Here is a 47,962-nt window from a genome sequence, read left to right as displayed (position 1 = left end):
CTTCACCACCCCACCCCACAACGCCAGCTCCCGCTGAATCCGATCCCCAAGCTGTTTGGGCGTACCGACATTGACGTCATAGCCCCCAGCCGCCATCCGCTGCCGATACGCCGGATCATCCCCAATGGCCTTCTGCGCCTTCACCAGCTTGTCCACCACATCCGCCGGCAGCTTCTGCGGCCCGATCAGCGCATACCAGCCAGTCAGGTCATAGTTCTTCTGCCCCGACTCGATCATCGTCGGCACATTCGGCAACGCCGGGTTGCGCGTCCTGGACGTGACCGCCAGCGCCCGCACCTTGCCCCCATTGATATGCCCGATCGCCGTGCCGGTGATATCGAACATAAAACTCACCTTGCCGCTCATCACATCCGCCACCGCCGGCGAATTGCCCTTGTACGGCACGTGCAGCATCTTGACGCTGTTCATCTGCGCCAGCAGTTCCGCCGACAGGTGGTTGGACGCGCCCACGCCGGCCGAGCCGAACGAAACATCCTCCGGATGCTTGCGCGCATAGTCGACCAGCTCGCCCACGTTCTTCGCCGGGAAGTCCTTGTTCACCAGCAGCACGTTGGTGTAATCGGTGATCAGCCCGATATACGTGAAATCCTTGGTCGGGTTGAAGTTGACCGAACGCTGGATCAGCGGCGTCATGGTCATGGTCGGGCTGGCAACGAAGTACAGCGTGTAGCCGTCCGGCGCCGCCTTGGCGGTCAGGTCGGCGGCGATTGCGCCGCTGGCGCCGGCGCGGTTGTCCACCACCACCGGCTGCTTGAGCACACGGCCAAGCTGCTCGGCGTAGATGCGCGCGGCGGTGTCGACCGGGCCGCCTGGTGCGTAGCCCACCAGCAGCTTGACCGGCCGCGACGGGTAGGCGTCGTTGGCCCACGCCGCGCCCTGCATCAGCAGCGTCGTGGTAATTGCCGCAAGTGTTGTCCATGCTTTCATTGTTGTCTCCTCCAGGTAAGTCTTTAGTCCAGCAGCGCGCGCAGCGGCTGCTTGAGCAGCTTGCCGCTGGCGGTAGTGGGAATGACGTCGATGGTGCGGATTTCCGCCGGGCGCTTGTATGGCGCCAGGCTGTCGCGCAGGTAGGCGTCGAGCGCCTTGCGGTCAGGCTCGCTGCCATCCTGCATTTCGATAAAGGCCACCACTTCCTCGTTGCCGTCGCCGGTGGTCCGGCCCACCACGGCGGACTGGCGCACGCCGGGGAAGGCATTGATCACCGACTCGACCTCGATCGGATAGACGTTGAAGCCCGAGCGGATGATCAGGTCCTTGGAGCGGCCCGAGATAAACAGCGCACCGTCGGCATCCAGGTAGCCGAGGTCGCCGGTATTGAGCCAGCCGCCCGGCAGCAGCGCCTCGGCGGTCTGTTCGGGATTGCGGTAGTAGCCCAGCATCACGCCCGGGCCGCGCACGCGGATCTGGCCGCGCTCGCCGGCGGGCAGCGCATTGCCCTCGCCGTCGGTGATGTCGATCTCGACGCCTTCGACGATATAGCCCGCCGAGCAGTCGGCGCGCGGCGCGTCCATGCGCGTGATAAACAGCGAGCCGGCGTATTCGGTGATGCCGTAGCCATGGTGCAGCGGCTGGCCGAACAGCGTCTCGACCTCGCGCTTGAGGGTGGGATCGAGCGGCGCGCCGCCGGTGTACAGGTAGCGCAGGCGCGGAAAGTCGGCGGCCTTGGCGCCAGGAGGCGTCGGGGCCACTGCCATGATGCGCGTGAACATGGTCGGCACGCCCTGCAGGATGGTGACGCCGGGCGACGCCAGCGCCTCGAACACTTCACTGGCGTCGAAGCGCGGGCGCAGGAACAGGCTGGCGCCGGCATACAGCGTGGCCATCAGCACGGTGGCGATGCCGAAGATATGGGACATCGGCAGCGCGCCATAGGCAACGTCGGCCGGCCCCATATCGCGCGAGGTGGCGGAGATGCGCGCGAAATGCGTCAGGCCCGCGTGCGGCACCATCACGCCCTTGGGCGCGCCGGTGGTGCCGGAGGTGTAGATCAGCGTGGCGACGGCGCGCGCCTGGCCGGCGCTCACCCGCTCTGGCGCCGTGGCGGCACGCACCGCGTGCATGCCGCCGGCAAACACCGCGCAGCCACTGGTCTGCGCGCCCAGCCGCGCGCCATGCGCCGCGGCGACGTCCGACACATGCCCGGTGAACAGCACCAGCGCCGGCTGCGCATGGTCGCGGATATTGTCGATCTCGCGCGCGGACAGGCGCGCGTTGACCTGGATCGGCCACGCATGCAGCTGGCTGCTGGCAAACAGCGTGGCCACCATCTCGTTGCAGTTCTCGCCGACGACCATCACGCGGTCGCCCTCGCCCACGCCCTGCGCCGCCAGCCAGTCGCGCGCGGCTTCGATGCGCCGCCACAGCTCACCGTAGGTAATCACGGCGCCGTTCTCGTACAGGCACGGGGCGTCGGGCGTCTGCGCCGCCCAGTGGCGGGGGATATCGTGGATGTATTGGGGACGGAAGGAAGACATGGTGCTGGCGGGTATCTCGATGCAGGTTCGATGCAGACTAGAGCGGGACATGCGGCGCAATGCTTGCGGCCGCACATAAACAGGCAGCATCAGTTTGCGGCAAGCGCGGCGCCGGAGCCATTTGCCATTCGCTAAGGCCGTGTTCGTCCCCGCCAACCCCCCGGCGCAGGTGGTTCCGCCGGCGCGAAGGACGCCTTTACCATTGATGAAGCAACGCATCGCGCCCGGCCCCTACAATCAGCCGGCATAGTGAGGGCCGCTGCATTCGCGCAAACGCTGTCAGCCAGCGCGCGGCCCGCGTACCACAGGGGACATCAGATGGATTTGCGTTTCACCGCCGAGGAACAGGCCTTCCGCGAGGAAGTCCGCGCTTTCGCGCAGGCCAGCCTGCCCGAAGACATCCGCAACAAGGTGCTCGACCACCAGCGCGTGGAGAAGGACGACTACGTCCGCTGGCACCGCATCCTGCAGGCGCACGGCTGGGGCGCGCCGACCTGGCCGAAGCAATGGGGCGGCACCGGCTGGACCCCGCTGCAGCGCCTGATCTTCGAGATCGAGACCTTCCGCGCCGGCGCGCCGCGCCTGCTGCCGTTCGGCCTGACCATGATCGGGCCGGTGCTGATGAAGTACGCCAGCCCCGCAATGCAGCAGCGCTTCCTGCCGCGCATCCCCACCGTCGAGGACTTCTGGTGCCAAGGCTATTCCGAGCCGGGCTCGGGTTCCGACCTCGCCTCGCTGAAGACCCGCGCGGTGCGCAAGGGCGACAAGTACATCGTCAACGGCCAGAAGACCTGGACCACGATGGCGCACTTCGCCGACTGGATCTTCTGCCTGGTGCGCACCGATCCTGAAGCCAAGGCGCAGGAAGGCATCTCGATGCTGCTGATCGACATGAAGTCGCCCGGCGTGACCGTGCGGCCGATCAAGACGCTCGACGGTGGCCACGACGTCAACGAGACCTGGTTCGAGGACGTGGAAGTGCCGGTCGAGAACCTGGTCGGCGAAGAGAACCGCGCCTGGACCTATGCCAAGTACCTGCTCGGCCATGAGCGCACCGGCATCGCCGGCATCGGCCATTGCCACCGCGAGCTGCGCCAGCTCAAGCACTACGCCAGCGAGGCCACCGACGGCGCCGGCCGCCCGCTGATCGAGGACGTGCGCATGCGCGACAAGATCGCGCGCGTGGAAATGGACATCATGGCGCTGGAAATGCTGCTGCTGCGCGTGGCCACCCAGGCCGCCGGCACGCCCGGCCCCGAAGCGTCGATCGTCAAGATCCGCGGTTCCGAGGTGCAGCAGGACCTGGCGATGCTGATGCTGGAAGTGGCCGGCCCCAACGCCTGGCCATACTCGCCGGACTGGCTGGAAGCTGGCGCAACGCAGCCGGTGTCGGGCCCCGAGTGGGCCGCGCCGGCCGCCTCCACCTACTACGACATGCGCAAGACGTCGATCTACGGCGGCGCGACCGAAGTGCAGAAGAACATCATCTCCAAGATGATCCTGGGTTTCTGAAGGGATAGCTGACATGGACTTCACCTACAGCGAAGAGCAACAGATGCTGGCGGACAGCCTGCGTCGCTTTATCGACACCGAATACACCTTCGAAGCCCGCCGCGAGAGCGCGCGCGCCGGCGAGAGCCTGGATCGCGGCGTGTGGGCCAAGCTGGCCGAGATGGGCGTGCTGGGCCTGACCGTGCCGGCCGACTTCGGCGGCTTCGGCGAAGGCCCCGCCAGCCAGCTGGTGGTGCAGCGCGAACTGGGCCGCGGCCTGGTGCTGGAACCGGTGACGCCCAGCGGCGTGATGTCCGCGGCCGTCCTCGCCGCCTACGGCAGCGCGGCGCAGAAGGACGAATGGCTGAACGCGATCGCCGCGGGCGAGCGCATCGTCACGCTGGCGTACCTGGAGCCGGGCACGCGCTACCGTCCGGAATCGGCCCGCGCCAGCGCCGAGCGCAGCGGCGACGGCTACGTGCTCAACGGCACCAAGAGCGTGGTCTGGCACGGCGCCGCCGCCGACGCCTACCTGCTGACCGCGCGCGTGGCCGGCAGCAACGAGATCGCGCTGTTCCTGGTGCCGCGCGCCAGCAAGGGGCTGGGCGTGACCGGCTATCCGACCATCGACGGCCTGCGCGCCGCCGACCTGACGATGCAGGACGTGACCGTGCCCGCCAGCGCGCTGGTGGGCGAGCCCGCCGACGGCCTGGCCGCGCTGGGCGTGGGCCTGGAGCACGGCATCGCCGCGCTGTGCGCCGAGGGCGCCGGCGCGATGGAAAAGCTGATCGAAATCACCGGCGAATACCTGGGCACGCGCCAGCAGTTCGGCAAGCCGCTGGCCGCCTTCCAGGCGCTGCAGCACCGCATGGCCGACATGCTGGTGCAGAAGGAGCTGGCGCTGTCGATGGCCTACGTGGCAGCGCAGGCGCTGGATGAAACCGATCCCGCCGCACGCCGCCGCATGCTGTCCGCCGCCAAGGTCACGGTGGCGCGCGCCGGCCGCTTCGTCGGCCAGCAGGCGGTGCAACTGCACGGTGGCATGGGCATGACCGACGAGCTGTCGGTGGGCGACTATTTCAAGCGCCTGACCATGCTGGACCAGTTGCTGGGCGACAGCGACTATCACCTGCAGCGGTTTGGCGAGGTGATGGAGGCCTGATGCGGCAACCGGTCGTGCGCGCCGCTGCGCGTGGCGGACGCCCCGGTTGGAAGCCCGCAGATCCCGGCCGCCGGTTCAGTCAGTCTTCGAACACATGCCGCAGCGCCGGCGGCTCGATGCCGCCGGGATTCAGTTCGAAGGTGCGCCGCGCCACGCTGGACGGCCGCACCTGTTCCACGTCCGTGTAGAACTGCTGGTACCAGTCACGCATCTGGTAGAGGGGCCCGTCGCCTTCGCACAGCAGCGGGTTGTCGATGCGGATCTTGCTGTCCCAGATCGCCACGTCCTCGTAGAAGGCCTGACGGGCCTGCTCGACATACGCTTGCGCCACGCCGCGGTTCTGCTCTTCAGACAGCCCCGGGATGTTCTTCACCAGCACGCCGTAGCGCAGCGCAAAGCTGTTCAGGTTGATCGGCACATGGCAGTTGAGCAGAATCGAGTGGATCTGCTGGTCGCCCATCCGGCCGGACATCTCGGTGATGTGGTACGCCGGCCCGAAATACGTGGACAGCGCCGTCAGCTGCGCATCGCCGGAGAGCCGTTCGCTGCGCCCGATCATCAGCTGCGTGGCCTTGTGGTTTTCGAACAGGTTGGCAAAGTAGTCCACTGGCGCGCCATGGACCGTGCCGAAGTGCGCCATGTCAGAGATGTTGTCGACCAGCTCGCGGCAGTTGGTGCGGATCACCATCTCGTCGATGGCCCAGTCCGACCACGCCGGCGAGAAGCAGGCTTCGATGCGCGGAATCGCTACCTCGGCCGGTGCCGGGCGGCCCTCGGGATCGTGCCAGATAAACAGCAGCCGGTTCTGCTCGCAGGTCTGCCAGGCACCGACGCGGGCCTTGGGCGGCACGCGCTTGCAGTAGGGGATGGACTTGCAGCCGCCGTCGCCACCCCACTGCCAGCCGTGGAAGGGGCAGACCAGGTTGTCGCCCTGCACGGTGCCGGTACTGAGGTCCGCGCCCATGTGCGGGCAGTAACCGTCAATCACGCGAATCGCGCCGGTCGAATCGGCAAAGGCCGCCAGCCGCTGTCCGAAGATGTTCAGGGTGTGCGGCACGCCATCGCGATAGGCATCGGCCAGGCCAAGGCAATGCCAGCCGCGCGCGTAGCGGGCCTCGGGCGGGCGTGATTCGATCTTGTAGCCGGCCTTGTAGCCAGTCTGGTTGCCGTCAGCGGTCATGGCGTCTGTCTCCTAGAGTTCCCGTGGGAGCTTCAAGATACGAGCGTCTGCCCGGCGCCTCATCGTCCCATCGGACTACTGCAGCGCGGCAATTTGCGTCAGCGCCGGATCATTGCCCGGGCCATGCACGCAACTGACGCCGGCCGGGTCGTAGATCCGGGCCACGCAGCCATTGCAGCTGTCGCAGGCAGAGCGCACCACCGCGCCGCTGCGCCAGTTGGCCACCAGTGCGGGATCGTGGATCAGCGCGCGCGCCAGTGCCACGCAGTCGAAGCCCTCTTCCATCAGCCGGGCGACGTTGCCGATCGATTTCACGCCGCCGATATAGGCCAGCGGCATGCGCACCGCCCGGCGCACCACGCGCGACGCCTCAAGGAAATACAGCTCGCGAAAGGCCAGGTCGCGCGGCGTGCGCCTTTCCAGCATGGTGATGCCCAGGCGCGCCACCGCGGTCGGTGCGGCAGCCTTCATCTGCGCCGTAGGCATGGGGCTGCCGAACAGCGCCCACGGGCTCTCGACGTTGCGCCCGCCGCTGAGCGTCAGCAGGTCGGCCCCTTCCGCCTCCAGGATGCGTGCGGTCACGGCGGAATCCGCCGGTTCGTTGCCGCCCGGCACGCCATCGCTGACGCTCAGCTTGCAGCAGACCGCGAGGTCGGCGCCGACGGCGTCCTTCACCTGCCGCAGCACGGCAGCGGGAAAGCGGGAGCGGTTTTCCACGCTGCCGCCGAAGGCATCGCGGCGCCGGTTGCTCAGCGGCGACAGGAACTGGTTGAGCAGGTAGCCGTGGCCCATGTGGATTTCCACCGCATCGAAGCCCGCTTCGCGCGCCAGCCGCGCCGCCGCGGCAAACTGGCCGGCAACCCGCGCCATGTCTGGCTCACGCATGGCACGCTGGAAATACACGCCATGCAGCATGCCGAAGGCATTGAGGCCAGAGCAGGCACTGCCGGGCGCGCGGCTGCCGCCATGGCGCATGGTGGTGAACGAGCCTGCATGGGTGATCTGCAGGCAGGCCGCCGCGCCTTCGCGATGCACGGCATCGGTCAGCACGCGCAGGTGCGCCACCTGCTCCGGGCGCATGCTGAGCTGGTGCGAGAAGGTCAGGCCGTTGTCCGCTACGGCCGCATAAGCGACCGTGGTCATGCCCACGCCGCCCGCGGCCAGGTCGCGGTGGTGCCTGACCAGCGCCTGTGTCGGCAGGCCCTGCGGCGTCATGCCCTCGTTGGCGCCCGCCTTGATCAGGCGGTTGCGCAGCGTCAGCGGGCCGATGCGCACCGGCGTGAATGCTGCCGCCGCGGCGGCCTGGCTATCGTGCATGCTGTTCCCTCCAGGCCCGTCGGCCTCAGACCACGTCGGATTTCAACGCGTGCGCAGGCGGGACCGTCGCGCCGCCTGCGGCGGAACCGGCAGCCACGCGCGCACGCTCCTCTTCTTCCACCCCCAGCCACGCGGCCAGCGCCGGCAGCAGCGACACCGCGCCGAACAGGTTCACCAGGAACATGAAGGCCAGCAGGATCCCCATGTCGGCCTGGAACTTGAGCGCGGCAAAGGCCCAGGTGCCCACGCCGATGCACATCGTAAGCGCCGTGAACAGCGCCGCCGAGCCGCGCTGGCGCATGGCCTCCGCAAAGGCTTGCGGCAACGCCTGCCCTTCCTCGCGGATCTGGTGCTGGATGCGCTCGTACAGGTAGATGCCGTAGTCCACGCCAACGCCCACGCCAAGCGTGATGACCGGCAGCGTCGACACCTTCAGCCCGATCCCCAGCCGCGCCATCAGCGCATTGCACAGCACCGATACCAGCGTCAGCGGCACGATGATGCACAGCACCGCGCGCCACGAGCGGAACGTCAGCAGGCACAGCAGCGTGATCGCGCCGAAGATCGACAGCAGCATCGTCACTTCGGCTTCCTCCACGGCCTCATTGGTGGCGGCCATCACGCCGATATTGCCTCCCGCCAGCCGGAACGCCACGTCGGGGGTCTTGTCGGCATCGGTGAAGCGGCGGATCTCGCGGATGATGTGGGCAATGGTGGCGCCCTCGTGGTTGGCCGTGTAGATCAGTACCTGGATGGCCTGGCAGTTCGACGTATTCATGCCGTTGTCCGGGTCGAAGGCCTTGGCGCCCTGGCTCAGCCCCTCGCTGCTGCGCGGCAGCGCCTCCCAGCGCGGGTTGCCTTCGTTATAGGCGCCGATCACCACCTTGGCCAGCGACGACACGCTCACCACCGACTGCACGCCGGCGACGCCGCGCATATGCATCTCGAACCGTTCCACCGCGCTCATCACCGGGTAGTGCAGGCAGCCGTCGTCGAAGCCGGTCGGCTCCACCACCACCGTCAGTGCATCCGAGCCGATGTTGTACTGGCTCACGATGCTGGCGCTGTCGCGGTTGTAGCGCGAATCCGCGCGCAACTCGGGCGCACCGCTGCCGACATCGCCGATCTTCAGGCCGCGCGACTCGATCGCGCCGCCCGCCAACAGCGCCAGCGCGGCCACGAACACGCCCAGCGCCGGGCCCGGACGCGCCAGCGCGCCGAACTTCTGCCACAGGCCGCCGCCACCCTGGGCACGCCGGGCCTGTGCCGAGGCAAGCGCCGAGGGCTCCAGCCGCGTGTAGGACAGCAGGATCGGCAGGAACACCTTGTTGGTCACGATCATCAGCAGCACGCCCAGGCAGGCCGTGATGCCGAGCTCGCGCACGATGTCGATCTCGATGCGCATGATGACCATGAAGCCCAGCGCGTTGGTCAGCAGCGCCACCGTGCCGGGGATGAACAGCTTGCGGAAGGCTGCGCTGGCGCTGTCAAGCGGGCTGTGGCCCTGCACCACCTCCTGCTTCCAGGCATTGGTCATCTGCACCGCGTGCGAGACGCCGATCGAGAAGATCAGGAACGGCACCAGGATCGACATCGGGTCGATGCCGTAGCCCAGCAGCGGCAGCAGGCCCAGCAGCCAGCCCACGGGCAGCAGCGCCACCACCAGCGACAGCAGCGTGATGCGCAGCGAGCGCGTGTACAGCCACAACAGCAGCGCGGTCACGGCGAAGGCCAGCGCGAAGAATCCCATCACGCCGGCAATGCCTTCTTCCACATCTCCCACCAGCTTGGCAAAACCGACGATATTGACTTCGACATCGGTGCCGCTGAATTCGCCCCGGATCTTCTCCAGCTGGCGCGCCACCGCGCCGTAGTCGATGGTCTTGCCGGTGCCCGGATCGGTCTCCTGCAGCTCGGCGCGGATCAGCGCGGACCTGAGGTCATTGCTGACCAGCCGGCCGATCTGGCCCGAGCGCGCCACGTTGCGCCGCACCGTGTCGAGTTCGGCCGGCGTGCCGGAGAAACGCCCCGGCACCACCACGTCGCCGCGAAAGCCCGCTTCGGTCACCTCGGTGTAGCGCACGTTTGGCGTGAACAGCGAAAACACGCGCGAACGGTCCACGCCGGGAATGAAGAACACTTCATCGGTGGCGCGGCGCAGCTTGTCCATGAACGCCGCGTTGTAGATATCGCCGTCGCCCTTCCAGCGCAGGCTTACCAGCACGGTATTGGCACCGGAGAAGGTGCTCGCGTACTTGGTGAACACCTGCATGTACGGGTGCTGCAGCGGAATCATCTTGTTGAAGCCGGGATCGAGCCGCAGCCGCATGGCCGAGACGCCCAGCGCCACGGTCACGGCCAGGCACAGCACCAGCAGCAGCCGGCGCCGGCGCATCAGCACGCTGGCGCAGGCGTCGACGAAGCGGCCCAGGCGGCCGGAGGATTGGGGGCGGTTCATGATCGTTCTCGCGTTCGGTCAGGCGGGGTCAGCGGGTGTTGGCAGCGAGCGCGGCGGCGGCAAGGCCGCCATTGCCGCCCAGCGCCAGCGAGTCTTTGCCCGCTTGGGCCAGCGCGGCCAGGGTCTGCGGGCTGCCGGCGGGCAACGCGGCGAAGTGGCGCCCGCCATCGGTGGAAAGCACCATCGTGCCGCCCTGCCCGGCCAGCACGATGCGGCCATCGGGCAACTCGACGCCGCCGAAGAACGACGCCCTGCGCCCGGTGTCCGCGGCCTGCCAGGTGGCGCCAAAGTCGTCGCTGCGCAAGGCGTTGCCGCGCATGCCGAAGGCCAGCCAGGCGCCGTCGCGCAGCGGCAGCACGCCATACAGCGAGCCTTCATAAGGGGTCTTGACCGCCTCCCAGCGGCTGCCGCCGTCGGGCGAGCGCAGCACCAGCCCGGCTTCGCCGACCAGCATCAGGCGTCCGTGCCCGTCGCCGGCAATGCCGTTGAGGTGGCGGTCCTGCATGGACTTGTCAGCAGCCTCTTCCCAGTGCTCACCCTGGTCGCGCGAGACCAGGAAGCGGCCAAAGCTGCCGACGGCGAACCACGGCCCACCGGCCTGCGCCCAGGCACCCAGCAGCGGATCGGACGAGCCCGCGTCGAATGCCACCTGCTGCCAGTGCGCGCCGCCGTCTTCGGTGCGCAGGATCCAGCCGCCGTGGCCGACCGCCATGCCATGGCGGCTGTCGGCAAAGGCCACCTGGGTCAGCGAGACACCTTGCGGCTTGTCCACGCCGGCCACGCGCCAGCCGCGGCCCCCGTCATCGCTGAACAGGATCCTGCCGCGCTCGCCCACGGCCACCAGGCGTTCGCCGGCGCGCGCGATGCCATGGATCTGCAGGCCGTCGGGGCGCAGCGCGGTGGCCGGGAACGGCGGCAGCGGGCGGGGGGCGAACGCCCATACCGCGGTGGCCAGCACGGCCAGCGACATGGCGATGCCGATCAGTCGTTTCAAGATGTCTCCTCCGTATGGAGTAATGGCAGGCGGCCTCGTGGCGGGCCGTCCGTGCCTGGCTGCTTATAGAAGCGAAGTGTTTGCTACCCTCTCCCGCTTGCGGGAGAGGGGCCGGGGGAGAGGGCGGGCGCGTGGCAAGCATCGTGACGCATCACTTCGTGGATACGCCGGCCCTCTCCCCCGCCCCTCTCCCATAAATGGGGAGAGGGGAGCAAACCGGCGGCAATCTCCAACCTCATCGTCAAACGGGTTCTTACGGCAGAACGTCGAACAGCGCGGCGGCACCCATACCGCCACCAATGCACATCGTCACCACCGCCTGCTGCACGCCGCGGCGACTGCCTTCGATCAGCGCATGCGCAGTCATGCGCGCGCCGGACATCCCAAACGGATGGCCGATCGAGATCGCACCGCCGTTGACGTTCAGCCGTGCATCCGGAATGCCCAGCTTCTGCTGGCAGTACAGCACCTGGCAGGCAAAGGCCTCGTTCAGCTCCCACAGGCCCACGTCGGCCACCGTCATGCCATGGCGCGCCAGCAGCTTCGGCACCGCGAACACCGGGCCGATGCCCATCTCGTCCGGCGCGCAGCCCGCCACCGCCATGCCGCGGTAGCGGCCCAGCGGGCGCAGGCCACGGCGGCGGGCTTCGTCGGCGCTCATCAGCAGCACCGCGGCGGCGCCGTCTGACAGTTGCGAAGCATTGCCGGCGGTGATGTGCTCGCCCGCGGCCACCGCCGGTCCGCCGCTCCAGACCGGCTGCAGCGCCTCCAGGCTGCTGGCCGTGGTATCGGGCCGGTTGCACTCGTCGTGCGCAAGCAGAACGGTCTCGTGGCCGGTCAGCGTGCCGGCCTTGTCGAACAGCGCGCGGCGCGTTTCCAGCGGCACGATCTCGTCGTCGAAGGCGCCGCGCCGCTGTGCCTCGGCGGTGCGCTGCTGGCTGCGCCAGGCGTAGGCGTCCTGCTCGGCGCGGCTGATGCCGTAGCGGCGCGCCACCACCTCGGCGGTCTCGATCATCGCCATGTAGGCTGCCGGCTGCCGCGCCAGCACCGCTTCGGACTGGGCGCGGTAGCTGTTCTTGTGCTTGGTCTGCGTCAGCGAGATGGATTCCGCGCCGCCGGCCACGATGATGTCGGCCTCGCCGCACTGGATCGCGCGGGCGCCTGCCGCGATCGTCATCAGCCCCGAGCCGCACATGCGGTCCATGGTCATGCCGGGCACGCTGTCCGGCAGGCCGGCCGCCACCGCGCACAGGCGGCCCAGGTTGTAGCCCTGGGTGCCCTGCTGCGCGGCCGCGCCGATCAGCACGTCGTCCACTTCGGCCGGGTCCACGCCCGCGCGCTCGACCACCGCGCGCACCACGTGGCCGCCCAGTGCCGGGGCTTCGGTATCGTTGAAGGCGCCGCGGAAGGCCTTGCCGATGGGCGTGCGCGCGACGGCGACAATGACTGCTTCATTCATCTCGGTTCCTGTTTCAGAAGTAGTAGCGGCTGATCGTCTCGGCCACGCAGGCGGGCTTGCCCTCGCCTTCGATCTCCACCGTCATGCGCACCACTGACTGCACGCCACCCGGCAGCGTCTCGGCCCGCACCAGTTCGCCCACGCCGCGCACGCGCGCGCCCACGCGCACCGGCGCCGGGAAGCGCACCTTGTCGCAGCCGTAGTTGACGCCCCATTTCATGCCTTCGACGGTGACCAGCGCCGGCAGGAACTGGTTGACCAGGGCCAGCGTCAGGTAGCCATGGGCGATGCAGGCGCCGTAGGGGCCTTGCGCGGCGCGCTCCGGGTCCACGTGCAGCCACTGGTGGTCGCCGGTGGCATGGGCGAACTGGTTGACCTGGTCCTGGGTGATGCGGGTCCAGGCGCTTTCGCCGAGGTGTTGGCCTACGGCGGCGTGGATGTCTTCGGCAGAACGGAAGATTCTTGGCATTGCTGTTTCCTGTGTTTCCTCACCATGTCGCCACACTTGCCGACAAGCCCGCCAACCCCGCTTGTTTGCTCCCCTCTCCCGCTTGCGGGAGAGGGGAGCGTATGCGTGGGGTGGTGGCAAACGCGAACTCTCTCGAACACCGCGGGCTTCAAGCCCTCTGGCTGCTCACCGGCAGCACCTCTCCCGTCATATACGACGCATAATCACTGGCCAAAAACACCATCACATTCGCCACCTCCCACACCTCCGCCGCGCGCCCGAACGCTTCGCGCTCGCTGAGCTGGCGCAGCAGGTCGGCCGGCGCCGACTTCTTCAGGAAGTCGTGCAGCGCGATGCTGGGCGCCACCGCATTGATGCGCACGCCGAAGTCGGCGGCCTCCATCGCGCTGCAGCGCGTCAGCGCCATCACGCCGGCCTTGGCCGCGGCGTAGTGCGCCTGCTCCTTCTGCGCACGCCAGCCCAGCACCGAGGCGTTGTTGACGATGGCGCCGCGCCGGCGCGCCTGCATGTGCGGCAACATCGCGCGCGTCATGCGGAAGGTGCCGGTGAGGGAAATATCGATCACGCGCGACCACTCGGCATCGTCCATATCAACTAGGCGGCGCGAGCCGCCCAGGCCGGCGTTGTTGATCAGCACGTCGGTGCCGCCCAGCGCTTCTTCGGCAGCGGCCACCAGGGCGCGCACCTGCGCTTCATCCGACACATCGCAAAGCTGGCCATGGACCACCTGCAGCCCGGTTTCCGCGCGCAAACGCGCGACCGCCTCGTCCAGGCGCTTTTGATGGATGTCCGAGATCATCAGCGCGCGGCAGCCCTCCTCCGCGCAGCGGCGCGCGGCGGCAAAGCCGATGCCGGCGCCGGCCGCCGCGGTGATGAGCACGCTCCTGCCGGCGAGCAACTGATGGCCGGGCACATAGGCCGGAGCGCCGGGGAATTCGGTGTGCAGGGTCATGACAGTCCTCGTGCCTCGCGCGGCATGCCAAGGCCGCGTTCGGCGATGATGTTGAGCTGGATTTCGTTGGTGCCGGCGTAGATGGTGTCGGCGCGCGAGAACAGCGCCATCTGCTGCAGCCGCGTGCGGCGCGTGTCGCCGGCGTCCAGCACGTTGGCCAGCGGGCCCAGCACGTCCAGCGCCAGCTGGCCCAGGTCGCGGTGCCAGTTGGACCAGTAGTACTTGTAGATCAGCGCCTCGCGCTGCAGCGCCACGTCGACATCCTCGCCGTCCTGGCCCGCCTGCGCCGCGCCCGCCAGCATGCGCAGCGCGTTGGCGCGCATCACCCGCAAGCCGGCCCAGGCGCGCGCAATGCGCTGGCGCACCAGCGCGTCGCGGCTGCTGCCGTTGTCGCGCGCGGCCTGCGCTACCCACTCCAGTTCATGCGTGAACTGCATCTGCTGGCCGAGCGTGGAGATGCCGCGCTCGAAGCCGAGCAGCGCCATGGCAATGCGCCAGCCATCGCCGGGCTCGCCCAGCACGTCGGCGGCCGCGGCACGCGCGCCGTCGAAGAACACTTCATTGAATTCCGCGCCGCCGCCCATCTGCCGGATCGGGCGGATCTCGATGCCGGGCTGGTCCAACGGCAGCATCAGGAAGATCAGGCCCTTGCTGCCGCGCGAGCCGGGCTCGCAACGCGCCAGCACGAAGATCCAGTCGGAATCGTGCGCGAGCGAGGTCCATACCTTCTGGCCGCTGACCAGCCAGTTGCCGCTGGCGGCATCGCGCACCGCGCGCGTGCGCACATTGGCCAGGTCCGAGCCCGCGCCAGGCTCCGAATACCCCTGGCACCAGAACGTGGTGCCGTTCAGGATGCCGGGCAGCAGGCGCGCCTTCTGGTCCCCGGTGCCGAAGGCGACCAGGGTCGGGCCGATCAGCCCCTCGCCGATATGGCCCATGCGGCCCGGTCCCCCTGCCCGCGCATATTCCTCATGGAAGATCACCTGCTGCATCACCGGCAGCTCGCGCCCGCCATGCGCGCGCGGCCAGCCCAGGCCGATCCAGCCGCCTTCGGCCAGCCGCCGCTCCCACGCCTTGCGCAGCTCGGGAAAGGCATCTTCGTCGCCGGGGCCGCCGCGGTGCTTCAGGCAGGCGAATTCGCCGGCCAGGTTGGCGGCCATCCATTGGGCCACCTCGGCGCGGAATGCCGACTCTTCATGCGCTGTCATGCTGTCCTCCAGCTGTGCGGGCCATTTGCGGCGATGTAGGCAAGCGCCGCGCCGGCGCCACCCAGCCAGTGGCTGGCGGCCTGCGCGCGCTTGAAATAGAGCTGGGGGTCGTATTCCCAGGTGAAGCCGACCCCGCCGTGCAACTGGATGGCCTCCTGCGCGCAGAAGCGCAGCGCGTCGTCGGCCGCGACGGCGGCGGCGGCGATTTCGAGACGGGCGTCGGCCATATCGGTCGATTCCCACGCCTGCGCCGCGCCATACACCGCCGAGCGCGCCGCCTCGACCAGCACCATCATCTGCGCGCAGCGGTGCTTGACCGCCTGGAACGAGGCGATGGCGCGCCCGAACTGGATGCGCTCCGCCGCATAGGCAACGGAGAGGTCCAGGCATTGCTGGGCCGCGCCAAGCTGCTCCGCGGCCAGCATCAGCTTGCCGTGCCACCAGGCGTGGGCCAGGCCCAGCGCCGCGGCGTCCCCGCGTGCCAGGCAGGCACTTGCGCAAACGTGCAGCCCGTCCAGCCGCAGCGAGGCCAGCGGCCGGGTGCGGTCCAGCGTGTCGAGCGGTGCCAGCCTGAATCGCTCATCGTCAGCCAGCGCGACCGGCTCCAGCAGGAACAGCGCGGGCGCGCCGTCATCGAGCCTCGCCGGCACCAGCAGCCAGTCGGCGCCGAAGGCATCGGGCACCTGGACGGCGCCGCCGCGCAGCACGAAGCCGTCCGCGCTTGCCTGCGCAGCGATCGCTACCCCGTCGTAGTGCCAGCCGCCATCGTCAGGCAGCACCGCGGCGCCACGGCATTCGCCCACGGCCAGCCGCTCCAGCCACTGCGCGCTGCCGCGCTCGCCGAGGCTGGCCTGCAGCCACGGCGCCACCAGGCAGGCGCTGGACCAGAACGGCACGCAGGCCAGGCGCTGGCCCAGCTGCTCCTGCAGCAGCACGAGGCCGGTAGCGCCCAGGCCCACACCGCCCACGGCTTCCGGCAAGGCGATGCCGCACCAGCCGAGCTCACCCGAGATCGCGCGCCACAGCGCGTCATCGTGGGCCGGACCCGCCTCGGTCACGCGCCGCACCGCCGCCGAATCACTGTGCGCGGCGAGGTAGTCGCGCGCGCTGTCGCGGACCATCTGTTGTTCGACGGAAAGAGAGAAATCCATGGCCGTCGCGCTCAGCTGCCGTAGACCGGCTGGGGCGGCTGCGCCTGCGCCAGCAGTCCGGCCACCGCTGCGCCGACTTCGGCCGGCCGCCACCGCGCACCCTTGTCGGCTTTCGGGCCGGTGCGCCAGCCGTCGGCCACGGACACCATGCCGCCGGCCGCCTCGAACATGCGCCCGTTGACCTGCGCGGAGCCGGCGCTGCCCAGCCACACCACCAGCGGCGCAACGTTGGCCGGGTCGAAATAGTCGAAGCCGTCTTCGGGTGCCTTCATCATGTCGGCGAACACCTGCTCGGTCATGCCGGTGCGCGCGGCTGGCGCCAGCGCGTTGGCGGTGATGCCATAGCGGCCCAGTTCCGCCGCCTGCACCAGCGTCAGCGCGGCAATGCCGGCCTTGGCGGCGGCGTAGTTCGATTGCCCGACCGAGCCCTGCAGCCCCGCGCCGGAGCTGGTGTTGATGATGCGCGCGTCAACGGCGCGGCCGGCCTTGGCGGCATCGCGCCAGCGTTTGGCCAGCAGGTTGGCCAGGCAGAAGTGGCCGCGCAGGTGCACGCGCATGACGTCGTCCCAGTCCGCTTCGGTCAGGCTGACAAACATGCGGTCGCGGCAGATGCCGGCGTTGTTGACCAGCACGTGGACCTCGCCGAAGGCCTCGACCGCGGCATCGACGATGCGCTGCGCGGTGGCCAGCTGCGTGATGTCGTCATCGCTGGCCAGCGCCGCGCCTGCATTCGCGCCGGCGGCGCGGATCTCCGCGCAAACCGCCTCGGCCGCCTCGCGCCGGATGTCGTTGACGACCACGTTGGCGCCCTCGGCGGCGAAGGCCAGCGCATAGGCGCGTCCCAGCCCGCCGCCGGCGCCGGTGATGATGACGGTGCGTCCGTCGCAGATTCCCATGGCGCTCTCCTTACAACCGTTCGATGATGGTGACGTTGGCCAGGCCGCCGCCTTCGCACATGGTCTGCAGGCCGTAGCGGCCACCGGTGCGCTCCAGTTCATGCAGCAGCGTGGTCATCAGGCGCGCGCCGGTGGCGCCCAGCGGATGGCCCAGTGCAATGGCGCCGCCGTTGGGGTTGGTGCGCTCGGGTGCGTAGCCGGTTTCGGCCAGCCATGCCATCGCCACCGAGGCGAAGGCTTCATTGATCTCGACCACGTCGATATCGTCCAGACGCAGGCCGCTGCGCTCCAGTGCGCGTTTGGTCGCCGGGATCGGCGCGGTCAGCATCCACAGCGGGTCGTCGCCCAGCACGCTCATATGCGCGATGCGCGCACGCGGCTGGAGCTGGTAGCGCCTGAGCGCGTCTTCCGAGACGATCAGCAGCGCGGCGGCGGCATCGGCGGTCTGGCTGGACACGGCCGCGGTCAGCGAACTGCCGGGCATCAGCGGTTCCAGCGCAGCCATCTTCGCCAGCGTGGTATCGGGGCGCGGGGTCTCGTCATGCTTCACGCCTGCGCACGGCAAGATCTCGCGCGCAAAGCGGCCGCCTTCGATGGCGGCAGCGGCGCGCTGGTGGCTTGCCAGCGCGTAGGCTTCCATGGCCTCGCGCGACAGTTTCCAGTGATCGGCAATGCGCTGCGCCGCGTGGAACTGCGACACCGGCGCATCGCCAAAGCGTGCCTGCCAGCCCTTGCTGCCCGAGAACGGGTCGGCAAACCCCAGCGCCTGCCCGGCCAGCATGGCCGACGAGATCGGGATCTGGGTCATGGTCTGCACGCCGCCGGCGATCACCACGTCCTGCGTGCCGCTCATCACTGCCTGCGCGGCAAAGTGCACCGCTTGCTGCGACGAGCCGCACTGGCGGTCCACGGTCACGCCCGGCACCGTCAGCGGCAGGCCGGCGGCCAGCCACGCGCTGCGGGCGATATTGCCGGCCAGCGGGCCGATGGTGTCGACGCAGCCGAATACCACGTCGTCATAGTCCTCGGCCGGGATGCCATTGCGGCGCACCAGCTCGGCCAGCACGAAGCCGCCCAGGTCGGCGCCGTGCATGTGCGACAGTCCGCCCTTGCGGCGCCCGGTGGGCGTGCGCAGGGCATCAACGATATAGGCGTCTTTCATGGTCTTGGTTCTCTTTGGATTCAGGCGAAGGTCGCTCCGGCGCCGATGTCGTGCGCGCCGTCCAGGATGTGCGCGCCCATGCGCGCCTTGTGGAAGGCCCGGTCGCCCCAGCTTCCCGCCAGGGCCCACGCGCGCTTGGTGAAGATCTGCAGGTCCAGCTCCCAGGTGTAGCCCATCGCGCCATGCACCTGGATGGCCTGGCGTGCCGCGCTCCAGGCGCAGCGCGCGGCGGCCACGCGGGCGTGCGAAACATGCAGGCCCGCATCGGGCCGGCCATGCGCCAGCGCCGCGGCGGCGCGCAGCAGCACCGGCCTGGCGAACTCGAGCTGGATCGCCACGTCGGCCAGCAGGTGCTTGACCGCCTGGTAGGCGCCGATGGCCTTGCCGAACTGCTTGCGCTGCGCGCTGTAGTCGATCGCCAGGTCCAGCATGCGTTGCGTCAGGCCTAGTTGCTGCGCGGCCACGCCGAGCGCGCCGCGGTTCAGCGCCATGTCCCACAGGCCATTGCTGCCGGGGATCAGCTCGGACTCCGCGGCCGGTGTCCACGCCAGCTCGAACAGGCGGCGCGAAGGATCGAGCCCGGTGCGCGCCGTCAGCACGGCCTGGTCCGGCCGCAGCAGGTGCACCGCGCCTTCGTGCGCGCACAGGATGGCGTCGGCCACGTGGGCGTCGGCGACCAGCCGCTCTTGCGGATGCGCCACCGCCACGCGGGCATCGCCGGCGGCGATGCGCTCCAGCAGCGTGGCGCAGCGTTCGCGCGCCGAGGCGTTCGGCGCCGCCGCGAGCGCATCGCGCAGCAGCCCGGCCGCGACCAGCGCGGTGTCGAGCAAAGGCTCGGGCAGCGCAAAGTAGCCGCAGGCCTGCGCCAGCGGCGCCCACTCGACCTCGCCCAGCCCCAGTCCGCCCTGCTCCTGCGGCACCATCACCGCGGTCAGGCCCTGGTTGGCAAGCTGGCGCCACAGCGCGTCGGAGCGGCCGGACTCGGTGGCCCACAGCTCGCGCGTCAGTTCGGGCGTCATCTCGGTCATCAGGAAGCGCCGGATCGCCTCGGCAAACTGCTCCTGCTCTTCGGTCAATGCGAAATCCATGGTGTTTTCCCCGGGTGCCGTCATGCGCGCGGCATGCCGAGCAGGCGCTCGGCGACGATATTGCGCTGGATCTCGTTGGTGCCGGCATAGATCGGCCCGGCCTGCGAGAACAGGAAGCCATCCAGCCAGTGGCCGAGCGAACCCGGCGGCTGGCCGTCGGGCGCGACCTCTGCCGACTGCCCCAGGATGGCCAGCGCGGTATCGTGCATATGGATGTCCAGCTCGGACCAGAACACCTTGTTCGTGCTCGACTCCGCGCCGATATGAGCGTTGGGGCCGCCCCGCACCAGCCGGCTCGCGGTGGCGTAGGTGGACAGCGTGTAGGCCTCGGCGTCCATCCACGCGCGCAGCACCGCCTCGCGCAGCGAGGGATCGCGGTCCGCCGCCTCGCGATTGGCCTGGTACAGCCTGACCAGCGCGCGCGCGGTTTCCTGGAAGCGCGCCGGCGAGCGCAGCATCAGGCCGCGCTCGAAGCCGGCGGTGGCCATGGCCACCTGCCAGCCGGCGCCCTCGGCGGCCAGGCGGTTCTCCACCGGCACGCGCACGTCGTCGAAGAAGATCTCGGCAAATCCGGTCTGGCCGTTGAGCTGGCGGATCGGGCGCACGGTGATGCCGGGCGTGTCCAGCGGCACCAGGATGAAGGTCAGGCCATGGTGTCGGGTCGAGGCCGGGTCGGTGCGGAAGAGGCCGAACAGCCAGTCCGCCCACACCGCCCGCGTCGACCAGATCTTCTGGCCGTTGATCACATAGTCATCGCCCTGCCGGATCGCGCTGCAGCGGATCGCGGCCATGTCGGAGCCGGCGTTGGGCTCGGACCAGCCCTGCGCCCAGACATGCTCGCCCGAGGCCATGCGCGGCAGGAAGCGCGCCTTCTGCGCCTCGGTGCCGAATTCCATCAGCGTGGGCCCCAGCAGGAAGATGCCGTTCTGGTTGACGCGCATCGGCGCGCCGGCACGCCAGTACTCTTCCTCGAAGATCAGCCACTCGATCAGGTCGCAGCCGCGCCCGCCCAGTTCGGCCGGCCACGTGACCATGCTCCAGCGGCCCAGGTTGAGCGTGGCTTCCCAGGCGCGGTGCTGGGCAAAGCCTTCTTCGGTGTCGAAGCTCGCCAGCGGCGAGCGCGGCACGTGCGCGGCCATCCAGTCGCGCACTTCGGCGCGCAAGGCGCGCTGGGCGTCGGTGTATTCAAGCTGCATCGCGCTCTCCCTGCGCAAAGCGGGCTTCGCGGCCTTCGACGAAGGCGGCGCGCGCCTCGCCGGAATCCGCGCTCATATAGGCCTGCAGCGTGAAGCCCTGCTCCCAGCGGTATTTGTCCTCCAGGTTGCCGTCTTCCACGCCGTTGAGCGCTTCCTTGGCCAGCTGCAGCATGGCCGGGCTCTTGGCGGCGATCTGGCGGGCCAGCGTCATGGCGGCCTCGCGCAACTCTGCGCGCGGCACCACGCGCTCGACCGCGCCCAGCCGGTACGCCTCGGCGGCATCGATCATCTCGCCGGTGAAGTACATCGCCCTGACCTTCTGCACGCCGAACATGCGCTGCAGGTGCGCGCCGCCGCCCATGGCACCGCGGTCGATCTCGGGCACGCCAAAGCGCGCGCAATCCGACGCAACGATGATGTCGGCCGCGCCGCAGATGCCGATGCCGCCGCCCAGCACGAAGCCGTGCACGGCCACGATGACCGGCTTGGGATTGCGGTGCACGGCGCGGAAGGTGGCGTAGTTGCCGGCGTTGACGTCGACGATCCGCTGCGGGCGCGCGGCCAGCTCCTTGATGTCGACGCCGGCGCAGAAGCCGCGGCCTTCGCCGCGCAGCACGATCACGCGCACGGCGGGATCGGTGCCCAGCTGGTCGATCGCGGCGGCCAGCGCATGCCAGCCGGCGCAGTCGAGCGCATTGACTGGCGCATGGTCGATCACCAGTTCGGCTATGCCGTCGGCGGTGTCGATGCGGAACGGCCCGGTCTTTTTGTTCGTTTGCATGGTTTCCTCTGTCTGTGGGTCAGGCCGCTGCAGCCAGTCCGGCGCCAGCCAGCGCCGCCAGGCGCGCCTGTGCCTGCGCGGCCATGCCGGCCACAATCTGCTCGCAAGATTCGATGGCGCCGATGGCGGCGGCAGCCTGGCCGCTGGGCAGCACGCCTTCATCGGGGCATCCCTCGACCATCGCGCGCTGGATCAGCACCGGCGCGTTGGCGGCCATCAGGGTCTGGGCGGCGCTGTAGTCCTGCTCGCGCATCGCGCGCCAGGCGGTGGCCAGCATCTGCGCGCTGCGCATGCCCGTGCGCGCCTGCCATTTGCGCGCGGCCGCCAGCGCCAGCCAGGTGCGCCGCAATGGACCGGCTTTCTCCAGCCCGGCCAGCAGGTCGTTGTCGATCATCCGCTGCGGCAGCCCGTCGATGGCCAGTGATACACGGATGTGGGCCGGGTCGCGCACCTTGACGTAGCGCTCCAGCGTTCTTGCCGGCACCGGCGATTCGGCCGACATCAGGAAACGCGTGCCCATGGCCACGCCGGCAGCGCCGTACGCCAGCGCCGCGGCCAGTCCGCGGCCGTCGAAGAAGCCGCCCGCCGCCACTACCGGCACGCTGACGCTGTCCAGCACCTGCGGCAGCAGCAGCGTGGTCGGCGTGCCGCCGGTATGGCCGCCGCCCTCGCCGCCCTGTACGGTGACCACGTCGGCGCCGAGTTCGACGGCCTTGGCCGCGTGCTTGGCAGCGCCCACCGTCGGCATGCAGACGATGCCGGCCGCCTTGAGCCGGCCGACCATCTTCGCGTCCGGGCCGCGCCCGTAGCTGACCGCGCGCAGCCGGTGGCGGATCGCCATCTCGATCACCTCATCCGCGTTGGGCTGGAACATGTGGAAGTTGATGCCGAAGGGCCGCTCGCTGAGCGCCTTCACACGCAGGATCTCGCGCTCGACCTCGCCGGGCGCTATGGTGGCGCCCGCCAGGAAGCCGAAGGCCCCGGCATTGCCGCTGGCCGCGACCAGCTTCGCGTCCGCCACCCAGCCCATCGCCGTCTGCACGATGGGATAGCGGCAGCCCAGCAGGTCGCATAGCACGGTGTGCAGGCTCGCGGTGCTCATGCCTGGTCCTCGCCGGTGCGTTGCGAAGCGGCCATGGCGCGCGCGTCATAGCCGCCGAGCTTGTCGCCGCTGACCAGTTCGTTGTGCGCATGGGCGAAGTGGTGCCAGGCAAAGACGGCATCCATCGCCGTGCGCTTGCCCTGCAGGTCTTCCACATGGTTGACGGCCTGCTTGGTCAGCGTCAGGCCCAGCCGCGGCATCTGCGCAATCTTTGCGGCCATGCCGTAGACGGTTTCCTCCAGCGCTTCGCGCGGCACCACGCGGTTGACCATGCCCATGCGCCCGGCGCGGTCGGCGCCCATGCGCTCGCCCAGCAACAGGAATTCCTTGGCGATGCGCGGATGCAGCTCGTAGGCATGCGCAAAATACTCGACGCCGGGGATGCCCATGCGTACCACCGGATCGGCGAAGAACGCATCGTCCGACGCCACGATCAGGTCGCACACCCACGCCAGCATCAGGCCGCCGGCAATGCAGGCGCCATGCACCATGGCGATGGTCGGCTTGGGCAGCTCGCGCCAGCGCCGGCACATGCCCAGGTAGACCTCCTGCTCGCGCGCATAGAGGAATTCGCCGCCGGGCTTGTTGACGTGGTCATACCAGAGCGAGGCACGCTCGAACGATTCGTTGATATCGCGCCCCGGCGTGCCGATATCATGCCCGGCGGAGAAATGCTTGCCCGCGCCGCGCAGCACGATCACCTTGACCGCGTCGTCCGCGGCGGCGCGCCGGTAGGCCTCGTCCAGCGCATACGTCATCTTCGAGTTCTGCGCGTTGTGGTACTGCGGCCGGTTCATGGTCACGGTGGCAATGCCGTCGGCGACCTGGTAGAGCACCTCGGCATTGGGGCCAAGGCCCACGGCTTGGATAGCTTCGATGGCTGGCGATGTCATGTCGGTCTCACGCGCGTCCGGAAGGATTGCCGCGCACGATCGCGGCGCGCAGGTTGTGCGGATCGAGCTGGGCGACCAGCCGCAGTTCTTCCGGCGTCGGTGGCGCCGTCTCCGGCAAGCCTTCGCCGGGGGAGTTCGCCAGTGCAAAGCCGGTGGCCGCCTGCACCTGTTCGAAGCCCACACCCGGGTGCAGCGAGCGCACGCGGATGGCACGCTCCGGCCCGCCGAAATCCATCACGCACAGGTCGGTGACGATCACGCGCAGGTCGACGAAGCTGCGCATGCCTTCGATCTGGCGGGCCGGGTTGTAGCCGGCACTGCAGACCATGTCGACCTCGCCGCCGACGAACGCGCGCGTGCTGTGCGCCGGCACGAAGAAGGAATTGGCGTGGTGGATGCTGTTGCCGGGGAAGCCGCGCGCGCCCAGCAGCTGGGTCTTCGGCTGCGCATGCGTGCCGCCCAGGCAGGAGATATTGGCCTGGCCGAAGCGGTCGATCTGCGTCGGCATCACCAGCGCGTGGCGCCGCCCGCCCCACAGGCAGTCGAACACGCGCGAATAGCCCATCCAGCCGCTGGCACGCACCTTGTAGCCGGGCTCGCGCGGGCCCAGCGGCACCGGCGTTTCCACCAGGTAGGCCTCGCCGTCGGTCAGCAGCAGGCCGGGGTTGTGCGCAAGCCGCGCCAGGCCGGCGGCAAGGCGCGGGCCGGTGCCGATGCCGGTGGCCAGCACCTCGCCGTCATCGCACCAGGCGCGGGCGGCGGCGGCGATCATCAGCTCGGCGCGGGTGAATTCATAAGTGGCGCTCACGGTCGCTCCTTGGGTTGGCGGGTTCAAAGTACCGGCAGCGGCAGGTCGTGCACGTGGCCAAGGCCACCGAGGCGTTCCAGGTAGGCCGCCTCGCTCGCGCCCACCACGTCTTCGCGCCAGGCACGGAAGCCGTCCTCCGCCTCGGCGCTGGCGCAGTACGCCTTCAGCGCGGGCAGGTCCCAGCCATAGGCGGGGGCGCAGGACGTCGGGTGCGCCCCTGCAGGGGCATGCACCACGCCCGACACCAGCGAGCGCTCGAACGGGTTGTTGCGCGCGCATGCCAGGTCTTCTTCTTCGAGGCGGGCGTGCAGCGTCTCGCAGCTCACGTAGCAGCGGCGCGCCGCGCGTGCGAACCATTCGTCAAAGAACGGATCGGGACCGTCGATGCGGGTGTTGCCGAGCGCATCGCTCTCGTTCACGTGCAGCAGCGCGGCGTCGAGTTCGATCGCCGGCATCGCCACCAGCACTTCGCCGTCGGCATAGGGCGAGCGCACCGTCTTCAGCTGCGGGTTCTTGTCCAGCACGTCGGTGCCCAGCGCGGCGCGCGTCGGCAGGAACGGCAGCCGCGCCGCCGCCGCGCGCAGGCCCAGCTGCAGCATGCCTTCGTCCAGTTCGGTTACCTCCAGCAAGCCGCGCTCGCGCGCCTGGCGGAAATACGGCTCGAGCGGGATCACGTCGAGCGAGACAAAGCCGAACACCAGCCGGCGCACCTTGCCGGCCGCGCACAGCATGCCCACCTCGGGGCCGCCGTAGGCAACCACCGTCAGGTCCTTCAGCGGCGAGCGCAGGATCTCGCGCACCAGCGCCATCGGCTTGCGACGCGGGCCCCAGCCGCCGATGCCGATGGTCATGCCATCGGCGAGCTGGCCGATCACGTCGGCCGCGCGCATGGTCTTGTCGATTGTCTTGGTCATGGTGGTGATTAGCGGTATCCGATGCTGAAGTCGTGTCCCCACAGGCTGACGCGCGTGGCCTCGTAGGCGGCGTGGCGGCTCCAGTCCACCACCAGGCCGCCGTGGCCGAACTCCAGGTCGAAGCCGCCGGGGGTTTTCATGTAGAAGGAAGTCATGCGGTCGTTGCAGTGCTGGCCCAGCGTGGCCGACAGCTTCACGCCGTGCTGCTGCACGCGGTCCAGCGCGCGGCCCACCTCGGCCATGTCCGGCACCTCGGCCATCACGTGGATGCAGCCGGCTTCCGACGGCATCTCGAAGATCGCCAGGCTGTGGTGGCGGGCGTTGCCGCAATGCAGGAAGTGGATGCGCTTTGCCGGCTCGTCGGGATCGCTGGTAAAACGCACGCGGAAGATGTCGGACAGGCCGAACCCCATCACCTCGCACAGGAAGGCATAGGTCTCGTCGAAGGCCGGCGCGGGCAGCACGGCATGGCCCGCCCCCATCGGGTCCGTGATGAAGCGCGGCACGCCGGCCGGAGAGACAAAGCGCAGGAAATCCGAGCGCATGCCCCACGAAACCTCATGGCGGTTGCCCGACGGATCGGTGAACCATGCCATCGCCTGTACGCGGCGCTGCGCCAGTTCCGCGGCGCTGGCATGCACGACTTCCACGTTGGCCTGGCGCAGCGTGTCGAGCGCATGGCGGTAGGCCGGCTCGTCGGCCAGTTCCCAGCCGGATGCCAGGTAGCGGTCGCGCGCCCCCGGCACCACCAGGTAGCGGTAGTCGCGCTCATCCATCTTCACGTACAGCGCACCGCCGGGGGCGCCGGAACAGGCCATGCCCAGTACCTGTTCGGCATAGTGCCGCCATTGCCCCAGGTCGGTGGACTCGACCACGATGTAGCCAAGCGCACGAATATCCAACATGCCGGTCTCCTCAGTTCGTCGCCACTGCGGGCTGATGGGACCATTCTTCCGTGCGCCGCGGCCCGGCACATCGTCCAGTGGGACTAGCCGATCCGGCGCCCGCGTCAGGCCGCTGCCGGATGCACGATGTACTGGCTGGTGGGGATCACGTCGATCTTGTCGAAGTCGATGAAGCGCTGGCAGCTCTCCATCATGGCCTGCAGGTTGCGGCGGAACTTGTCCTCGTCGCCGACGGCGTCGAAGAATGCCAGCGGGTCGGTCATCGCCGCATCGGGGAAGCACTCTTCGACCATGGCGTCGTAGTGCGGCGCGGCGTAGGTGAGCGGCCGCACCACCACGTTCTGCACGTAGAGGAAGTTGTCCTGGGTCTGGACCGCCACCTGCGTGTGGTGGTTGTGCCAGGTGTCGAGCCAGGCCTGCGGCGTGAGCCGCGGCGGCCGGGTGAGGAAGGCCAGCTGCGCGAAGCCGGGTGTGCGTGCGCCCGGCGCGGCCGGGAAACGCGTATTGCGGATGGGCTGGGACTCCGTGACGAGATAGCCGGCCATGCGGCCAACGGCGGCCTCGATCGCCTGGTCGAACGGCTGGCGCAGGCGGTCGATGGCACTGTCGATCCAGACCGAGACCAGCCCTTCCATTTGCGGGCGGGTATTCGTCTGCCGCAGGCCGGCGGCACGCAACACGGCGTCGTCCGCCACGTTGACCTGCAGCCCGCGCGCGCCCAGCGCCAACAGCTTGTCCGCCAGCGTGGTGCGCAGCCGGCGCGCGAATTCCCCCGGCTCGGTCCGCGAATCGCGCCAGACGATATAGATGACTTTCTCCATGCTCCACGCTCCCTGGTACAGGTGCCGGCCGGGGCCGGACAGGTTGATGCGTGCGCGGAACAGGAACGCGGACGGCACGCATCGCTGCGTCCGTCTGACGTGCCATCCGTGTGCCGCGCCCGCTGGTCGGAGGGATGCTAGGGGCGCGGACGGCGGGTCTCATCCTCCATTCGGACTAGCAGGATCGAAACCAGGCAGGCGCGTCGTCCCGGATGACGCGCTGGGGCTCACCCGAGCGTCACGACACTGCTCAGCAGCATGCGCACCAGCGTGGCCTGGCGCGTGGCCCCCGTCTTGGAGAAGATCGAGCGCAGGTGCGCGCGCGCCGTGTTCTTGCTGGTGCCCAGCGCCTCGGCAGCTTCGTCGAGCGTCATGCCGTCGGCCAGCACCAGCGCCAGCGCCGTTTCGGCGGGGGTGAGGTCGAACAGCTTGCGCACCACCTCGTGCGAGGCGCGCGACTTGCGCTCGGGATCGCGGATAAAGACCGCGCAGGCCGGGCGATGCCGGTGGTCTTCCGACCACTCGCTGAGCGGGATCGTGCGGATCAGCACGCCGAGCTTGCCGCGCCCCGAGGGACGGGTGATCGACATGGCTTCGGCCAGCGCCGGCGCGCTGCCGTGGTGGCCCATCTGGGCGCGGCGCAGCAGGTACTGGAACTTGCGGCTTTCCTGCGGGTAGGCGATCTCGAAGTTGCCGCCGTTGAGGCGGATGCCGTCATGCTCGGCAAGGATCTCGTCGGCTTGCGGATTCTTCTTCAGGATCGCGCCAGCCGCGTCCAGGATCACCATGCCCACCAGCATGCGGTCGATCGCGCTCGCATAAAGGCTGCGCTCCGATTCGACCACGTCCAGCCTGGAATGCAGCCGGACCGCGCGCCTCAGGTGCGGCAGGATGGTGGCGCACGCGGCCTTGTCCACCGCGGAGAAGTCCCGCGCGTCGTGCTGGCGGCATACGCGCAGCCGGCACTCGACCCCGTCGTCGGTGCGGATGTCAGCGCCCAGCAGGTAGCGGATGCCGAGCGGCTGCAGGAACTGCCGGTAGATCTCGCTGCGGCACCAGTTGCCGGCGCCCATCGCTTCGTCGACCGTCACGGCCCGGTCGGTGGGCAGGTTAATGAAGGGATCGATGGCGTAGTAGTAGGTGTTGTACGACGCCTCGGCCTCCAGCGACGTGCCGTGCTGCGACGCATGCACCGCGATGCCACTGCGGTCGCTCGCGGGCGAACGCAGGATAAAGCTCACGTAGCTGGCGTCCAGTTGCCTGCGCAGCATTTCCAGCGCGCGGCCCCACGGCACCGGCTCCATCGGCCCTTCGTAGACCGCCGCCAGCAGCGCGCTGAACGCCGGCATGCTCAGTCCGGACTGCGCAAACCACGGCGACGCCATTTCTTGCGCCTCAACGGTCGCCATCAACATTGTCTGTCTCCTGTTTCCCCGCTTCATGCGTGGGCTGACCGGTGCTCTGCGGCACCTGGGCAGCGCCGATTATAGGGAGGCTGCCTGCCGATTGCCCGGCTTTGCGCGGTCTCGGTGTTTTCCCTGACCTGCAATCGGACGATGTCCGTCCCGCCCGCCGCCGATCCAATGCCTGCATCCCCGCAGTGCAACCGAAGGAGAGCAATTCAATGGAATTCACCGACAAGACCGTGCTGGTCACCGGCGGCGGCGCCGGCATCGGGCTGGCCACCGCGCAAGCGTTCCTGGAGCAGGGCGCGCGCGTGGCGATGATCGAGATCGACGCCCAGCGCGCCGGGCATGCCCGCGCGCTGCTGGGCAACAGCGGCGCGGACCTGCTGGTGGTGCAGGGCGACGCCGCCGATGCCGCCACCGTGCGCGAACTGGCTGTGCAGATCGAACAGCGTTTCGGCGTGCTCGACGTGCTGGTCAACAACGTCGGTGACTTCCTGCGGATCGCCAAGCCGTTCGAGCACTATGCCGACGACGAGATCGCCAGCCTCTACGCCGCCAACCTCGGCCACGTCTTCACCGTCACGCGCGCCATGCTGCCGCTGCTGCGGCGCAGTGCCGCCGGCAGCATCGTCAGCGTGTCGTCGATCGAGGGCTTCCGCGGCATTCCGTACTGCAGCGTCTACGCCGCCTTCAAGGCCGCGATCACCGGCTTTACACAGAGCCTGGCGCTGGAGCTGGCGCCGGCGGGCATCCGCGTCAACCTGATCGCCCCCGAGACCACCGAAACGCCGCAGGTTCCGGTGTCGCAGATGGTCGCGCCGGAACACCAGCACCATATCCCGCGCTGGATTCCGCTGGGGCGCTTCGGCACGCCACGCGACATGGCCGACGGCATCCTGTTCCTGGCCAGCCCGCGCGCTGCCTGGATCACCGGCACGGCGCTGCACGTCAACGGCGGCGCCCTGGCCGCCGCCGGCTGGTATCGCGACCCGAACGGCGTGTGGACCAACATGCCGGTCATCGACGGCAACGGCATGAACCTGTGATGGCCGCACGCCGCGGCCACACCAACCCACCAAGGAGACAAGCATGAAGATACTGATCGTCGGCGGCACCGGCATGATCGGGGGCCACGCGGCCCTGCACCTGCGCAGCCGCGGGCACGACGTCACCATCGCGGGCCGCAACCGCCCCGCGCCCGGCACGGCGCTGGGCGAGCTGGAGTTCCGGCGCTGCGACTACATCGCCAACGACTTGCCGGCCGCGCAGCTCGCTGCCTTCGACGCGCTGGTATTCGCCGCCGGCAACGATGTGCGCCACGTCCCGCCTGGCAGCGACGAAGCGGCGCACTGGGAACGCGCCAATGTCGAAGGCGTGCCGCGCTTCTTCCGCGCCGCGCGCGATGCCGGGATCGGGGTCGCTGTCCATGTCGGGAGTTTCTATCCGCAGGCGCTGCCGCGGCTGGTCGAGGACAACGCCTACATCCGCTCGCGCAAGCTGGCCGACGACGGCGTGCGGGCGCTGGCCTCGGATACCTTCCGCGTGAGCAGCGTGAATGCGCCGTTCGTCGTGGGCACGGTGCCAGGCCTGACGGTGCCGATGTTCAAGGCCTATACCGATTACGCGCGCGGCAGCTTTGCGCCGATGCCGGAGTTCGCACCGCCCGGCGGCGTCAATTTCATCTCCGCCGCTTCGCTGTCGGAAGCGGTCGAAGGCGCGCTGCTGCGTGGCGAGAATGGCAAGGCGTACCTGGTGGGCGACGAGAACCTGTCGTTCCAGGACTACTTCGGCGCATTCTTCCGCGATGCCGGCCGGCCGGTGCCGCCGGTCATCGACCAGGAACATCCGTTGCTGCCGGACTCGGCCATCTGCTTCGGCCGGGGCAATACGCTCTACTACGAGCCGGATGCGGCGGAGACCGCCCTGCTTGGCTATCGCCGCCGCGACATCCTGCGTACGGTGAGCGAGATCGTGTCGCAGTACAGCTAAGCCGGCACTACGGCGGCCCGCGCAAGCTGGCCGCCGCGGCGCAACTTACAGCCCCGAGACCAGCTGCGCGTTATCGATGCGCAGTTCCGCGCCATTGATAAAGCGCGACGCGTCCGAAGCCAGGAACAGGACCAGGTTGGCCACATCCTCCGGCTGGCACATGCGTGCCATCGGGTCCGTGCCGATGCCGAGCGCGGCCGGATCCAGGTCCGGCACCAGCGCCTGCGTCATCGGCGTCCAGATGCCATCGGGATGGATCGCGTTGCAGCGGATGCGGTAGCCGTTGCGCTTGCAGTGCACGGCCACGCTGCGCGTGAGCGCGGTGACGGCACCTTTGGCGCCGCTGTACGCGCACATCATCGGCAGCCCGCCCAGCGCCGCCACGGACGACATCACCACGATCGAACCGCCGGCCGGATTGCGCTTCATTGCCTGCACGCCGAACTTGCAACCAAGGAAGTAGCCGTCGGCATTGACCCGCAGGACCTGGCGCCAGGTGTCGAGCGAAGTCTCCTCGATCGAACCCAGCGGACAGATCGCCGCATTGTTGACCAGCACGTCGAGCCGGCCAAAACGTTCCCCGGTGGCGGCCATGGCCTTGCGCCAGTCCTCCTCGCTGGCGATGTCGTGGCGCACGCACAGCGCCGCATCGCCGATCTCGCGGGCCAGCGCCTGCCCGGCCTCCTCGTTGACATCGCTGAGGACCACGCGCGCGCCTTCGGTCGCAAGCAGCAGCGCGTCGGCGCGCCCTACCCCGCTGGCCGCGCCGGTGACCAGCGCGACCTTGTCCCTGACTTGATTCATCGCTTATCTCCCTGGGTCGTTCCGCGTCGGCCGGTGTCTGGAATCCTGCCGGCCAGCACTGCCTGCAGCGCCGCCTCGCCATACACCGCCGCCGCCTGCTGCAGCGCGGCCTGCACGTCATCCTCACGGCAAGCGTCGCCAACGCTGATTGCCACCGTGGCGCCGGGCAACTGCGCGCACAGGCTGCGCCGTGCCGCTTCCAGCGCCTCGCGCCGCCGCCCCATCAGCACGACCGCCGCGCCGTCGCGCAGCAGCGCCAGCGCGCTGGCCGCGCCGATGCCGCCCCCACCGCCCGTGACGAGGGCCGTCTTGCCTTCCAGTACACGCGTCGTCATCATGCCCCCCGCAGCGGCAGGTCCTGCGTCCAGTCGACCACCAGCTCGCGCGCGGCAATGCGCCACTGGCCATCGCGCCGCACGAAGCGGTCCTGGTAGCGGATGCCCCAGTCCAGCTTGCGCGGCACGCCGTCCTGTTCGTACAGGTGGTTGGCTATGCAATAAGTCTCGCCGGCCGCGCTATCGCCGTCGACTTCGACCCGTTGCTGGTGCACGTGATGCTGCGTGGCGCTATACCGGCCGAGCGCGGTCATGCCGTCAGCGATGGCTTGCGGTCCGTCCATGCGGAAGCCGGGCCCGACGAGCCGTGCATCCGGTGTGAACAGTTCCGCCAGGCTCGGGAAATCGCGCCGGTCCACCGCCTGCGCATAGCGGCAGGTCAGTGCGTGAATGGCTTGCTTGTGCTCCAGTTCGGACATGGCCAGGCTCACTCCTTGGTTGTGACCGTGCGGCGGCGTCAATGCGACGCCCCCCGCGGTCGTTGGGATGGCGCCTATCGTCAGCGCTGCCGCGCGGCGGGCCATCGTCCGCGTGGAGTAAGCGGACCGGGTACCGCTTAGTCCGAACGAAGGATGTACCGGGTCCGCGCCCGCCCCAAGCTTCGAGGGGGGCGCGGGCGGCCCGTGGGGCGCGCGCATCACTGACACAGGAGACAGACATGAAGCAGGCGGAACAGGCCATCGTGGCGGTCGTCACGGGCGGCTCGCGCGGTGCCGGCAAGGGCATTGCGCTGGCGCTCGGCGCGGCGGGAGCGACGGTGTATGTGACCGGGCGCACCGAACAGGAAGGCAGCGCGCCGCTGCCCGGCACCATCCACGCCACGGCGCGCGAGATCGATGCGCTGGGCGGGCGCGGCATCGCGGTCGCATGCGACCATCGCGACGATGCGCAGGTGGCGCGGCTGTTCGGGCGTGTGCGGGAGGAAGCGGGGCGGATCGATGTCCTGGTCAATAACGCGACCTTCCTGCATGACGAGCTCATCATGCCGGGGCCGTTCTGGCAGAAGCCGCTGGAGATGGCGGGGATCCTCGATGTCGGGCTGCGCTCGGGGTATGTGGCCAGCTGGCATGCGGCGCCGATGATGGCGGCGCGCGGGCGTGGGCTGATTGTGTTCACGTCATCGTTTGGTGCCAACTGCTATATGCATGGCCCGGCTTACGGTGCGCAGAAGGCGGGCATCGACAAGTTCGCGCACGATATGGCGGTGGACCTGCGGCCGCATGGGGTGGCGGCGGTGTCGGTGTGGATGGGGCCGCTGCGCACGGCGCGCACGCAGCGGGTGTGGGAGCAGCATCCCGACAAGTACGCGTCGTTCGCGCCGGTCGCGGAGACGCCGGAGTTTACGGGCAAGGTGATTCATGCGCTTTACCGGGATCCCGATTTGATGGAGAAGTCCGGGCAGGTGCTGATCTGCGCCGAGGCGGCGCTGGGGTATGGGATTGTCGATGCGGACGGCGTGCAGCCGCCGTCGTACCGGCAGGTGTTGGGCGGTCCGCCGCCGGTGCATCCGGCGATTGTGGAATAGGGATTGGGGGCTGTTCGAACTACCACAGGTCAATCCCCTCTCCCGCCTGCGGGAGAGGGGAGCTTGCTGCGGGCGTCGTCGCAATCCAAACAAGCACAGCCCACTACGTGCCCTGCGACAACAACCCCGTCGTGAACACCGTCGACCGGATTAACCATGCACCGTCGACCCGCACATACTCGTCCGCATAGCGCCCGGTCAGGAACGTGCGCGAACCGCTGGCATCATCCAGCGCCAGGTATGCAAGATCCCAGCTGCCTTGCGCCGTGGTCTCATCCAGCACGCAGATATCCCCCTGCCCTGCAAAATGCATCTCCCGCAGCGTAGGCCGGCACGCCAGTTCGGCAAAGCATTGCACCAATGCATCCCGCCCGGCGAAGCTGCCGATCCGGTCATAGTGGATATGCGCATCGTCCGGCACGAAGCACGCGCGCATCGCGTCGGTATCCTTGTCATCGCAAGCCCGCAGATAGCGCAACTTGAGCGCGCGGATCGCATCCGCAGCTTCCAGCTGCGCAAGCCGTGCGGCGATGGTGGCAATGTCGGTCATGTTCACTCCCTCGTTGATCAGGCTTCGCGCAACTGGTACTTCAGCACCTTCCCTGCCGCACTGACCGGCAGCGATGTCACGAACAGCACCTCGCGCGGCACCTTGTAGTTGGCCATCTGCCGGCGGGCCCAGGCGATCAGGGTCTCGGCATCGAGCCGCGCGCCATGGCGCAGCACCACGTAGGCACGGCCGACCTCGCCCAGCCGTTCATGCGGCATGCCCACCACCGCGACCTGGGCCACCGCCGGGTGGGCCGTCAGCAGCTTCTCCACCTCCGCCGGGTAGCAGTTGAAGCCGCCCACGATAAACATGTCCTTGATGCGATCGGTAATGCGCAGGTAGCCGCGCGCATCGAGCGTGCCGACATCGCCCGTATGCAGCCAGCCTTCGCCATCGATCGCTTCGGCCGTCGCCTCCGGCAAGCCGAAGTACCCCTGCATCACGTTGTAGCCGCGCACCAGCACCTCGCCCGGCTCTCCCGTAGCCACGGGCTGCCCCTGCGCATCGACGCAACGCAGTTCGATGCCTGGCATGGCGCGCCCGGAGGTGCCGGCGACTGTCTCGGCGTCGTCGCCGGCGCGGGTCAGCGTGGCAAAGCCGCACGATTCGGTCAGGCCATAGCCGGTGATGACGGTGTCGAAGCCCAGTTCGTCGCGCATGCGCTGGATCAGCACCGGCGCGATCGCCGAGGCACCGGTCACCGCGATGCGCAGCGAAGACAGGTCGAACTCGCGCAGGCGCGGGGCGTTGAGCAGCGTCTGGTAGAGCGTCGGCGGGCCGGGCAGCACGGTGATGCGCTCGTTCTCCACGCGCGTCATCACGGCCTCGGCGTCGAACACCAGGTGCGGCAGCACCGTGGCACCGCGCGACAGCGCCGCCAGCCATCCGGCCTTGTAGCCGAAGGTATGGAAGAACGGATTGACGATCAGGTAGCGGTCGCCCGCCCGTACGCCCGTGATCGCCGCCCAACCGTCGATGGCGCGCAGGTTCTGCGCATGCGCCGTCATCACCCCCTTGGGACGCCCGGTGGTGCCCGAGGTGAACATGATGTCCATCAGCGTGTCGCCGCGCACGCCGGCCTCGCGCCGGGCAAACGCTCCCATGTCCGTCTGCTGCGCCAGTTCAAGGAAGGCTTCCCATGTCAGTTCGTCGGAACCGGGGCTCCGGCCCTGCCCCGGCCGCAGGATCACCAGCCGCTCCAGCGTGGCGGGACGGTGCGGCGCCAGCATCTGCGGATAGCTTTCGCCGAGGAAGTCATCGACACAGAACAGCAGGCGCGCGCCGCTGTCGGCCAGCACGGCCCCGGCTTCGGCACCCTTCATGCGCGTATTGAGCGGCACCAGTGCCGCACCCACGCTGTGCGTGGCCAGCGCCGCGAGGATCCATTCGGAGAAATTCGGGGCCCATACGGCCACCCGGTCGCCCGGCTGCACGCCCAGCGCCATCAGCGCGCGGCCCGCCTGGATCCGGCAGGCATCGAGCGCGGCGTAGGTGAGCCGCAGCCCGTCTTCCTGGATGGCGATACGCTCTGCGTGGCGCTGCGCCGCACGCCGCACCAGGTCGGGAATGGTGGCGGCAATGTCGTCGTTGGCAGCGGCGTCGAGGTCGAAGCCGGCCGCTGCCGCAATGGCGTCGATGGTGTCAGATGGGGTCATGTCAATCCGGGAACTTCAGATGGATTTCGCCGCTTGCGGGGCGGGCCTGACAGGCCAGGGTCCAGCCCGCCTCCAGGTCGGCGCGGTCGAGCACATGGTTTTCGCCGAGCGTCACGTCGCCCTGCGTCACCTGGCACATGCAGGCGCCACACAGCCCGGCGCGACAGGAATTGGGGGCAGCCACGCCGGCACGCTGCAGGGCGTCGAGCACGGTTTCGTCCGGTGCCACGCCGACCTGGTGGGTCTCGCCGTCGAGCTGAACTGTCAGCGCCGCGCCGCGCATGGCGGCTGCGGGGGCGGCCGACGCTACCGCCGCGGCGTGCGCCGGCCGCTGTGTCTGCGCCACATCGGGCAAGGAGACGAAGCGCTCGACATGGAGCTTTGCGCGCGGCACGCCAAGTTCCTGCAGCGCGGACTGGGCCGCGTCCATGAACGGACCCGGACCGCAGAGGAAGCACTCGGCGAGGCTCCACGGCCGCACCAGTTCCTCGATCTGGCGCTGCGTCGGCGGGCCTTGCACGCTGTCCAGCCAGTGGATCACGCGCAAGCGGCCGGGGTGGCTGCGCGCCAGCTCCCCAATCGCTTCGCGGAAGATGATGGAGCGCTCGTCGCGATTGGCATAGAGCAGCGTCACCGCACCGCGCCCGTGGCGCAGCGCCGCCTTGGCGATAGACAGCACCGGCGTGATGCCGCTGCCCCCGGCCAGCAGCAGGAAATCCCCATGCAGCGTCGGCGGGGTGAAGACGCCGGCCGGCGGCATCACCTCCACCATATCGCCCGCGCCGAGATGGTCGCAGATCCAGTTGGACACGCGCCCGCTCTGCACGCGCTTGATCGTCACGCGCAAGGCGTGGTCCACCTCAGGCGTGCTCGACAACGAATAGCAACGCTGCAGCGGTACGCCGTCCACGGGCACGCGCAGGGTCAGGAACTGCCCGGGACGGTAGGCGAAGGTATCGCGCAGGCCGTCCGGCAGCGCGAATACCAGCGAATGCGCCTGGTCCGTTTCCGTGACCACTTCGGCGATCTGCAGCCGGTGGAATTGCACTGGCGCCATGATGTCCTTCTTCAGCTCTGGGTGGCGTCAGGCCACGCCCATGATGGTCTGCGCGTTGTCGATGCGCAGTTCGGCGCCGTTGATAAAGCGCGATTCGTCGGAAGCCAGGAACAGCACCAGATTGGCGACGTCGCGCGGATGGCACATGCGCTGCATCGGTTCGGCGCCGCCGACCTCCTCCGGCAGGGCCGTGGCGCCGCCGGGCAGGAAAGCGGCGGTCATCGGCGTGAGGATGCCGTCCGGATGAATCGAGTTGCAGCGCACGCGGTAGCCGTTCTGCTTGCAGTGCCCCGCCACGGCGCGCGTCAGCGCGGCCACCGCGCCCTTGCTGGCGCTGTAGGCGCAGAACGCGCCCATGCCGCCCAGCGCCGCCACCGACGACATATTGACGATGCTGCCGCCGCCCGCCTTCATCGCGGCCACGCCGTATTTGCAGCCGAGGAAGTAACCGTCGGCGTTGACGCGCATCACGCGCTGCCATTGCTCCAGCGTGGCGTCCTCGACCGAGCCCAGCATCAGGATGGCGGCATTGTTGACCAGCACGTTCGGCGCGCCGAAGTGCTGCCCGGTGCGCGCCATCACCTGCTGCCAGCCGGCTTCGCTGGCGATATCGTGCGGCACGAACAGCGCGGCCTCGCCGATCTCGCGCGCCAGCGCGTGGCCCGCTTCCTCGTTGAGGTCGGTCAGCACCACGCGCGCGCCTTCGCGCGCCAGCAGCAGTGCGTCTTCCTTGCCGACGCCGCTGGCGGCCCCGGTGACGATAGCGATCTTTCCTTCAGTACGTCGGCTCATGCGTGGTCTCCTGGTGGTGGTTTGCCTGCCGCTCGCCGGCAGGCTGTCGAATGAGATGGCGGCCGGCGTTGCGCCCCGACCAGATGCAGTCGGCAAGCGACAGGCCGCTGACATAGTGGTTGGATGCGATGCCGACGGCGGTGCGGCCCACGGCGTAGAGCCCCGGAATGGGCGCCCCGCCCGCGGCAGCGAGCACACGGCCGCTGGACTCTTCCACCGACAGGCCGCCCAGCGTGATCGCCGGACAGGGGAAGACGCGGCTGTTGGCCGAGATGTCGATGGCGAGCCATGGCCCGGTTTCAAGTGAAGCGCACATCTGCGCCGACTTGCCCGCCGGGTCGGCAATCTCGCCGCGGGCAGCGGCGTTATAGAGATCGATGGTGGCGCGCAGGGCCGCGCGCGGCATGCCCAGCTTGTCGGCCAGGGCCTCGAGGCTGGACGCGCGCCGCGCGCCGCCGAGCAACAGCAACGCCGCGGGCAAGGCCTGGAAAGCCCATAGCCGGCCGCCCAGGCATTCTCGCAAGGCGGCGCGCGCCAACGCTCGGTTCAGGATCAGCCACGCGCGTCCGCCATGCCGTTCGCAGATGGCGTGGCCCAGCGTGGCGCCATAGGTTTCCTCATTGCCGATGCGCGCGCCCTGCGCATCGACCACGCAGCCGCGCGCCCAGTCGAACGGCGGATTGATAAAACGCCAGGCCGAGACGCGTTCCAGATGCCGCGTGGCCGCGCCGGCCGACTCGCCAAGCCGGATGCCGCTGCCGTCGCAGCCGGTCGCCCCCAGACGCCAGTTCTGCAGATACTTGCCGGCGTGGCTGGCCACCATGGCGCGGTTGAAGATAAAACCGCCGGTGGCCAGCACGACCGCGCGGGTGCGAACCGCGACCGGGCGCGCGTGGCGCAGCTCCAGTTGCAGCACGCGCTGCCGCAGCTGGTCGGCCACGCCGGGCAGGGCGTTGTGCAGGCGCTCGGCCATGCGCGCCAGGCGGGCATGGCGCTTCTGCTGCCGTCCCGGCGGCACCTGCCACAGCTCGACGCCAATCACCGCGCCGGCGTGGTCGACGATCAGCCGCCGCGCCGCGGTCTGGCGCATCACCGTCACTTCCGGGCGGGCCTGCACGGCGCCGCGCAATACGCCGTACAGCGTACGGCCGGACATGCCGGGGCCTTTCACGCGGTGCCCGCGCGGCGCGGGCGCGGCATGCCGCGCATACGCCGGCACCGCTTCGTTGCCGGAGTAGTAGAGGTAATAGGGTTGCGCCGGATAAGAGGTCTTGCGCGGCGGCACGGTGGCGGCAAAGCGCACGCCCACGCCTTCGAGCCAGCCGATCATGTCGCGGCTGCGCTCGCAGAAGGCCTGCAGCGTGGCCTCGCTGACGACTTCGCCCGTCTCCTGGCGCAGGTAATCCGCCATCGCCTGCGGCGTATCGGCGTAGCCCGCCGCGGACTGGTACGGCGTGCCGCCGCCGGCATAGACCACGCCGCCGCTCTTCGCGCTGGCACCACCGCCTTCAAAGCGTTCCGCGACGATCACGCGCGCGCCGCCCTGCGCCGCTTCCAGCGCGGCGCAGGCGCCGGCGGCGCCGAAACCCACCACCACGGCATCGCAGACAGCGTGCCAGGGGTGCGCGTCCGGGTCCTCGAGGCGCAGCGGTGCGCAGACCGGCGTGGCGGCGTCGGGATGCATGCTTTTGCCCCCGCTCAGGCTGAACATAGCGCGGCCAGCGGCGCGGAAGTGGTATAGGCGCCGTCGACATAGACCAGCGGCGAGACCTCGCCCGCCAGGCGCACCTCGCGCAAGCGCCCGATAAAGACCGCATGCGTGCCATAGTCGAAGCGGCCATCCTGCCGGCAGACCAGGTTGGCCTGGGCGTTGCGCAGGCACGGCACGCCGAGCAGGTCGTCCTCCCACTCGCCGCTGGTGAAGCGCTCTTCGCCCTTGAGGCGGCCGCTGCAATCCACCGCGATGTCGCGGTGGTCCGCGGCCAGCAGGTTGATGCAGAAGTCCGTGCCGGCATCCAGCGGCGGATAGATCGACGAACCGCGGTTGATGCAGATCAGCAGCGACGGCGGATCGGCCGACAGCGAATCGACTGCCGTCACGGACATCGAATAGCGCCGCTCGCCATGGCGGCAACTGATCACCGCCACCGAGCGCGCCATGCGGCGCATCGCCTTCAGCATGTCGTCGCGCATCGTGGCGCTGGTTTCGGGATTGGCGCTCATGGGGCCTCCTGTACGGTTTGAGCGTGGGGCGCAACGGCAGGCTGCTGCGAGCGCTGCGAGAGCACGTCGGCAGCGATAAAGCCGAAGGTCATGGCCGGGCCCAGGGTGGAACCCGCGCCGGGATAGCTGGTGCCCATCACCGCGGCACTGGTATTGCCGATGGCGAACAGGCCGGCAATGGCGCTGCCGTCGTCGCGCAGCACGCGCGCGCTGGCGTCGGTCACCAGGCCACCCTTGGTGCCGATGTCGCCGGCATCGAGCCGCACCGCGTAGAACGGCGCCTTGCCGATCGGCGCGAGGCAGGGATTGGGCCGTACCGCCGGGTCGCTGTAGTAGGTATCGAACACGTTGTCGCCCTTGCCGAACTCCTCGTCCACGCCGGTGGCGGCGTAGCGGTTCATGCGGGCGACGCTGTCGGCCAGCCCGCCGGCGTCGACGCCGATCTGCTGCGCCAGCTGCGCCAGCGTGTCGGCGCGCACCAGGATGCCGGACAGGCTGGCCGGAATGCTGCGGTCCGGCATGACCGAGCCCGGCAGGACCGGCCCGCACGGATACTTGTGGCGGAAGGTGGCGTCGAACACCATCCACGCCGGCACGCTGCAGCCGGTCTTTTCGTGGTCGCGGTACATCGCCGGCACGAACTCGGAATACGGCGCGGCCTCGTTGACGAAGCGGCGCCCTTGCCCGTTCACCACCAGGCAGCCCGGCATGGCGCGCTCGATAAACAGCGCGCGCTGTTTTTCCTCGCCCTGCACGTGCACGGTCGGCGCGCCCCACACGTGGGACATCAGCGCCACGCCGGCGCCAACGGCCTGCGCGGCCCGAATCGCATCGCCCGTGTTGTTGGGCGGCGTGGCGCTCCAGGCAGCCTGCGTGGGCTGCGGCAGGTATTGCTCGCGCATGGCCTGGTTGCGTTCGAAGCCGCCGGCGGCCAGAATCACGCCGCGCAGCGCGCGGATCTCCACGACCTGCCCGCCTTGCACGGCGCGCACGCCGCGCACCGTGCCGTCCTCCACGATCAGGTCCTGCAATGCGGTATCGAGCCATAGCGGGATGGCGCGATCCATCATCGCCCGCCGCAGGCCGCCTACCAGGCTGTTGCCGAGGGTGAGCCGGCGGTCGCGGCGGGTCTTGCGGCGCCAGCCCAGGTCGAGCCAGTAGCGGGCGAAGTGGCGCACCGCCAGGCCCAGCCAGCCGGGCGAGCGGCACAGCAACGCATGCGCCTCGCCGGAAGTCACGGCCACGCGTCCGCCCACCAGCGTGCCCGGCGACGGCGGCCGCAGCCGGTCGAATTCCTCGCGCAGCCGCTTGCCATCGAACGGCATCGGGTCGAGCGCGCGGTAGCCGGGCATCGCGCCCGGCACCTTCTGGAAGTAGTCCGCGTAGCGCGGCAGCGCGTAATAGCGCACGCCGGCCTGCTGCTCCAGGTACTGCAGCATGCGCGGCGCGTGATCGAGGTAGGCGCGGATGCGCTGCGGATCGCCGTGCTCGCCGGTGCACGCGAGCACGTACTCCAGCGCCTTGCTGTAGTCGTCCTGCCCGCCTGCCGGCGCGATATGGTGGTTGAGCGGGATCCAGATGCCGCCGCCGGACACCGCCGAGGTGCCGCCATACTGGCGGCTCTTCTCCAGCACCACCACCGACAGGCCGCGGTCGGCGGCACGACAGGCGGCCAGCATGCCGCCGGCGCCCGATCCGACCACCACCACGTCAAACTCCTTGGGCTGCATGCGCGCTGTGCTCTGGGTCATGATGGATTCCCTTGCCGGTGCGCGGCTTCAGATAAAGAAGTCGGTGTTGGCGCGCCCCATCATCACGCCGCCCAGGTTCTGGCCGAAGCGGTCCAGGTTGTTGGCGTAGTGGGCGCGTGCGGCGTGCAGGTCGAGGAAACGGCGCACCATCGGGTTGGTGCGGTAGATGCCGTTGCCGCCGGCGTAGCGCAGCAGGCTGTTGGCAAGCTGCGCGCAGCGCTCGGCCACCTGCGACGACTGGTAGCGGAAATGCAGCCGGCGCGGCGTCTGCACCTGGCCGCCCTCATGGGCGACGGCCAGCAGCTCGTCGAAATTGCGTTCCAGGATGGTCCGCATCTCGTCGATCGCCACCTGCGCATTGGCGCAGGCCATCTGCGCGCCGCCATCCTCGGCGGTCTTGCTGCCGCCGTTGCTGCTGACGCGGCCGTCGGCGTAGGCGACGAAATCGTCCAGGGTGCCCTCCAGCGCGCCGATGCACGCGGTGCACACGGCACGCACGAAGATCTGCGCGAACGGCAGGCGGTACAGCGGTACGTCGTTCACCGCCAGGCCCGGGCTGGTGCCCATGGCGCCATCGACGGCGCGATGGGTGCGGTAGTCGGGCACGAACACGTCATCGACCACGATGTCGTGGCTGCCGGTCGCGCGCAGGCCCAGCACATCCCAGTTGCGCACGATCCTGTAGTCGGAGCGCGGCAGCAGGAAGGTGCGGTAGTCATAGGCGCCGCCCGGTTCGGCGGGGGGCACCAGGCCGCCCAGGAAGATCCAGTCGCACAGCTCGCTGCCGCTGGAGAACTTCCAGTGGCCGGAGAAGCGATAGCCGCCCTCCACCGGGGTGACCTTGCCCACGGGCATGTACGTCGATGCGATCAGCGTGGTGGGGTCCTTGCCCCAGACCGCCTGCTGCGCGCGTTCGTCGAACAGCGCGAGCTGCCAGTTGTGCACGCCGACCACGCCGTAGACCCACGCGGTGGACATGCAGCCCTTGGCCAGTGCCATCTGGATGCGGAAGAAGGTCTGCGGGTCGAGTTCATAGCCGCCGTAGCGACGGGGCTGCAGCACCTTGAAGAAGCCCGCGGCCTGCATCTCGGCGATGGTTTCCGCGGGGATGCGCGCTTCGGCTTCGGCCTGGTTGGCGCGTTCCGCCAGCGCGGGAATCATCTGCTCGGCGCGCGCGATCAGGCGGGCGGCCAGGTCCTTGGGATGGTTGTCGTAAGGCACCGCGGTCTCCTTGTGGCTTTGTTTTGGGGCTGGCGTTGATGGTTGCACCGGGTGGGCGGGGTGCCATCGTCTGATGGGACTAGCTTTTTTTGATGCCACGGCGCGCCGCGAATCCCGACTGGGGTCTCCCTCTCCCGCTTGCGGGAGAGGGGAGCAAACCCTCGGTAAGCAAGACGCCCTGCGCTCAGGCCAGCGCCCGCAGCTTCCTTCCCTGCTTGCGGAAATGCGGGATCACGTGCTCGCCGATATTGCGAATGGTCTCGAGCTGCGCCCACTGCGGCACCGTGCCCATCTGGCAGATGAACAGGATCTCGTCGGCACCCGCATCGATCAGCCGCTGCACGTAGCCGATGCAGTCCTCCACCGTGCCGTAGGCGTGGTTGGGATTGAGCATCATCATCGTCGGATCGCTGAAATCCACCGAGACCTTCTCCGAAGCGAACCTGGTATTGACGACCGCCTTGCCCTGCGCATCGGTAGCGGTGACATGCTCGTCGTCCCAGGCCGCCGGATCCGGGCGCTCGCCGCCGGCATACCAGTACGACAGCGACTCCATGAAATAGCGCTGGCCCTTGATACCGATCTTGCGCGCGGCCAGCCCATCCTCCAGCACGATGGTCGGGCACAGCGCCGCCAGGTGCTGGTGCGGGCGGAAGCCGACCTGGTCCTCGGGCTTGCGGCTCTCCCACGCGGCGCGGTAGATCCTGTTCTTCTTGGCCACATCCTCGGGGCCGCCGAAACCGAGCACCAGTGCCCCCATGCCGCGCGCGCCGGCGCGCTGCAGCGTGTCGGCATTGGTGCAGGCCAGGTACATCAGCGGGTGCGGGTCCTGGCGCGGCTTGGGATGGATGGGGCGGCGCGGGATCTTGATGAACTCGCCATCGTGCTCGATCTCGTCCTGCGTCAGGATCTTCGGGATCAGGTACATCGACTCGTCGATCATCGGGTGCAGGGTGTTCAGGTCGTAGCCGAAGGTACCGGCCTCCTGCTGGGTGCCGCCCTTGCCCACGCCGAAGTGGACGCGGCCACCGGAGAGGATGTCGAGCGTGGCGATGCGCTCGGCCACCTTGACGGGATGGTTCATCGCCGGCGGCAGGCACACCACGCCATGGCCGATGCCGATGCGCCGGGTGCGCCCCGCAACGAAGGCCAGGAATGTTTCCGGCGCGCTCATGTGCGCGTAGTTGGTCAGCGCGGTGTGCTCGACCGCCCAGACCACGTCAAAGCCCATGTCCTCGGCCAGCACCACCTGTTCCATGATGTCATCGAACACCTTGTGGTCGCCGGCGCGCGAGGCATCGACGGTCTGTGCTTCATAGATCAGCGAAAAACGCATTGCAGTCCCCTTCCCTGGCATTGATGGTTCAGGACCGCCACCGTGGCGCCGCCGGTTGCCGCGCCTCGGGCCGGAAGCGGCCTGTGTGATCGCAGTGTGGTCGGCGCGAGGCGTTGCAACATCGTCTGATTGGATGATGAGCAGGGCATGGCGCATCCCTATCATTGGCGCAGGGCATCACGCCCGCTCTCAGACAAAGGACCAGGAACACCATGCAAGCCAGGCTGCTGCTTTACCCCGTCCCGGATCTCGACACCGCGCTGCCGCTTTTTACGGAAGGACTCGGACTGCCAGTGAAGTTTCGCGACGGCGATCGCTATTGCGCGCTCGATGCGGGCGCGCTGACGCTGGCGCTGGTCGCCGGCGAAGAAAGGCTGGTGGACCAGCCCGCGCTCGCATTCAGGGTGAATGACGGTGACGATATCGCCGCGGCGGTCGCGCGGCTGGTGGATGCGGGTGCGCGCGTCACGCAGCCCGCGGCGCAGGGGCCGCATGAGACCCGCGCGGTGCTGCACACCGCGCAAGGCTTTGCGCTGGTGCTCAGCGCAAAGCCCTGACGATTGCCTTAGCCCAGCGAAATCACGCTGCTCAGCAGCATGCGCACCAGCGTGGCCTGCCGGGTCACGCCGGTCTTGGAGAAGATCGCGCGCAGGTGCGCGCGCGCCGTGTTCTTGCTGATACCGAGTTCATCCGCGGCTTCATCGAGCGTGAGGCCGTTGGCCAGCTGCAGCGCCAACTGGGTTTCCGCCGGCGTGAGGTCGAACAGCTGGCGCACCACTTCGTGCGAGGCCTGCGAGCGCCGCTCCGGGTCGCGGATGAACACCACGCAGGCCGGGCGCTTGCGGTTGTCCTCCGACCATTCGCTGAGCGGGATGGTGCGGATCAGCACGCCCAGCCTGGCGCTGCCGGACGGACGCGTGATCGACATCGCTTCCATCAGCGCCGGCGCGGTGCCGAGGTGGCCCATCATCGCCTGGCGCAGCAGGCGCTGGAACTTGCGGTTCTCCTGGCCGTATTCCACGTCCAGTCCGCCCTTGGCGATACGGATGCCGTCCTTGGCGCCAAGGATGTCGTCGGCGGCCGCGTTGGTCTTGATGATGGTGCCTGACTCATCCAGGATCACCATGCCCACCAGCATGCGGTCGATGGCGCTGGCATAGACGGTGCGCTCCGACTCCACCACGTCGAGGCGCGAATGCAGATCGACCGCGCGCTTCAGGTGCGGCAGCAGCGCGGTGCACAGCGCCTTGTCCGCCGCCGAGAAGTCGCGGCCGTCGTGCTCGCGGCATACGCGGAAGCGGCATTCCACGCCGTCGTCGGTGCGCAGGTCGGCGCCGAGGATGTAGCGGATGCCGATGTCCTTGAGGAACTGCAGGTAGATCTCGCTCTGGCACCAGACGCCTGGCCCGAGGTGCTCGTCGATGGTCACCACCCGGTCCGACGGCAGGCCGATGAAGGGGTCGAGCGCGTAGTAGTAGTTGTTGTAGGAGGTCTCGCCCGGCAGGGTCGAGCCATGCTCTGACGCATTGACCATCAGCCCGGGCCGGTCCGTGGCCGGCGAGCGAAGGATCAGCGTCACATAGTTGGCGTTGAGCTGCCTGCGGATCTGCTCCAGCGCCTTGCCCCACGGCACTTGCTCCATCGGTCCCTGGTAGATATTCCCCAGCAACGCGCTGAAGTCCGACAGCGACACCGTGGTCTGCGCGAACAGGTGCGCGGCCGCCTGGCTCTGGCTAACCTCCATCAGCATTTCCTCTGTCTCCATTGTGGCGTGCTCAGCGCTCCGGACGTTGCCGGGCCGCTGGCTTATGCGGGCTCTGTGGCCCTTTTTTGTGCCCCGATTATAGGGACGGCAAAGGGGTCGCGGCTTGCCCCTCGCCTTCATGGTTTGCCCTAGGGAGACCGGCAATGCACGCAAGCCGGACTAGTCCCGCGGGACAGGCCCATCCTCACGCGCCGGCGGCGCGAACACATACTCCAAACAGACTAAGGACAGACCCATGGCCCGCGTGCCAAGGGCAAACCCCTAGACGCCACGGGACGCCCACCGCCCCTACCCAAACAGACGATGCCGTGCCGCCGCGCTGGCGCTACAAGACAGCCATGCGCGGCGATCCCCGCCGCCGCTTTTTCCACGGAGAAACCAGACCATGGCGGCAAACCCGCGGCAGCAGGCCGCAGTGATCACCGGAGCGGCCAGCGGCATCGGCCGCGCGCTCGCGCAGGCCCTGGCCGCGCAAGGCTACGCGCTGGCGCTGGCCGATATCGACGCCGATGCGCTCGAGGCGGCACGTGCGGAGCTTGCCGCCGATGGAGCGACGGTCATCGCCGTGCCCACCGACGTCTGCGACGCGCGGCAGATCGCGCACCTTTGCGACCAGAGCTTCCTGCACCTGGGCCGTGTCGACCTGCTGTTCAACAACGCCGGCGTGCTCGCCACCGGCCGCTGCTGGGAGTTGCCGCCGGAGGTGTTCGACCACGTCATGCGCGTCAACCTGTGGAGCGTGCTGCACGCGCTGCGCTGCTTCGTGCCGCGCATGGCCGCGCAGGGCGCGGGCCATATCGTCAACGTCGCCTCGATGGCCGGCCTGGCGGTGGGGCCGTGGCTGGCCCCCTACACGCTGTCCAAGCAAGCCGTGGTGGCGTTGAGCGAAGGGCTCGCGCTGGAGCTGCAGGCGGCAGGACTGCCGCTCGGCGTGTCCGTGGTCTGCCCCGGCCCGGTGGCCACCGGCATCGCGGCGGGCCTGGACGGCGGCGCGCCGCGGGAGGTGGACCAGATGAACGGCGCGCTGCGCAGCGGCATTGCCGCCGGCATGACGGCGGATGAGGTCGCGCGCGTGATCCTGGATGGCGTGTCGGCCGGCCGGTTCTGGATCCTGCCGCACGAGCAGGCCGTGCATGCGGCACTGGCACGCGCGCAAGGCATCGCCGCCGGCAGCCAGCCGGCCTTCGCACTCTGAGCTTGATTCCCCAACGGCAATCCAGGAGACACCATGCCGCTCGACCCCCAGGCCCGCGCCGTGCTTGAAGCCATGGCCGCCATGCCCAGCCCCGACTTCTCCACGCTGCGCGCCGCCGACTACCGCGCCGCACTGGCGGCCATGCCCGCGTTCGCGCCGGGCGACACCATCGCCGCGCAGCACGACCTCACCATCGAGGGCGCGGCAGGGCCGCTGCGGGCCCGCCTGTACCGGCCCGACGACAGCGCGGCACTGCCGCTCGTGGTCTATTTCCACGGCGGCGGCTTTGTCGTCTGCGGGCTCGACTCGCACGACAACATCTGCCGCGGCCTGGCGCGCCGCAGCGGCGCGCTGGTGCTGTCGGTCGACTACCGGCTCGCGCCGGAGGCGCGCTTCCCGGCCGCCGCCGGCGACGCGGTCGCCGCCGTGCGCTGGGCCGCCGCGCAGGCGGCGCGGCTGGGCGCGGATCCGGCACGGATCGCCGTGGCCGGCGACAGCGCCGGCGGCAACCTTGCCGCGGTCGCCTGCCAGCAGCTGCGCGGCAGCGGCATCGCGCTGCGGCACCAGTTGCTGCTCTACCCCTACCTGGACTGCACTGACGCCGCGACCGCCAGCGCCAGCTATCGCGAATGCGCGGCCGGCTACTTCCTCAGCGCCGCGGAACTGGACTGGTATCGCGCGCAGTACCTGGCCAACACGGCGGATGCCGCCGATGTACGCGCCAGCCCGCTGCACCAGCGCGACCTGCACGGCCTGCCGCCGGCCACCATCATCACCGCCGAGTTCGACCCGCTGCGCGACCAGGGCGAAGCCTATGGCGAGGCCCTGCAGCGCGCCGGCGGCAGCGCCACCGTGCACCGCTGGCCCGGCCAGTTCCACGGCTTCGTCAGCATGCAGGGGATGATCGATGCCGCCAGCCATGCGCTGGACGCGGCCGCGGCGTCGTTGCGCCAGGCATTCTGCGGCAACATCGGCGGCAATATCGGCAGCAACGGCCGGCAGGAGGCAGCATGAGTACCGCCGCCGCCCTGCCGCCGATGGCCGACGTGCTCGCGGCACTGGCCGCGGGCCAGCGCGTGGTGGTGATCGAAGACGAAACCGACGAGGCCACCGGCTGCGTGCTGGTTGCCGCCGAGCGCGCCACCGAGGCCGACGTCAACTTCATGGCCGCCGAGGCGCGCGGCCTGGTCTGCATGGCGATCACCGAGGCGCGCCGCCTGCGGCTGCAGTTGCCGCCGATGGCCGCCAACCAGCGCCAGCGCGAGCGCTACACGGTGTCGATCGAGGCAGCCACGGGCGTCAGCACCGGCATTTCCGCCGCGGACCGGGCGCTGACGCTGCGCGTGGCAGCGGCGGCGCGCGCGCAACCGGCAGACCTGGTCCAGCCCGGGCACATCTTCCCGGTAGTGGCGCAGGCCGACGGCGTGCTGCGCCGCGCCGGCTTTGCCGAGGC

At 69.3% G+C, this 47,962-nt stretch carries 45 protein-coding genes (1 of these 45 running past the window's edge); 9 read left to right on the top strand and 36 right to left on the bottom strand.

The window, feature by feature from the left end; all coding sequences use genetic code 11:
* On the bottom strand, positions 1-948 hold a 948-nt coding region (locus AB1I47_RS10045), incomplete at its 3' end, for a Bug family tripartite tricarboxylate transporter substrate binding protein (RefSeq protein WP_354683596.1).
* A gap of 23 nt (positions 949-971) precedes the next feature.
* Positions 972-2,495: a class I adenylate-forming enzyme family protein gene (locus AB1I47_RS10040; RefSeq protein WP_354683603.1), complete on the bottom strand. Its 1,524-nt coding sequence runs from the start codon at positions 2,493-2,495 to the stop codon at positions 972-974.
* 318 nt (positions 2,496-2,813) lie between these two features.
* Here AB1I47_RS10040 and AB1I47_RS10035 point away from each other — a divergent pair, with 318 nt between their 5' ends.
* Together AB1I47_RS10035 and AB1I47_RS10030 are read left to right on the top strand one after the other, a co-directional pair.
* Entirely contained in the window at positions 2,814-4,007 is a 1,194-nt protein-coding gene (locus tag AB1I47_RS10035) for an acyl-CoA dehydrogenase family protein (RefSeq protein WP_354683595.1), read from the top strand.
* Positions 4,008-4,020: 13 nt separating this feature from the next.
* Positions 4,021-5,148 (top strand): acyl-CoA dehydrogenase family protein, encoded by a 1,128-nt coding sequence (locus AB1I47_RS10030; RefSeq protein ID WP_354683594.1) that lies wholly within the window; start codon positions 4,021-4,023, stop codon positions 5,146-5,148.
* 79 nt (positions 5,149-5,227) lie between these two features.
* On the opposite strand, the gene AB1I47_RS10025 is transcribed toward AB1I47_RS10030, so the two are convergent.
* The 21 genes from AB1I47_RS10025 to AB1I47_RS09925 all read right to left on the bottom strand — a co-directional run bounded on the left by AB1I47_RS10025 (position 5,228) and on the right by AB1I47_RS09925 (position 28,317).
* On the bottom strand, positions 5,228-6,328 hold the full coding sequence (locus AB1I47_RS10025) for a 3-ketosteroid-9-alpha-monooxygenase, oxygenase component (protein ID WP_354683593.1): 1,101 nt from the start codon (positions 6,326-6,328) through the stop codon (positions 5,228-5,230).
* 75 nt (positions 6,329-6,403) lie between these two features.
* Positions 6,404-7,603 (bottom strand): NADH:flavin oxidoreductase, encoded by a 1,200-nt coding sequence (locus tag AB1I47_RS10020; RefSeq protein WP_407935816.1) that lies wholly within the window; start codon positions 7,601-7,603, stop codon positions 6,404-6,406.
* A 67-nt stretch (positions 7,604-7,670) separates the two neighbouring features.
* Positions 7,671-10,103 carry an efflux RND transporter permease subunit gene (locus AB1I47_RS10015; RefSeq protein ID WP_354683591.1) on the bottom strand — a complete coding sequence of 811 codons (2,433 nt, stop codon included), beginning with the start codon at positions 10,101-10,103 and terminating at the stop codon, positions 7,671-7,673.
* 28 nt (positions 10,104-10,131) lie between these two features.
* Positions 10,132-11,097, bottom strand: a complete 966-nt coding sequence (locus AB1I47_RS10010; RefSeq protein WP_354683590.1) for a WD40/YVTN/BNR-like repeat-containing protein — start codon at positions 11,095-11,097, stop codon at positions 10,132-10,134.
* A gap of 253 nt (positions 11,098-11,350) precedes the next feature.
* Positions 11,351-12,556 carry an acetyl-CoA C-acyltransferase gene (locus tag AB1I47_RS10005; RefSeq protein ID WP_354683589.1) on the bottom strand — a complete coding sequence of 402 codons (1,206 nt, stop codon included), beginning with the start codon at positions 12,554-12,556 and terminating at the stop codon, positions 11,351-11,353.
* A 13-nt stretch (positions 12,557-12,569) separates the two neighbouring features.
* A complete protein-coding gene (locus tag AB1I47_RS10000; RefSeq protein ID WP_354683588.1) occupies positions 12,570-13,025 on the bottom strand; it encodes a MaoC family dehydratase in 456 nt (151 codons plus the stop codon).
* Positions 13,026-13,173: 148 nt separating this feature from the next.
* Complete coding sequence (locus AB1I47_RS09995; protein ID WP_354683587.1) at positions 13,174-13,977, bottom strand: SDR family oxidoreductase; 804 nt, start codon at positions 13,975-13,977, stop codon at positions 13,174-13,176.
* Positions 13,974-15,185, bottom strand: a complete 1,212-nt coding sequence (locus tag AB1I47_RS09990) for an acyl-CoA dehydrogenase family protein (RefSeq protein ID WP_354683586.1) — start codon at positions 15,183-15,185, stop codon at positions 13,974-13,976. The genes AB1I47_RS09995 and AB1I47_RS09990 overlap by 4 nt, the downstream gene beginning before the upstream one ends.
* Complete coding sequence (locus tag AB1I47_RS09985; protein ID WP_354683585.1) at positions 15,182-16,336, bottom strand: acyl-CoA dehydrogenase family protein; 1,155 nt, start codon at positions 16,334-16,336, stop codon at positions 15,182-15,184. Before AB1I47_RS09985 ends, AB1I47_RS09990 begins: the two co-directional genes overlap by 4 nt.
* Before the next feature lie 11 nt (positions 16,337-16,347).
* Positions 16,348-17,232 (bottom strand): SDR family oxidoreductase, encoded by an 885-nt coding sequence (locus AB1I47_RS09980; RefSeq protein WP_354683584.1) that lies wholly within the window; start codon positions 17,230-17,232, stop codon positions 16,348-16,350.
* 10 nt (positions 17,233-17,242) lie between these two features.
* On the bottom strand, positions 17,243-18,394 hold the full coding sequence (locus AB1I47_RS09975; protein WP_354683583.1) for an acetyl-CoA C-acetyltransferase: 1,152 nt from the start codon (positions 18,392-18,394) through the stop codon (positions 17,243-17,245).
* A 20-nt stretch (positions 18,395-18,414) separates the two neighbouring features.
* Positions 18,415-19,482: an acyl-CoA dehydrogenase family protein gene (locus AB1I47_RS09970; RefSeq protein WP_354683582.1), complete on the bottom strand. Its 1,068-nt coding sequence runs from the start codon at positions 19,480-19,482 to the stop codon at positions 18,415-18,417.
* A gap of 20 nt (positions 19,483-19,502) precedes the next feature.
* The gene (locus AB1I47_RS09965; protein ID WP_354683581.1) at positions 19,503-20,678 is read right to left on the bottom strand and encodes an acyl-CoA dehydrogenase family protein; all 1,176 of its coding nucleotides are present in this window, start codon (positions 20,676-20,678) and stop codon (positions 19,503-19,505) included.
* Positions 20,668-21,459, bottom strand: a complete 792-nt coding sequence (locus AB1I47_RS09960) for an enoyl-CoA hydratase family protein (protein ID WP_354683580.1) — start codon at positions 21,457-21,459, stop codon at positions 20,668-20,670. Before AB1I47_RS09960 ends, AB1I47_RS09965 begins: the two co-directional genes overlap by 11 nt.
* Positions 21,460-21,478: 19 nt before the next feature.
* Positions 21,479-22,561 (bottom strand): nitronate monooxygenase, encoded by a 1,083-nt coding sequence (locus tag AB1I47_RS09955; protein ID WP_354683579.1) that lies wholly within the window; start codon positions 22,559-22,561, stop codon positions 21,479-21,481.
* Positions 22,558-23,454: an enoyl-CoA hydratase gene (locus AB1I47_RS09950; protein WP_354683578.1), complete on the bottom strand. Its 897-nt coding sequence runs from the start codon at positions 23,452-23,454 to the stop codon at positions 22,558-22,560. The genes AB1I47_RS09955 and AB1I47_RS09950 overlap by 4 nt, the downstream gene beginning before the upstream one ends.
* A gap of 7 nt (positions 23,455-23,461) precedes the next feature.
* Positions 23,462-24,262: a CoA-transferase subunit beta gene (locus tag AB1I47_RS09945; RefSeq protein ID WP_354683577.1), complete on the bottom strand. Its 801-nt coding sequence runs from the start codon at positions 24,260-24,262 to the stop codon at positions 23,462-23,464.
* Positions 24,263-24,285: 23 nt separating this feature from the next.
* A complete protein-coding gene (locus AB1I47_RS09940; protein ID WP_354683576.1) occupies positions 24,286-25,176 on the bottom strand; it encodes a CoA transferase subunit A in 891 nt (296 codons plus the stop codon).
* An 8-nt stretch (positions 25,177-25,184) separates the two neighbouring features.
* Complete coding sequence (locus tag AB1I47_RS09935) at positions 25,185-26,081, bottom strand: VOC family protein (RefSeq protein ID WP_354683575.1); 897 nt, start codon at positions 26,079-26,081, stop codon at positions 25,185-25,187.
* A 104-nt stretch (positions 26,082-26,185) separates the two neighbouring features.
* Complete coding sequence (locus tag AB1I47_RS09930; RefSeq protein ID WP_354683602.1) at positions 26,186-26,902, bottom strand: EthD domain-containing protein; 717 nt, start codon at positions 26,900-26,902, stop codon at positions 26,186-26,188.
* Positions 26,903-27,129: 227 nt separating this feature from the next.
* A complete protein-coding gene (locus AB1I47_RS09925; RefSeq protein WP_354683574.1) occupies positions 27,130-28,317 on the bottom strand; it encodes a helix-turn-helix transcriptional regulator in 1,188 nt (395 codons plus the stop codon).
* 209 nt (positions 28,318-28,526) lie between these two features.
* On the opposite strand from AB1I47_RS09925, the gene AB1I47_RS09920 reads away from it, so the two are divergent.
* Together AB1I47_RS09920 and AB1I47_RS09915 are read left to right on the top strand one after the other, a co-directional pair.
* Positions 28,527-29,357, top strand: a complete 831-nt coding sequence (locus AB1I47_RS09920; protein ID WP_354683573.1) for an SDR family NAD(P)-dependent oxidoreductase — start codon at positions 28,527-28,529, stop codon at positions 29,355-29,357.
* Between the two features lie 43 nt (positions 29,358-29,400).
* Positions 29,401-30,300 carry an NAD-dependent epimerase/dehydratase family protein gene (locus tag AB1I47_RS09915; RefSeq protein WP_354683572.1) on the top strand — a complete coding sequence of 300 codons (900 nt, stop codon included), beginning with the start codon at positions 29,401-29,403 and terminating at the stop codon, positions 30,298-30,300.
* 45 nt (positions 30,301-30,345) lie between these two features.
* On the opposite strand, the gene AB1I47_RS09910 is transcribed toward AB1I47_RS09915, so the two are convergent.
* Genes AB1I47_RS09910 through AB1I47_RS09900 form a run of 3 tightly spaced genes read right to left on the bottom strand, consistent with a single transcriptional unit; the run spans position 30,346 to position 31,858 of the window.
* Positions 30,346-31,104, bottom strand: a complete 759-nt coding sequence (locus tag AB1I47_RS09910) for an SDR family oxidoreductase (RefSeq protein ID WP_354683571.1) — start codon at positions 31,102-31,104, stop codon at positions 30,346-30,348.
* On the bottom strand, positions 31,101-31,439 hold the full coding sequence (locus AB1I47_RS09905) for an SDR family NAD(P)-dependent oxidoreductase (protein WP_354683601.1): 339 nt from the start codon (positions 31,437-31,439) through the stop codon (positions 31,101-31,103). Before AB1I47_RS09905 ends, AB1I47_RS09910 begins: the two co-directional genes overlap by 4 nt.
* Positions 31,439-31,858: a nuclear transport factor 2 family protein gene (locus AB1I47_RS09900; RefSeq protein WP_354683570.1), complete on the bottom strand. Its 420-nt coding sequence runs from the start codon at positions 31,856-31,858 to the stop codon at positions 31,439-31,441. The genes AB1I47_RS09905 and AB1I47_RS09900 overlap by 1 nt, the downstream gene beginning before the upstream one ends.
* A gap of 239 nt (positions 31,859-32,097) precedes the next feature.
* Here AB1I47_RS09900 and AB1I47_RS09895 point away from each other — a divergent pair, with 239 nt between their 5' ends.
* Positions 32,098-32,964 (top strand): SDR family NAD(P)-dependent oxidoreductase, encoded by an 867-nt coding sequence (locus tag AB1I47_RS09895; protein ID WP_354683569.1) that lies wholly within the window; start codon positions 32,098-32,100, stop codon positions 32,962-32,964.
* 103 nt (positions 32,965-33,067) lie between these two features.
* On the opposite strand, the gene AB1I47_RS09890 is transcribed toward AB1I47_RS09895, so the two are convergent.
* The 9 genes from AB1I47_RS09890 to AB1I47_RS09850 all read right to left on the bottom strand — a co-directional run bounded on the left by AB1I47_RS09890 (position 33,068) and on the right by AB1I47_RS09850 (position 43,549).
* On the bottom strand, positions 33,068-33,514 hold the full coding sequence (locus AB1I47_RS09890; RefSeq protein ID WP_354683568.1) for a nuclear transport factor 2 family protein: 447 nt from the start codon (positions 33,512-33,514) through the stop codon (positions 33,068-33,070).
* A 17-nt stretch (positions 33,515-33,531) separates the two neighbouring features.
* Positions 33,532-35,169, bottom strand: a complete 1,638-nt coding sequence (locus AB1I47_RS09885) for a FadD3 family acyl-CoA ligase (RefSeq protein ID WP_354683567.1) — start codon at positions 35,167-35,169, stop codon at positions 33,532-33,534.
* Position 35,170: 1 nt separating this feature from the next.
* Positions 35,171-36,226 carry a ferredoxin--NADP reductase gene (locus AB1I47_RS09880; protein ID WP_354683566.1) on the bottom strand — a complete coding sequence of 352 codons (1,056 nt, stop codon included), beginning with the start codon at positions 36,224-36,226 and terminating at the stop codon, positions 35,171-35,173.
* Positions 36,227-36,253: 27 nt separating this feature from the next.
* On the bottom strand, positions 36,254-37,018 hold the full coding sequence (locus AB1I47_RS09875; protein WP_354683565.1) for an SDR family oxidoreductase: 765 nt from the start codon (positions 37,016-37,018) through the stop codon (positions 36,254-36,256).
* Positions 37,002-38,702: an FAD-binding protein gene (locus tag AB1I47_RS09870; RefSeq protein ID WP_354683564.1), complete on the bottom strand. Its 1,701-nt coding sequence runs from the start codon at positions 38,700-38,702 to the stop codon at positions 37,002-37,004. Before AB1I47_RS09870 ends, AB1I47_RS09875 begins: the two co-directional genes overlap by 17 nt.
* 14 nt (positions 38,703-38,716) lie before the next feature.
* On the bottom strand, positions 38,717-39,241 hold the full coding sequence (locus AB1I47_RS09865) for a flavin reductase family protein (RefSeq protein WP_354683563.1): 525 nt from the start codon (positions 39,239-39,241) through the stop codon (positions 38,717-38,719).
* Complete coding sequence (locus AB1I47_RS09860; RefSeq protein ID WP_354683562.1) at positions 39,238-40,992, bottom strand: FAD-dependent oxidoreductase; 1,755 nt, start codon at positions 40,990-40,992, stop codon at positions 39,238-39,240. The genes AB1I47_RS09865 and AB1I47_RS09860 overlap by 4 nt, the downstream gene beginning before the upstream one ends.
* Before the next feature lie 27 nt (positions 40,993-41,019).
* On the bottom strand, positions 41,020-42,213 hold the full coding sequence (locus AB1I47_RS09855) for a flavin-dependent monooxygenase (protein WP_354683561.1): 1,194 nt from the start codon (positions 42,211-42,213) through the stop codon (positions 41,020-41,022).
* A gap of 184 nt (positions 42,214-42,397) precedes the next feature.
* A complete protein-coding gene (locus tag AB1I47_RS09850; RefSeq protein ID WP_354683560.1) occupies positions 42,398-43,549 on the bottom strand; it encodes an LLM class flavin-dependent oxidoreductase in 1,152 nt (383 codons plus the stop codon).
* A gap of 212 nt (positions 43,550-43,761) precedes the next feature.
* Here AB1I47_RS09850 and AB1I47_RS09845 point away from each other — a divergent pair, with 212 nt between their 5' ends.
* Complete coding sequence (locus tag AB1I47_RS09845) at positions 43,762-44,106, top strand: VOC family protein (protein ID WP_354683559.1); 345 nt, start codon at positions 43,762-43,764, stop codon at positions 44,104-44,106.
* An 8-nt stretch (positions 44,107-44,114) separates the two neighbouring features.
* Here the strand turns inward: AB1I47_RS09845 and AB1I47_RS09840 are convergent, their stop codons facing one another.
* Positions 44,115-45,299: a helix-turn-helix transcriptional regulator gene (locus tag AB1I47_RS09840; protein WP_354683558.1), complete on the bottom strand. Its 1,185-nt coding sequence runs from the start codon at positions 45,297-45,299 to the stop codon at positions 44,115-44,117.
* A gap of 400 nt (positions 45,300-45,699) precedes the next feature.
* Between AB1I47_RS09840 and AB1I47_RS09835 the strand changes: the two genes are divergently transcribed.
* The 3 genes in view from AB1I47_RS09835 to AB1I47_RS09825 are tightly spaced (at most 33 nt apart) and all read left to right on the top strand, a layout consistent with a single transcriptional unit that may run on beyond the window.
* Positions 45,700-46,509, top strand: coding sequence for an SDR family NAD(P)-dependent oxidoreductase (locus AB1I47_RS09835; RefSeq protein ID WP_354683557.1), 810 nt, complete (start codon positions 45,700-45,702; stop codon positions 46,507-46,509).
* A 33-nt stretch (positions 46,510-46,542) separates the two neighbouring features.
* Positions 46,543-47,523 (top strand): alpha/beta hydrolase, encoded by a 981-nt coding sequence (locus tag AB1I47_RS09830; protein ID WP_354683556.1) that lies wholly within the window; start codon positions 46,543-46,545, stop codon positions 47,521-47,523.
* Positions 47,520-47,962, top strand: the 5' portion of a protein-coding gene (locus AB1I47_RS09825; protein ID WP_354683555.1) for a 3,4-dihydroxy-2-butanone-4-phosphate synthase. The gene runs 658 nt beyond the window's last position; only the first 443 of its 1,101 coding nucleotides appear in the window; it begins with the start codon at positions 47,520-47,522; its stop codon lies off the right edge, out of view. Before AB1I47_RS09830 ends, AB1I47_RS09825 begins: the two co-directional genes overlap by 4 nt.

Origin of the sequence: Cupriavidus necator, from assembly GCF_040578825.1 — a bacterium.
Lineage (GTDB): Bacteria > Pseudomonadota > Gammaproteobacteria > Burkholderiales > Burkholderiaceae > Cupriavidus > Cupriavidus necator_E.
The sequence above is the reverse complement of the archived record's forward strand: the minus strand, read 5'-3'. Positions and strand labels throughout refer to the sequence as shown.

Bases quoted from the DNA above. Each gene is read 5' to 3' on its own strand.
- AB1I47_RS09985 (WP_354683585.1), bottom strand. From the start codon at position 16,336: ATGGATTTCTCTCTTTCCGTCGAACAACAGATGGTCCGCGACAGCGCG.
- AB1I47_RS09880 (WP_354683566.1), bottom strand. From the start codon at position 36,226: ATGGCGCCAGTGCAATTCCACCGGCTGCAGATCGCCGAAGTGGTCACG.
- AB1I47_RS09960 (WP_354683580.1), bottom strand. From the start codon at position 21,459: ATGCAAACGAACAAAAAGACCGGGCCGTTCCGCATCGACACCGCCGAC.
- AB1I47_RS09990 (WP_354683586.1), bottom strand. From the start codon at position 15,185: ATGACAGCGCATGAAGAGTCGGCATTCCGCGCCGAGGTGGCCCAATGG.
- AB1I47_RS09845 (WP_354683559.1), top strand. From the start codon at position 43,762: ATGCAAGCCAGGCTGCTGCTTTACCCCGTCCCGGATCTCGACACCGCG.
- AB1I47_RS09835 (WP_354683557.1), top strand. From the start codon at position 45,700: ATGGCGGCAAACCCGCGGCAGCAGGCCGCAGTGATCACCGGAGCGGCC.
- AB1I47_RS09975 (WP_354683583.1), bottom strand. From the start codon at position 18,394: ATGAAAGACGCCTATATCGTTGATGCCCTGCGCACGCCCACCGGGCGC.
- AB1I47_RS10030 (WP_354683594.1), top strand. From the start codon at position 4,021: ATGGACTTCACCTACAGCGAAGAGCAACAGATGCTGGCGGACAGCCTG.
- AB1I47_RS09930 (WP_354683602.1), bottom strand. From the start codon at position 26,902: ATGGAGAAAGTCATCTATATCGTCTGGCGCGATTCGCGGACCGAGCCG.
- AB1I47_RS09860 (WP_354683562.1), bottom strand. From the start codon at position 40,992: ATGACCCAGAGCACAGCGCGCATGCAGCCCAAGGAGTTTGACGTGGTG.
- AB1I47_RS09950 (WP_354683578.1), bottom strand. From the start codon at position 23,454: ATGACATCGCCAGCCATCGAAGCTATCCAAGCCGTGGGCCTTGGCCCC.
- AB1I47_RS09850 (WP_354683560.1), bottom strand. From the start codon at position 43,549: ATGCGTTTTTCGCTGATCTATGAAGCACAGACCGTCGATGCCTCGCGC.
- AB1I47_RS09935 (WP_354683575.1), bottom strand. From the start codon at position 26,081: ATGTTGGATATTCGTGCGCTTGGCTACATCGTGGTCGAGTCCACCGAC.
- AB1I47_RS09965 (WP_354683581.1), bottom strand. From the start codon at position 20,678: ATGCAGCTTGAATACACCGACGCCCAGCGCGCCTTGCGCGCCGAAGTG.
- AB1I47_RS09865 (WP_354683563.1), bottom strand. From the start codon at position 39,241: ATGAGCGCCAATCCCGAAACCAGCGCCACGATGCGCGACGACATGCTG.
- AB1I47_RS10015 (WP_354683591.1), bottom strand. From the start codon at position 10,103: ATGAACCGCCCCCAATCCTCCGGCCGCCTGGGCCGCTTCGTCGACGCC.
- AB1I47_RS09925 (WP_354683574.1), bottom strand. From the start codon at position 28,317: ATGTTGATGGCGACCGTTGAGGCGCAAGAAATGGCGTCGCCGTGGTTT.
- AB1I47_RS09895 (WP_354683569.1), top strand. From the start codon at position 32,098: ATGAAGCAGGCGGAACAGGCCATCGTGGCGGTCGTCACGGGCGGCTCG.
- AB1I47_RS09995 (WP_354683587.1), bottom strand. From the start codon at position 13,977: ATGACCCTGCACACCGAATTCCCCGGCGCTCCGGCCTATGTGCCCGGC.
- AB1I47_RS09920 (WP_354683573.1), top strand. From the start codon at position 28,527: ATGGAATTCACCGACAAGACCGTGCTGGTCACCGGCGGCGGCGCCGGC.
- AB1I47_RS09940 (WP_354683576.1), bottom strand. From the start codon at position 25,176: ATGACCAAGACAATCGACAAGACCATGCGCGCGGCCGACGTGATCGGC.
- AB1I47_RS09910 (WP_354683571.1), bottom strand. From the start codon at position 31,104: ATGAATCAAGTCAGGGACAAGGTCGCGCTGGTCACCGGCGCGGCCAGC.
- AB1I47_RS10035 (WP_354683595.1), top strand. From the start codon at position 2,814: ATGGATTTGCGTTTCACCGCCGAGGAACAGGCCTTCCGCGAGGAAGTC.
- AB1I47_RS10025 (WP_354683593.1), bottom strand. From the start codon at position 6,328: ATGACCGCTGACGGCAACCAGACTGGCTACAAGGCCGGCTACAAGATC.
- AB1I47_RS09900 (WP_354683570.1), bottom strand. From the start codon at position 31,858: ATGTCCGAACTGGAGCACAAGCAAGCCATTCACGCACTGACCTGCCGC.
- AB1I47_RS10040 (WP_354683603.1), bottom strand. From the start codon at position 2,495: ATGTCTTCCTTCCGTCCCCAATACATCCACGATATCCCCCGCCACTGG.
- AB1I47_RS09980 (WP_354683584.1), bottom strand. From the start codon at position 17,232: ATGGGAATCTGCGACGGACGCACCGTCATCATCACCGGCGCCGGCGGC.
- AB1I47_RS09970 (WP_354683582.1), bottom strand. From the start codon at position 19,482: ATGGATTTCGCATTGACCGAAGAGCAGGAGCAGTTTGCCGAGGCGATC.
- AB1I47_RS09840 (WP_354683558.1), bottom strand. From the start codon at position 45,299: ATGCTGATGGAGGTTAGCCAGAGCCAGGCGGCCGCGCACCTGTTCGCG.
- AB1I47_RS10000 (WP_354683588.1), bottom strand. From the start codon at position 13,025: ATGCCAAGAATCTTCCGTTCTGCCGAAGACATCCACGCCGCCGTAGGC.
- AB1I47_RS09830 (WP_354683556.1), top strand. From the start codon at position 46,543: ATGCCGCTCGACCCCCAGGCCCGCGCCGTGCTTGAAGCCATGGCCGCC.
- AB1I47_RS09885 (WP_354683567.1), bottom strand. From the start codon at position 35,169: ATGACCCCATCTGACACCATCGACGCCATTGCGGCAGCGGCCGGCTTC.
- AB1I47_RS09875 (WP_354683565.1), bottom strand. From the start codon at position 37,018: ATGAGCCGACGTACTGAAGGAAAGATCGCTATCGTCACCGGGGCCGCC.
- AB1I47_RS09890 (WP_354683568.1), bottom strand. From the start codon at position 33,514: ATGACCGACATTGCCACCATCGCCGCACGGCTTGCGCAGCTGGAAGCT.
- AB1I47_RS09905 (WP_354683601.1), bottom strand. From the start codon at position 31,439: ATGACGACGCGTGTACTGGAAGGCAAGACGGCCCTCGTCACGGGCGGT.
- AB1I47_RS09955 (WP_354683579.1), bottom strand. From the start codon at position 22,561: ATGAGCACCGCGAGCCTGCACACCGTGCTATGCGACCTGCTGGGCTGC.
- AB1I47_RS10005 (WP_354683589.1), bottom strand. From the start codon at position 12,556: ATGAATGAAGCAGTCATTGTCGCCGTCGCGCGCACGCCCATCGGCAAG.
- AB1I47_RS09915 (WP_354683572.1), top strand. From the start codon at position 29,401: ATGAAGATACTGATCGTCGGCGGCACCGGCATGATCGGGGGCCACGCG.
- AB1I47_RS09870 (WP_354683564.1), bottom strand. From the start codon at position 38,702: ATGCATCCCGACGCCGCCACGCCGGTCTGCGCACCGCTGCGCCTCGAG.